Annotated in this window: 54 protein-coding genes, 1 tRNA gene and 1 pseudogene (2 of these 56 only partly in view); 30 read left to right on the top strand and 26 right to left on the bottom strand. The window is 60.5% G+C overall.

From position 1 onward, the window contains the following. The 4 genes from secA to ACZYR5_RS02210 all read left to right on the top strand — a co-directional run. Positions 1–1,865: the 3' portion of a preprotein translocase subunit SecA gene (gene secA / locus ACZYR5_RS02225; protein ID WP_489088103.1), read on the top strand. It extends 871 nt beyond the left edge of the window; only the last 1,865 of its 2,736 coding nucleotides appear in the window; its start codon lies beyond the left edge, outside the window; the stop codon is at positions 1,863–1,865. Positions 1,866–2,003: 138 nt separating this feature from the next. Next, positions 2,004–3,221: a bifunctional glutamate N-acetyltransferase/amino-acid acetyltransferase ArgJ gene (argJ, locus tag ACZYR5_RS02220; RefSeq protein WP_489088104.1), complete on the top strand. Its 1,218-nt coding sequence runs from the start codon at positions 2,004–2,006 to the stop codon at positions 3,219–3,221. 115 nt (positions 3,222–3,336) lie between these two features. Then, entirely contained in the window at positions 3,337–3,969 is a 633-nt protein-coding gene (locus ACZYR5_RS02215) for a glutathione S-transferase family protein (protein WP_489088105.1), read from the top strand. Next, positions 3,966–4,910 carry a Nudix family hydrolase gene (locus ACZYR5_RS02210; RefSeq protein WP_489088106.1) on the top strand — a complete coding sequence of 315 codons (945 nt, stop codon included), beginning with the start codon at positions 3,966–3,968 and terminating at the stop codon, positions 4,908–4,910. The genes ACZYR5_RS02215 and ACZYR5_RS02210 overlap by 4 nt, the downstream gene beginning before the upstream one ends. 35 nt (positions 4,911–4,945) lie before the next feature. Here ACZYR5_RS02210 and ACZYR5_RS02205 read toward each other — a convergent pair whose 3' ends face one another. The 3 genes from ACZYR5_RS02205 to ACZYR5_RS02195 are packed head-to-tail and all read right to left on the bottom strand — an operon-like array spanning position 4,946 to position 8,529. Continuing rightward, complete coding sequence (locus ACZYR5_RS02205; RefSeq protein WP_489088107.1) at positions 4,946–5,527, bottom strand: cob(I)yrinic acid a,c-diamide adenosyltransferase; 582 nt, start codon at positions 5,525–5,527, stop codon at positions 4,946–4,948. A 2-nt stretch (positions 5,528–5,529) separates the two neighbouring features. Further along, entirely contained in the window at positions 5,530–7,566 is a 2,037-nt protein-coding gene (locus ACZYR5_RS02200) for a sensor histidine kinase (protein ID WP_489088108.1), read from the bottom strand. Between the two features lie 45 nt (positions 7,567–7,611). Then, a complete protein-coding gene (locus ACZYR5_RS02195) occupies positions 7,612–8,529 on the bottom strand; it encodes a putative 2-dehydropantoate 2-reductase (RefSeq protein ID WP_489088109.1) in 918 nt (305 codons plus the stop codon). Between the two features lie 143 nt (positions 8,530–8,672). Between ACZYR5_RS02195 and ACZYR5_RS02190 the strand changes: the two genes are divergently transcribed. Further along, positions 8,673–9,158 (top strand): YajQ family cyclic di-GMP-binding protein, encoded by a 486-nt coding sequence (locus ACZYR5_RS02190; protein ID WP_489088110.1) that lies wholly within the window; start codon positions 8,673–8,675, stop codon positions 9,156–9,158. A 135-nt stretch (positions 9,159–9,293) separates the two neighbouring features. Next, on the top strand, positions 9,294–10,130 hold the full coding sequence (locus ACZYR5_RS02185; protein ID WP_489088111.1) for a mechanosensitive ion channel family protein: 837 nt from the start codon (positions 9,294–9,296) through the stop codon (positions 10,128–10,130). A 227-nt stretch (positions 10,131–10,357) separates the two neighbouring features. Here ACZYR5_RS02185 and ACZYR5_RS02180 read toward each other — a convergent pair whose 3' ends face one another. Further along, positions 10,358–11,656: an OprD family porin gene (locus ACZYR5_RS02180; RefSeq protein ID WP_489088112.1), complete on the bottom strand. Its 1,299-nt coding sequence runs from the start codon at positions 11,654–11,656 to the stop codon at positions 10,358–10,360. A gap of 856 nt (positions 11,657–12,512) precedes the next feature. On the opposite strand from ACZYR5_RS02180, the gene ACZYR5_RS02175 reads away from it, so the two are divergent. Together ACZYR5_RS02175 and ACZYR5_RS02170 are read left to right on the top strand one after the other, a co-directional pair. Next, a complete protein-coding gene (locus ACZYR5_RS02175) occupies positions 12,513–12,938 on the top strand; it encodes an HIT domain-containing protein (RefSeq protein ID WP_489088113.1) in 426 nt (141 codons plus the stop codon). A gap of 3 nt (positions 12,939–12,941) precedes the next feature. Further along, positions 12,942–13,148 (top strand): SlyX family protein, encoded by a 207-nt coding sequence (locus ACZYR5_RS02170; RefSeq protein WP_489088474.1) that lies wholly within the window; start codon positions 12,942–12,944, stop codon positions 13,146–13,148. A gap of 64 nt (positions 13,149–13,212) precedes the next feature. Here the strand turns inward: ACZYR5_RS02170 and ACZYR5_RS02165 are convergent, their stop codons facing one another. Then, the gene (locus ACZYR5_RS02165; protein WP_489088114.1) at positions 13,213–13,818 is read right to left on the bottom strand and encodes a cold-shock protein; all 606 of its coding nucleotides are present in this window, start codon (positions 13,816–13,818) and stop codon (positions 13,213–13,215) included. Between the two features lie 365 nt (positions 13,819–14,183). On the opposite strand from ACZYR5_RS02165, the gene ACZYR5_RS02160 reads away from it, so the two are divergent. From ACZYR5_RS02160 to nadA, 19 genes are all read left to right on the top strand, one after another. Further along, the gene (locus ACZYR5_RS02160; protein WP_489088115.1) at positions 14,184–14,657 is read left to right on the top strand and encodes a Dps family protein; all 474 of its coding nucleotides are present in this window, start codon (positions 14,184–14,186) and stop codon (positions 14,655–14,657) included. Positions 14,658–14,950: 293 nt separating this feature from the next. Beyond that, the gene (locus ACZYR5_RS02155) at positions 14,951–15,286 is read left to right on the top strand and encodes a ribbon-helix-helix domain-containing protein (RefSeq protein WP_489088116.1); all 336 of its coding nucleotides are present in this window, start codon (positions 14,951–14,953) and stop codon (positions 15,284–15,286) included. A gap of 145 nt (positions 15,287–15,431) precedes the next feature. Then, positions 15,432–15,653: an FmdB family zinc ribbon protein gene (locus tag ACZYR5_RS02150; protein WP_007977333.1), complete on the top strand. Its 222-nt coding sequence runs from the start codon at positions 15,432–15,434 to the stop codon at positions 15,651–15,653. 107 nt (positions 15,654–15,760) lie between these two features. Then, complete coding sequence (gene aspS / locus ACZYR5_RS02145; RefSeq protein ID WP_489088117.1) at positions 15,761–17,536, top strand: aspartate--tRNA ligase; 1,776 nt, start codon at positions 15,761–15,763, stop codon at positions 17,534–17,536. A 114-nt stretch (positions 17,537–17,650) separates the two neighbouring features. Beyond that, positions 17,651–18,397, top strand: a complete 747-nt coding sequence (locus ACZYR5_RS02140) for a YebC/PmpR family DNA-binding transcriptional regulator (protein ID WP_489088118.1) — start codon at positions 17,651–17,653, stop codon at positions 18,395–18,397. A gap of 119 nt (positions 18,398–18,516) precedes the next feature. Further along, positions 18,517–19,041, top strand: coding sequence for a crossover junction endodeoxyribonuclease RuvC (gene ruvC / locus ACZYR5_RS02135; protein ID WP_489088119.1), 525 nt, complete (start codon positions 18,517–18,519; stop codon positions 19,039–19,041). Between the two features lie 105 nt (positions 19,042–19,146). Continuing rightward, positions 19,147–19,758 carry a Holliday junction branch migration protein RuvA gene (gene ruvA / locus ACZYR5_RS02130; RefSeq protein ID WP_105753871.1) on the top strand — a complete coding sequence of 204 codons (612 nt, stop codon included), beginning with the start codon at positions 19,147–19,149 and terminating at the stop codon, positions 19,756–19,758. Continuing rightward, a complete protein-coding gene (gene ruvB / locus ACZYR5_RS02125) occupies positions 19,759–20,820 on the top strand; it encodes a Holliday junction branch migration DNA helicase RuvB (RefSeq protein WP_027619827.1) in 1,062 nt (353 codons plus the stop codon). Positions 20,821–20,956: 136 nt separating this feature from the next. Beyond that, the gene (gene ybgC / locus ACZYR5_RS02120; protein WP_027619828.1) at positions 20,957–21,424 is read left to right on the top strand and encodes a tol-pal system-associated acyl-CoA thioesterase; all 468 of its coding nucleotides are present in this window, start codon (positions 20,957–20,959) and stop codon (positions 21,422–21,424) included. Next, positions 21,414–22,109: a protein TolQ gene (gene tolQ, locus ACZYR5_RS02115; protein ID WP_027619829.1), complete on the top strand. Its 696-nt coding sequence runs from the start codon at positions 21,414–21,416 to the stop codon at positions 22,107–22,109. Before ybgC ends, tolQ begins: the two co-directional genes overlap by 11 nt. A gap of 23 nt (positions 22,110–22,132) precedes the next feature. After that, a complete protein-coding gene (gene tolR / locus ACZYR5_RS02110) occupies positions 22,133–22,585 on the top strand; it encodes a protein TolR (protein WP_162530237.1) in 453 nt (150 codons plus the stop codon). Further along, the gene (tolA, locus tag ACZYR5_RS02105; RefSeq protein ID WP_489088120.1) at positions 22,585–23,664 is read left to right on the top strand and encodes a cell envelope integrity protein TolA; all 1,080 of its coding nucleotides are present in this window, start codon (positions 22,585–22,587) and stop codon (positions 23,662–23,664) included. Before tolR ends, tolA begins: the two co-directional genes overlap by 1 nt. A gap of 17 nt (positions 23,665–23,681) precedes the next feature. Continuing rightward, the gene (gene tolB / locus ACZYR5_RS02100) at positions 23,682–24,962 is read left to right on the top strand and encodes a Tol-Pal system beta propeller repeat protein TolB (RefSeq protein WP_256829937.1); all 1,281 of its coding nucleotides are present in this window, start codon (positions 23,682–23,684) and stop codon (positions 24,960–24,962) included. Positions 24,963–25,014: 52 nt separating this feature from the next. Next, entirely contained in the window at positions 25,015–25,512 is a 498-nt protein-coding gene (gene pal, locus ACZYR5_RS02095) for a peptidoglycan-associated lipoprotein Pal (protein WP_003178634.1), read from the top strand. A 6-nt stretch (positions 25,513–25,518) separates the two neighbouring features. Next, on the top strand, positions 25,519–26,340 hold the full coding sequence (gene ybgF / locus ACZYR5_RS02090; protein ID WP_256829938.1) for a tol-pal system protein YbgF: 822 nt from the start codon (positions 25,519–25,521) through the stop codon (positions 26,338–26,340). A 167-nt stretch (positions 26,341–26,507) separates the two neighbouring features. Beyond that, positions 26,508–27,155 carry a 7-carboxy-7-deazaguanine synthase QueE gene (gene queE / locus ACZYR5_RS02085; RefSeq protein WP_489088121.1) on the top strand — a complete coding sequence of 216 codons (648 nt, stop codon included), beginning with the start codon at positions 26,508–26,510 and terminating at the stop codon, positions 27,153–27,155. Position 27,156: 1 nt separating this feature from the next. Continuing rightward, on the top strand, positions 27,157–27,849 hold the full coding sequence (gene queC / locus ACZYR5_RS02080) for a 7-cyano-7-deazaguanine synthase QueC (RefSeq protein WP_489088122.1): 693 nt from the start codon (positions 27,157–27,159) through the stop codon (positions 27,847–27,849). A 63-nt stretch (positions 27,850–27,912) separates the two neighbouring features. Beyond that, positions 27,913–27,988, top strand: a tRNA-Lys gene (locus ACZYR5_RS02075). A gap of 273 nt (positions 27,989–28,261) precedes the next feature. Then, a complete protein-coding gene (gene nadA / locus ACZYR5_RS02070) occupies positions 28,262–29,320 on the top strand; it encodes a quinolinate synthase NadA (RefSeq protein ID WP_027619836.1) in 1,059 nt (352 codons plus the stop codon). 46 nt (positions 29,321–29,366) lie between these two features. On the opposite strand, the gene ACZYR5_RS02065 is transcribed toward nadA, so the two are convergent. The 12 genes from ACZYR5_RS02065 to arcD (ACZYR5_RS02010) form a co-directional block, all read right to left on the bottom strand. After that, positions 29,367–29,855, bottom strand: a complete 489-nt coding sequence (locus ACZYR5_RS02065; protein ID WP_489088123.1) for an RDD family protein — start codon at positions 29,853–29,855, stop codon at positions 29,367–29,369. A 96-nt stretch (positions 29,856–29,951) separates the two neighbouring features. After that, complete coding sequence (locus ACZYR5_RS02060) at positions 29,952–30,164, bottom strand: cold-shock protein (protein WP_007977299.1); 213 nt, start codon at positions 30,162–30,164, stop codon at positions 29,952–29,954. A 390-nt stretch (positions 30,165–30,554) separates the two neighbouring features. Next, the gene (gene gcvT / locus ACZYR5_RS02055; RefSeq protein WP_489088124.1) at positions 30,555–31,679 is read right to left on the bottom strand and encodes a glycine cleavage system aminomethyltransferase GcvT; all 1,125 of its coding nucleotides are present in this window, start codon (positions 31,677–31,679) and stop codon (positions 30,555–30,557) included. Positions 31,680–31,717: 38 nt separating this feature from the next. Continuing rightward, positions 31,718–33,094 carry an L-serine ammonia-lyase gene (locus tag ACZYR5_RS02050; RefSeq protein WP_489088125.1) on the bottom strand — a complete coding sequence of 459 codons (1,377 nt, stop codon included), beginning with the start codon at positions 33,092–33,094 and terminating at the stop codon, positions 31,718–31,720. 200 nt (positions 33,095–33,294) lie between these two features. Then, complete coding sequence (gcvP, locus tag ACZYR5_RS02045) at positions 33,295–36,147, bottom strand: aminomethyl-transferring glycine dehydrogenase (RefSeq protein ID WP_489088126.1); 2,853 nt, start codon at positions 36,145–36,147, stop codon at positions 33,295–33,297. Between the two features lie 11 nt (positions 36,148–36,158). Beyond that, on the bottom strand, positions 36,159–36,542 hold the full coding sequence (gene gcvH, locus ACZYR5_RS02040; protein WP_489088127.1) for a glycine cleavage system protein GcvH: 384 nt from the start codon (positions 36,540–36,542) through the stop codon (positions 36,159–36,161). A gap of 441 nt (positions 36,543–36,983) precedes the next feature. Continuing rightward, positions 36,984–38,492, bottom strand: coding sequence for a sigma-54-dependent transcriptional regulator (locus tag ACZYR5_RS02035; RefSeq protein ID WP_489088128.1), 1,509 nt, complete (start codon positions 38,490–38,492; stop codon positions 36,984–36,986). A 180-nt stretch (positions 38,493–38,672) separates the two neighbouring features. Further along, positions 38,673–39,035, bottom strand: coding sequence for a DUF5064 family protein (locus ACZYR5_RS02030; RefSeq protein WP_489088129.1), 363 nt, complete (start codon positions 39,033–39,035; stop codon positions 38,673–38,675). Between the two features lie 58 nt (positions 39,036–39,093). Beyond that, positions 39,094–40,023: a carbamate kinase gene (gene arcC / locus ACZYR5_RS02025; RefSeq protein WP_489088130.1), complete on the bottom strand. Its 930-nt coding sequence runs from the start codon at positions 40,021–40,023 to the stop codon at positions 39,094–39,096. 148 nt (positions 40,024–40,171) lie between these two features. Beyond that, positions 40,172–41,182, bottom strand: a complete 1,011-nt coding sequence (locus tag ACZYR5_RS02020) for an ornithine carbamoyltransferase (protein WP_489088131.1) — start codon at positions 41,180–41,182, stop codon at positions 40,172–40,174. Positions 41,183–41,250: 68 nt separating this feature from the next. Next, on the bottom strand, positions 41,251–42,507 hold the full coding sequence (gene arcA, locus ACZYR5_RS02015; protein ID WP_489088132.1) for an arginine deiminase: 1,257 nt from the start codon (positions 42,505–42,507) through the stop codon (positions 41,251–41,253). A gap of 37 nt (positions 42,508–42,544) precedes the next feature. After that, entirely contained in the window at positions 42,545–43,972 is a 1,428-nt protein-coding gene (gene arcD, locus ACZYR5_RS02010; RefSeq protein ID WP_489088133.1) for an arginine-ornithine antiporter, read from the bottom strand. Positions 43,973–44,404: 432 nt separating this feature from the next. Between arcD (ACZYR5_RS02010) and arcD (ACZYR5_RS02005) the strand changes: the two genes are divergently transcribed. Both arcD (ACZYR5_RS02005) and ACZYR5_RS02000 read left to right on the top strand, forming a co-directional pair. After that, complete coding sequence (arcD, locus tag ACZYR5_RS02005) at positions 44,405–45,832, top strand: arginine-ornithine antiporter (protein WP_489088475.1); 1,428 nt, start codon at positions 44,405–44,407, stop codon at positions 45,830–45,832. Then, entirely contained in the window at positions 45,829–46,698 is an 870-nt protein-coding gene (locus ACZYR5_RS02000) for a DNA-3-methyladenine glycosylase family protein (protein WP_489088134.1), read from the top strand. Before arcD (ACZYR5_RS02005) ends, ACZYR5_RS02000 begins: the two co-directional genes overlap by 4 nt. A 9-nt stretch (positions 46,699–46,707) precedes the next feature. Here the strand turns inward: ACZYR5_RS02000 and ACZYR5_RS01995 are convergent, their stop codons facing one another. The 9 genes and pseudogenes from ACZYR5_RS01995 to gap form a co-directional block, all read right to left on the bottom strand. Further along, entirely contained in the window at positions 46,708–47,463 is a 756-nt protein-coding gene (locus ACZYR5_RS01995) for a methyl-accepting chemotaxis protein (protein WP_489088476.1), read from the bottom strand. Positions 47,464–47,565: 102 nt separating this feature from the next. Beyond that, positions 47,566–48,573 (bottom strand): annotated as a pseudogene (locus ACZYR5_RS01990) (methyl-accepting chemotaxis protein); the annotation flags it as partial. A 449-nt stretch (positions 48,574–49,022) separates the two neighbouring features. Further along, positions 49,023–49,418: a YbaN family protein gene (locus ACZYR5_RS01985; protein ID WP_489088135.1), complete on the bottom strand. Its 396-nt coding sequence runs from the start codon at positions 49,416–49,418 to the stop codon at positions 49,023–49,025. Positions 49,419–49,506: 88 nt separating this feature from the next. Beyond that, complete coding sequence (locus ACZYR5_RS01980) at positions 49,507–50,115, bottom strand: biliverdin-producing heme oxygenase (protein WP_489088136.1); 609 nt, start codon at positions 50,113–50,115, stop codon at positions 49,507–49,509. Positions 50,116–50,278: 163 nt separating this feature from the next. Continuing rightward, entirely contained in the window at positions 50,279–52,864 is a 2,586-nt protein-coding gene (locus tag ACZYR5_RS01975) for a TonB-dependent receptor (RefSeq protein WP_489088137.1), read from the bottom strand. Between the two features lie 120 nt (positions 52,865–52,984). Then, positions 52,985–53,953, bottom strand: a complete 969-nt coding sequence (locus ACZYR5_RS01970; protein WP_489088138.1) for a FecR family protein — start codon at positions 53,951–53,953, stop codon at positions 52,985–52,987. A 117-nt stretch (positions 53,954–54,070) separates the two neighbouring features. Beyond that, positions 54,071–54,589, bottom strand: a complete 519-nt coding sequence (locus ACZYR5_RS01965) for an RNA polymerase sigma factor (RefSeq protein WP_027619855.1) — start codon at positions 54,587–54,589, stop codon at positions 54,071–54,073. Between the two features lie 78 nt (positions 54,590–54,667). Further along, positions 54,668–55,132 (bottom strand): methylglyoxal synthase, encoded by a 465-nt coding sequence (locus tag ACZYR5_RS01960; protein ID WP_489088139.1) that lies wholly within the window; start codon positions 55,130–55,132, stop codon positions 54,668–54,670. A gap of 123 nt (positions 55,133–55,255) precedes the next feature. After that, complete coding sequence (gene gap, locus ACZYR5_RS01955) at positions 55,256–56,257, bottom strand: type I glyceraldehyde-3-phosphate dehydrogenase (RefSeq protein WP_489088140.1); 1,002 nt, start codon at positions 56,255–56,257, stop codon at positions 55,256–55,258. Positions 56,258–56,479: 222 nt separating this feature from the next. On the opposite strand from gap, the gene edd reads away from it, so the two are divergent. Then, positions 56,480–57,070, top strand: partial view of a phosphogluconate dehydratase gene (gene edd, locus ACZYR5_RS01950; protein WP_027619858.1) — the start only. The gene runs 1,236 nt beyond the window's last position; only the first 591 of its 1,827 coding nucleotides appear in the window; it begins with the start codon at positions 56,480–56,482; the stop codon falls past the right edge of the window.

The raw sequence follows: 57,070 nt of genomic DNA, 5'->3' as shown, positions 1-57,070 counted from the left end.
TGCTGGCCGAGGGCGAAAGCCTGTACTCGGCGCATAACCTGGGCCTGCTGACCCACGTGTATGCCGGTCTGCGCGCGCACAAGCTGTTCCATCGCAACATCGAGTACATCGTGCAGGATGGCCAGGTCGTGCTGGTCGACGAACACACCGGCCGGACCATGCCGGGCCGTCGTTTGTCCGAAGGCCTGCACCAGGCCATCGAGGCCAAGGAAAACCTGAACATCCAGGCCGAGAGCCAGACCCTGGCGTCGACCACCTTCCAGAACTACTTCCGTCTGTACAACAAACTGTCCGGCATGACCGGTACAGCCGACACCGAAGCGTTCGAATTCCACCAGATCTATGGCCTGCAGGTCATGGTCATTCCACCGAACAAGCCGCTGGCGCGTAAAGACTACAACGACCTGGTGTTCCTCACCGCGGACGAGAAATACGCTGCCATCGTTGCCGACATCAAGGAAAGCATGGCCGCTGGCCGTCCGGTCCTGGTAGGTACGGCGACCATCGAAACTTCCGAGCACATGTCGCGCCTGCTCGAGAAGGAAGGCATTGAACACAAGGTCCTGAACGCCAAGTTCCACGAGAAGGAAGCCGAGATCATCGCCCAGGCCGGTCGCCCGGGTGCGCTGACCATCGCCACCAACATGGCCGGTCGTGGTACCGACATTCTGTTGGGCGGCAACTGGGAAGTGGAAGTCGCCTCCCTGGAAGATCCGACCCCTGAGCAAATCGCCCAGATCAAGGCCGACTGGCAGAAGCGTCACCAGCAAGTGCTGGAGTCGGGTGGCCTGCAAGTGATCGCTTCCGAGCGTCACGAATCGCGCCGTATCGACAACCAGTTGCGTGGTCGTGCCGGCCGTCAGGGTGACGCGGGTTCCAGCCGCTTCTACCTGTCGCTGGAAGACAGCCTGATGCGCATCTTCGCCTCTGACCGGGTGAAGAACTTCATGAAGGCCCTGGGCATGCAGCCTGGCGAAGCGATCGAGCACCGCATGGTGACCAACGCCATCGAAAAGGCCCAGCGCAAGGTTGAAGGGCGCAACTTCGACATTCGTAAGCAACTGCTGGAGTTCGACGACGTCAACAACGAACAGCGTAAAGTGATCTATCACATGCGTAACACGTTGCTGGCCGCCGACAACATCGGTGAAAACATCGCCGACTTCCGTCAGGACGTGCTCAACGCCACTGTATCGGCGCATATTCCTCCGCAGTCGCTGCCTGAACAGTGGGACGTTGCCGGTCTGGAAGCGTCGCTGGAAAGCGATTTCGGGGTGAAGCTGCCGATCCAGCAGTGGCTTGACGAAGACGATCACCTGTACGAAGAAACCCTGCGCGAGAAGCTGATGCAAGAGCTGATCGCCGCGTACAACGAGAAAGAAGACCAGGCAGGCGCCGAAGCCCTGCGCACCTTCGAGAAGCAAATCGTCCTGCGCGTCCTCGACGACCTGTGGAAAGACCACCTGTCGACCATGGACCACCTGCGTCACGGTATCCACCTGCGTGGTTATGCGCAGAAGAACCCGAAGCAGGAATACAAGCGCGAGTCGTTCACCCTGTTCTCCGAACTGCTGGACTCGATCAAGCGTGACTCGATCCGTGTGCTGTCGCACGTTCAGGTTCGTCGCGAAGATCCCGCCGAAGAAGAAGCGCGTCTGCGCCAGGAAGCCGAGGCATTGGCGGCCCGCATGCAGTTCCTGCATGAAGAAGCCCCAGGCCTGGAGCAGCCGGAGCAGATCGGCGAAGAGGTCGACGTGGCCCTCGCTACCGCACCGGTACGCAACGAGCAGAGGCTGGGCCGCAACGAGCTGTGCTACTGCGGTTCGGGCAAGAAGTTCAAGCATTGCCACGGGCAGATCCAGTAAAACCCGTTTCAATCGCTGAAATACCCGCGCCGCGACCGGCTTCTGCCGTCGCGGCGTTTTTCCATTCAGGTCACCGACGCCGGTTAATCCAGGCCCGCGTCGACGCTGCAGACATCACCTATTTAGAGGAGCGCATTCATGGCTGTTGGTCTTGGTCCTTTGCCAACGTTGCACCCGGTTGCCGGTTTTGAACTCGGTATCGCTTCGGCTGGCATCAAGCGCCCTGGGCGCAAGGATGTGGTGGTCATGCGCTGTGCCGAAGGTTCGACCGTTGCCGGTGTCTTCACCTTGAACGCCTTTTGCGCGGCGCCGGTGATCCTCGCCAAGCAACGCGTCCAGGGTCCGGTGCGTTACCTGCTGACCAACACTGGCAATGCCAACGCCGGCACCGGTGAGCCTGGCCTGGCGGCTGCCGAGCGCACCTGCGCCAAGCTGGCCGAACTGACCGGCGTCGATGCCAGCCTGGTGCTGCCGTACTCCACCGGTGTGATCGGCGAACCGCTGCCGGTCGAGAAGATCGAAGGTGCACTGCAGGCTGCCCTCGACGACCTGTCGGAAAACAACTGGGAAGCTGCGGCCACCGGGATCATGACCACCGACACCCTGCCCAAGGGCGCGAGCCGGCAGTTCCAGCACGACGGTGTGACCATCACCGTAACCGGCATCAGCAAGGGCGCCGGGATGATCCGCCCGAACATGGCGACCATGCTCGGCTACATCGCGACCGACGCCAAGGTGTCCCGTGAAGTGCTGCAAAACCTGATGCTCGACGGCGCCAACAAGTCGTTCAACCGCATCACCATCGATGGCGACACCTCGACCAACGATTGTTGCATGCTGATTGCCACCGGCAAGGCCGCGCTGCCGGAAATCACCGAAGCCAGCGGCCCGCTGTTCGCGGCGTTGAAGCAGGCGGTGTTCGAGGTGTGCATGGAGGTGGCGCAGGCCATCGTCCGTGATGGCGAGGGTGCGACCAAATTCGTCACCGTCGAAGTCAACGGCGGCGGCACTCACCAGGAATGCCTGGACGTCGGCTACACCGTGGCGCATTCGCCGCTGATCAAGACCGCGTTGTTCGCCTCCGATCCAAACTGGGGTCGTATCCTGGCGGCGGTCGGCCGTGCCGGCGTACCGGATCTGGACGTGAGCAAGATCGATGTGTTCCTCGGCGAAGTGTGCATTGCCAGCCGGGGTGCTCGCGCCGCCACCTACACCGAAGCCCAGGGTTCGGCGGTGATGCAGCGTGAGGAAATCACGATCCGTATCGAGTTGGGTCGCGGCGACTGCAGCGAAACCATCTGGACCACCGACCTGTCCCACGAGTACGTGAAAATCAACGCCGAGTACCGTACGTAAGATCTGGGCGACCTGATCGCGGGCAAGCCCGCTCCCACAATAGTTCTGTGGGAGTGGCGCCTGCCACGCGTTGGCGATTTCTGGCCTGTACCCCCCTCAACCAAAGGACGCGTATATGAGCTACCACCTGATCATCGGCGACAAACTCTATTCCTCCTGGTCCCTGCGCGGTGCCCTGGCACTGAACCTGGCGGGCGCGACCTACTCCGAAGAAATCATCAAGCTCAACCAGCCGGATACCCGCGAGCGTCTGCTCAAGCATTCGCCGACGGCCAAGGTGCCGCTGCTCAAGACCGAGCATGGCACCATCGCCGATTCCCTGGCCATCGCCGAATACCTGGTCGAGCGCTTCCCCGAGGCACCCCTGTGGCCGCGGGATATCGCGGCCCGTGCCCAGGCCCGTTCTGCCTGCGCGCAGATGCACAGTGGGTTCTTTGCGCTACGCGGCAATATGCCTTTTGACTTGAGCCGGGACGCACCACTGGTGCCGATGCCTGCCGATGTCCAGGCGGAAATCCAGCGCATGCTGGCGCTGTGGGCCGAGTGTCGGGCGGCGTCGGCCGAAAGCGGTCCGTTCCTGTTTGGCAGCGTGAGCCTGGCCGATGCGTTTTTCGCCCCGATTGCCGTGCGCCTGCGCACCTATCAGGTCGAATTGCCGGCTGACGCAGCGGCTTACGTGGAAACGATTTATCAATGGCCAGCCTTCCAGGCCTGGCAGAAAGCCGGTTTAGAGGAAGTAGTGCGGTGAAACGAGTCCATGTAGCGGCAGCAGTCATCCGTGACGCCAGTGGCAAGATCCTGATTGCGCGCCGCGCCGATACCCAGCACCAGGGCGGCCTGTGGGAGTTTCCCGGCGGCAAGGTCGAGGAGGGCGAGGCCGTGCAGGCCGCGCTTGCCCGCGAACTGCACGAAGAGTTGGGGATCGGGGTCAGTGCCGCGCGTCCGTTGATCCAGGTCCGGCACGACTACCCGGACAAGCAGGTGTTGCTGGATGTCTGGGAAGTTTCGGCATTCACCGGCGAACCTCATGGTGCCGAAGGCCAGCCACTGGCCTGGGTGACGGCGCGTGAGCTGGGCAATTACGAGTTTCCTGCCGCCAACTTGTCGATTGTCGCCGCTGCGCGGTTGCCGGCCGACTACCTGATTACCCCGGAAGGCCTGGAACCACCGGAGCTGCTGCGTGGCATACAGAAAGCCATCGCTGGTGGCATCAAGCTGGTGCAACTGCGAGCCCCCAACGGCTACGACCCGAAATACCGCGACCTGGCGGTGGATGCCGTGGGCTTGTGTGCGGGCAAGGCGCAATTGATGCTCAAGGGGCCGTTTGAATGGCTGGGGGATTTCCCCTCCGCCGGCTGGCACATCACCGCCGCGCAGTTACGCAAATACGCCAGCGCCGGGCGACCGTTGCCGGCCGAGCGCTGGCTCGCAGCCTCGTGTCATAACGCAGAGGAACTGAGCCTGGCCGAGCAGATGGGCGTCGACTTTGTCACTCTGTCGCCGGTGCAGCCGACTCAGACTCACCCGGATGCCACGCCATTGGGTTGGGAGCAGGCGCGAGAACTGATCGCCGGTTTCAGCAAGCCGGTGTACCTGCTGGGGGGCGTCGGTCCCGCCGAACGCCAGCAAGCCTGGGAAGCGGGCGCTCAGGGTGTGGCCGGGATTCGAGCGTTCTGGCCACAAGCCTGAGCCTGGCGGGTGTGTGGGGATAATCCCCGGGGTGATCAGGCCTCGGGTTTTTTCGCCGCCTGCCAGAGGATCTCGCTGATGCCCTGACGCTTGGCAATCAAGCGGGCAGCGACAAACAGCAAGTCCGACAACCGATTGATATACGCCAGCCCGACCCCTGCCAGGGGCTCGATGGCGTTGAGTTGCTGGCAACGGCGTTCGGCGCTGCGGGCCAGGCTGCGGCAGACATGGGCCTGGGCAATCAGGCTCGAGCCACCGGGCAAGATGAAATTCTCCAGCGGCCCCAGCTCGTCATTCCATACGTCAATCGCCGCCTCCAGGCGCTCGATCTCCTGTGCGTTCAGCGCTTGATACTCAGGCATTGCCAACTCACCGCCGAGATCGAACAGTCGATGCTGGCAAGGCGCCAGGACTTCGATCACTTCAGTCAACCCGGCGCAGTGATCGCTGTGCTCGGCCAGGCCGGCCAACAGCACCCCCACCTGACTATTCAATGTATCGACTTCGCCGATAGCCTCGATGCGCGGGTGATCCTTGGGCACCCGGCGACCATCGCCCAGGCCGGTTTCACCTTTGTCACCGGTGCGGGTGTAGATCTTTGACAGGCGAAAACCCATGCCTAGCGCTCCAGTTGGTTGAGTTCGTGAGGGGCGACGGGGAAGCCGCTCAACGGCAGGCGCAGGGTAAAGCAGGTGCCCTGGCCGAGGGTCGACTGCACTTCCATCTGGCCCTTGTGGTTGTTGGTGATGATGAAATACGACACGGACAGGCCGAGGCCGGTGCCCTGGCCGATCTCCTTGGTGGTGAAGAACGGTTCGAAGGTGCGTTTGCGCACGCTCTCGCTCATGCCTATACCGTTGTCCTCGACCTGGATTTCCGCCCAGGGTGGATTGAGCCGGGTGCGCAGGGTGATCCGGCCGGGTTCGCGGTCGTCTTCGCGTTGGTGAATGGCCTGGGCGGCGTTTTTCAACAGGTTGAGCAGCACCTGCTCGAGTTCGTTGGCGGTGCCGGGCACCGGTCCCAGCTGTGGGTCGAACTGGCGAATGATTGCCTGGCCCTTGAAGTCGAAACCAATCGCCAGGTCGAAGTCGTTGCCTGCGATCTCTACGGCCTGGTCGATCAGTGCCGGCAGGTCGCAGGGGGCCATCTGCCGGTTGCTGCGGCGGCTGAAGCTGAGCATGTGGGTGACGATTTTCGCCGCGCGGGCCCCGGCTTGCTGAATGCCGTCCAGCAATTGCGGCACTTCGCGGGTCTGCAGGTACTGATTGACGTTATCCAGTTCGACACCGAGCTGTTGCGCGGTTTCGAGGTTCTTCGGCAGTTCGCTGGACAGGCGCCGACGAATGTTCTGCACGTTGTGCAGGATCGCGCCCAGAGGGTTGTTGATCTCGTGGGCCATGCCGGCTGCGAGCCCACCCACCGAAAGCATCTTCTCCGATTGCACCATCATTTCTTCCAGGGACAGACGCTGGGTGATGTCGTCGATACGGATCACCACGCCCCGACCGGCACCGCCCATCAGTGGGTAAAAGGTCAGGGCGTAATGTTTGGGCTCGTCGTCCTTGAACCAGGTGACCCGCTCGATCTTGACCACGCTGTGCTGCTCGACGGTTTCCTTGAGTTGCGGCAGGAATGGCTTGAGCGGTTCGAAGGCGAGGAAGATCGGCTGGTTCAGTGCCTCGTCCAGGCGCGTACCGGAGAGGGCGCTGGCTTCCTGGTTCCACTGCGTCACGTAGAGCTGTTCATCGAGGGCGATCAACGCCGAGGGCATGGAGTCGATGATGCTGTTGAGGTAATTCTGGAAGCCTGTGAGCTTTTTCTCGATCTTGCTCCGCACCTGGACTTCCAGCTCCAGCTTGCGGTTGGTGTGGCGGGTTTCTTCGGCCAGGCCCTGGGCCTGGTCGTACGCGGCCTGGGAGTCGTCCCTGGCTCGCTTGAGCTGCTGCTCCCGGGCTTCGATGCGCGACAGCATGGTGTTGAAGGCTTCGGCGAGGCTGCCGATTTCATCGTGGTTGCCGCGTGAGGCACGCAGGGCGTAGTTCTCTTCCCGGGTGACCTGGCGCGACAGCTCTTCGAGCTGGTGGATAGGCTGGGTAATCAGGCGCTTGATCTGCTGGGCAATCAGCAACCACAGCAGGATGCTGAAGATCAGGATCCCCAGGCTGGCGGTGAATGTGCCGGTGTAGAACGCCACCGGCAATTCGCTGCTGGCCACCAGCAGCAAATGCCCGGGTGCCGCATCTGGACGTGGCAGGGGGATCAATTGATTGCTACGAAACTCGGTGGCCTGCCAGGCTTCGATATGACGGAAACGCTTGGGCAACTCGAGGTGATCGCCATGCTGGACCTGTGCCAGCAGTTGGCCCTTGCCGTCGTACAGTGCGGCGGCACGCAAGGGGGAATAGCTGTTGAGTTCATTCAGGAGTTTTTCCGCGTCCTGCGGCGAGTTCAGCGCCTGTGCGGCTATCGACGGGTTGGAGACCAGCCGGCCGATAGTCTGCAACGCCTGGGGGGCCATGCTTTCCTGGGAGATCCAGTAGGCGGCGCTGATAAAGGTCAGGTTGGCCACCAGCAAAACGGTGATCAACAGTACCAGCAGGGCGGCCAGCAGTTTCTGGCCGACCGGCAGGTTTTCGAGGCGCTGGCGCAATGGCATCGGGGTCGTCGCAAGAGGAGAACAGGCAGCCAGCGTAGCCGCTGCTCAGTCGCTGGGCAATCCGCGTGATTTCAGGTGGGCGATCAGGCGTTGCTGCAGTTGCGTCAGGTGCGGCAATACCAGTTGATGGCGGGTCGCAACTTCGCAAGCGTGCCCCAGCAGGTAGCTGATTTCGGTCCGGCGCTGATTGGCGACGTCCTGGTACATGGACGAAAAGTTGGCCGCGGTGGCCAGGATCACTCGTTCGACTTCCTGTTGCAGATCCTCTGCTGCAGCGGGCTGACCAGAGCGTTCGAGCAACTCGGTCAGTTCCAGGCACAGGGTAGCGACTTCGCAGTGATGCGCCTGCAAGCCGCCGTTACGGCAATCGTGGAGCACGGTCAGCGGATTGATCGCACAGTTGAGTGCGAGCTTTCGCCACAACCGGGTCAGGATGTCCACACTCCAGGCGTGAGGAATGCCCGCCGTGTCCAGGTCCTCCAGCCAGATCGGCGCTACCGGCTGGAGTGTGTCGCCCAGCCAGGTGTAGCCATGACCGGCGAACACTACACGCCAATCTCCATCACGAAACGCGCCTTCGGTACTGGAGGCGCAGATGCAGCGGGCGTGGGGCAGGCGTGCGGCCACCGCATCCTGGCTGCCAAGGCCGTTCTGCAGCAGGATCAGTTCAGCGTTGTCGCTCAGGCGATGGGCCACCTGCGCCACTGCGGCTTCGGCATCGTAAGCCTTGCAGGCGACCAGCAGGCGTTCGATCGGCCCATCGTCGTCGACTGTGTCGGCCGGCACCGCGTAACACTGTGGCTGCCCTTGCTCGACCAGGGTCAGGCCGCCTGCGTTCAGATAGGCTTGCAGGCGCGTCTTGTCGCGCAGCACCAGCCTCACTGGCAGGCTCGCGCGCGCCAGGCGAGTTGCCCAGAGGGTGCCCAGGCTGCCGGCGCCCAGAATGTGCCAGGTGGTCGACATCAGATTTTCGCTCGGATTGGCAGGTGCATGTGAGGCTCGCCGCTGCGGATGGGAAAGACCCGTTATAATCAGCGCGGATTTTAACCGCAAGCCAGGCGCGCTCCATCTTTATTGTGCGCGCCGTTTTTTATTGGAGAGATTACATGCCGTCGTTCGACGTGGTATCCGAACTGGACAAACACGAACTCACCAACGCGGTCGAGAACGCCGTCAAGGAACTCGATCGTCGTTATGACTTGAAAGGCAAGGGCAGCTTCGAGTTCAAGGAAAAGGACCTGACCGTCAACCTGACCGCCGAGGCCGACTTCCAGCTGGAAGCGATGATCGAGATCCTCAAGCTGGCCCTGGTCAAGCGCAAGATCGATGTGCAGTGCCTGGAGGTCAAGGACGCCTACGCTTCCGGCAAGCTGATGAAGCAGGACGCCGTGCTCAAGGAAGGCATCGACAAGGAACTGGCGAAGAAGATCGTGGCGCACATCAAGGACGCCAAGCTCAAGGTCCAGGCCGCCATCCAGGGCGAGCAGGTGCGGGTCACCGGCAAGAAGCGCGATGACCTGCAGGAGGCGATCGCGGCCTTGCGTGCCAACGAATTCGGCATGCCGCTGCAGTTCAACAACTTCCGCGACTGATCAGTCGGCAGGGAACCTCTCGGCGTTATTGGCGTCCGAGGCCCAAGCAACAGCAGAAATGATTGAGCCTGCAAAGGTTCGGTCTTTCTGCTGCTTGGTTTTATGTGCCGGGTAGCCGGGAATCAGGAGAGAAATATGGATTTGAATGCTGAAGTGGACAACCTGGTGAAGGCTTCCCAGGCCTGGATCCCGATGATCATGGAGTACGGCAGCCGCGTGCTGCTGGCAGTGGTGACCCTGGCCATCGGCTGGTGGTTGATCAACAAGTTGACCCACAAGGTCGGTCGCCTGCTGGCGCTGCGTAACGCCGACCTGGCGCTGCAGGGGTTCATCAGCAGCCTGGCGAACATCATCCTCAAGGTGTTGCTGGTGGTCAGCGTCGCGTCGATGATAGGCGTGGAAACCACCTCGTTTGTTGCGGCCATCGGTGCTGCCGGCCTGGCGATTGGCCTGGCGTTGCAAGGCAGCCTGGCGAACTTCGCCGGTGGGGTGCTGATCCTGCTGTTCCGCCCGTTCCGCATTGGTGATTTCATTGAAGCCCAAGGCACTGCGGGGACGGTCGATAGCATTCAGATCTTCCACACCATCATCCGTACCGGCGACAACAAGACCGTCATCGTGCCCAACGGCGTACTGTCCAACGGCATCATCACCAACACCAACCGTCAACCGACACGCAAAGTAGTGTTTGATGTCGGCGTGGATTACGAAGCCGACCTGCAGAAGGCCCGTGCCGTCTTGCTGGAACTGGCCAGCGACGCCCGTGTATTGAGCGATCCGGCGCCGGTAGCGGTGGTTTCGGTGTTGGGCGACAGCTCGATCACCCTGTCGCTGCGGGTCTGGACCAAAACCGCTGACTACTGGGACGTGATGTTCCATTTCAACGAGCACGCCCGTGATCGTCTGAAAGAGGCAGGTATTGATATTCCGTTCCCGCAGCGAGTGATTCGCGTGGTTCAGGAAACCGCTTGATACCTGGCTTTTCGGTCAAGTAGTAACGTAAAACCCGGGACCCCTGAAAGGCTCCCGGTTTTTTTTATATGAGTAGGTTGGCAATTAAGTTTCTGCTTATTATTAGTGTGCTATTCAATTGTTAGAGCATTGTTGTCATCTAACTGCAATAAAAAAGCCCCTCACCTGTTAAAGGGTGAAGGGCTTCTGCTTTGAGCCAGGCTCAAGACGCTAGCAAGTACCGCGGATTACAAGATGTGCAGTGGGTATTCAACGATGATACGTACGTCGTTGTTGTCTGCAGTGTAGTCAGCGTTGTAAGCGTTGTTGGCACGGTAGATCGCGCTACGCAGACGCAGGGACAGATCCTTGGCCGGACCTTCCTGGAACACGTATTTGGTTTCGAAGTTGAACTCGTGTTCCTTACCTTCGGTACCGGACGAGGTCTCGATGTTGTTACCGTAAACATAACGGCTCATGAAGCTCAAGCCTGGCACACCGTAGGTGGCCATGTTCAGGTCGTAGCGAGCCTGGTACGACTTCTCTTCCTGACCGATGAAGTCGGAGATCTGGATGGAGTTGGCTACGAAGATCGTGCCGTTACCGTCAACACCGTACAGGTAGTTGGTGTCGCCCGCGGACTGCTGGTAGCCCAGGGTGAACTTGTGTGCGCCCAGGCTGTAGGCAGCTGCCAAGCTCCACAGTTTGTTGTCCTGCTTGCCGTACAGGGCTTGACCCTGGTCTTTGGTGCGGTAGGCGTTCAGGTCGAAGTTCAGCGACTGTTCGTCGTTGATCGGCAGGGTGTAGTTGGCGTTGATGTATTGCTTCTTGAAGTAGTCGTCTACGTCGGAAGCAGCAAAGCCGGCTACGAAGTTATCGGTGAACTGGTAGGTAGCACCACCGATGTTGGCGCTGGTCAGACCTGGGCTGTGTGGGCCGTTGATGCTGTCCTTGCCCATGCCGGTTTGCGAACTCAGGGCGGTGAAGCGACCCAGGTTGACTTCCAGGCCTTTGATTTCCTTGCTGGAGATGTAGGTACCTTCAGCAACTTCTGGCAGCAGGCGGCTGTCGTCAGTGGCGAAAACCGGGCTGGCAACGAATTGACGGCCGTATTTCAGAGTGGTGTCGGACAGACGGAATTTAACAGCCGCGCCGCCTTTGGACTGGGTGTCTTCCGGGTTGCCGTCGCTGTCGCGAGCGAACAGGCCGTTGCCGGCGCGACCGGCACCGCCGTCCAGCTTGGCGGTAGCGCCCAGCAGGGCGTCAACGCCAACACCGATGGTGCCTTGGGTGAAGCCGGATTCGTAGGTGATCAGCTCGCTGATACCGGTGTCCTGACGATAACCGCTCTTGAAGCCGCCACCTGGCTTGGCAATGTTGCCGGCGCCGTTACGGAAGTCGCGGTTCATGTACTCGATACGAGTCTTGGCTGTCAGGCTTTGGTCTTGAATAAAGCCTTTGGCATCGTCCTGGGAGGACGCGATTGCGAACTGCGAGGTGCCTGCTGCTACAGCCAGGGCGATCATGCTCCACTTCATCACGCGCATCGTGATTTGCTCCTTTGGTTTTTTTTGAAGAGTTCTGCCGTCCCACCTGATTTATTATCTGGGCGGCTCTTTCTTTTTGTGTCGGCGCAAACTTATATCACGCCGACAATGTTGGCGATACTTGCGCTTTCATCCTTTCAGCTTCTTTACGGCCCTGTCGCAAAATGCGTGGTCAAGGTCGTATTCCCGCAAAAAATGTGCATGTGGACCGACAACTTCAGCGCTGTTTATACACAGCGTCTGCGTCAGATAAAAGAGTCCTGATGTTGCACGTGAATCTCCGTGGGCTACCTTGCCGCTGTTCTTATAGGTCCAAGGACTGCGCTATGCAGCGACTGCCCTATAGACGATGTGGGAATCAATGCAACAAGCGTGCACAAACGTCGATTTCGTCTGAGGAATTTTCAGTAGGTGCGCTTTTCCATTGCGAAACCGAATAAACACGGGGCTTTTGGCGCCGAATTGTTTGCACTTGACTCCCCCTGTGCTTCTGGTGTTGCACCATGCCTGTGCATGACTGGAAGCAGGAAACGTTACCGGTTCACACTCGTCGGTGTGTAAACGGCGGATGTTCGGAGATATCAGCGTAGACCCGGTTTTTATTCCTGCAAAAAATTTTCCGAATTTTTCTATGGATGTCACGCATTTAGGGACTGAAGTGCCAGTAATTGCCGGTGCCTGGCAAATCGAGCGCCTCGCGATGGTGCGTCCGGCGGGTCGGTGATGCGTTGCAGTGCCGAAGGCTTTTCGCCGTGAACCCGAGTGTGTTCGCGGGTATGCTGTACGGATAGGGCGCGCGCGTTGATCTTCAGGCCTGGCGCGTGCCCAATTCATGGACTATGCAGGAGTGCGCGCGGTGTTTGCTTTGGATTCACGACTTCAACAGGACACTTTGCCTATCGGCGACTTCAAGCTCAGTCGGTTGCTGTTGTCCAACGACTCGAATTACCCCTGGTTCATCCTGGTGCCGCGCAAGGCTGATATCAGCGAGTTGTTTCAGCTGGATCTCGCCGATCAACAACAGTTGTGGCAGGAAACCACCGAGTTGGCCGAAATGCTCAAGGACTCGTTCGACGCCGACAAGATCAACGTCGCGACCCTGGGCAATGTCGTCAGCCAATTGCATATGCATGTCATCGTGCGCAAGCGCGACGATGCCGCCTGGCCAGCGCCCGTTTGGGGCAAGCACCCGGCTCGTCCCTACACGGCCGAACAGGTTGCGGCCATTCGTGAGCGCCTGCGTGTGGTGCTGACTGACGGTTTCACGTTTCTGGAGGGCTGAATGATGAACCTGGAAGAGCGCGTCATGGACCTTGAAAGCCGTTTGGCCTTTCAGGATGACGCCATCGAGGCAATGAATGATGTGCTGGTCGCCCAGCAGCGGGTGGTCGAGCGCCTGCAGTTGCAAATGGCGGCATTGCTCAAGCGCCAGGAGGAGATGGTCGGTCAGTTCGGGTCCTTCGAGGAAGAGGCGCCGCCGCCGCACTACTGATCACCAGGCCATAAAAAACCGCGAGCAGCCTGGCTGTCTCGCGGTTTTTTTTGCCCGTTGAAGATCAGCGACGCGGCAAGGCTGCGATCACGTCTTCGGCCTGCAGGCCCTTGTCCCGGTTCATCACCGAGAACTCAACCCGCTGGCCTTCTACCAGGACGCGGTGGCCCTCGCCACGAATGGCGCGAAAGTGCACGAAAATATCATCGCCGGAGTCGCGGGAAATGAAGCCGAAGCCTTTGGAGGTGTTGAACCACTTGACCGTACCGGTATCGCGGTTGGTCATGTCGTAGTTTTGCGGGGCGGCCGCGGCAGGCGAGGATTTGTAGAAGCTCACCGCCAGGTGCAGCAATACCGCGACCAGTGCAACGATGAGGCTGAACAGAACCGATGGGTGACCACCGATTTCCGCCATGGGCGCCAGCAGCGTCAGGGTTTGCAGGACCACAGCCAGTACCAGCAAGGCACTGACCAGGTTTTGCAGTTGATGGCGAGGACCTTTGTTCCAGTAGGGGATCACTGGGGCAAGGATCAGGTTGAGCAAGCCGAAGAACGCCAGGTACAGCGCGTCAGGTTGTTGCAGGTAAGGTACCGCTTCGGTTCGCAAGCTGGGGATGAAGGACAACAGCAAGGCTGCTGCGCCCGTTAGCAGGTGGACGATTTTCAACATTTTGATTGACTCACTTTGGACGGATCACAAGGAAGAGCTGAGTGAGTACGGTTCGCTTCTGAACAAATGGGAGGCGGTGGACACGTACCGGGTATCAGCCTATGCACCGCGCGCGGGGAAATAGCGGCAGTGACACGGCGTCTATTTAACAGCAAAGACCGTACCTTCTCAAATCAGCGCAGACGGGGCGTGCGCCGGTATTGCGGGACGCCCTCCGAGTGACTGCCGCAATGACTGCGCGAAGGCTTGTGCCAGAGCGCTCAGGTGTAATGCAGGACGTCGGCGATTGCCAGCGAGGTGCTGGGACTGTTGCTACAGTGTTTGCGCAGCTGTGGAATGGATTTCATCACCGTAAGGGGAAAAGCATGGCAATTGATATCGGTATCAGCGAGGCAGATCGCAAGTCCATCGTCGACGGGCTTTCGCGTTTGCTATCGGACACTTACGTCCTTTATCTGAAAACCCATAACTTCCACTGGAACGTGACAGGGCCGATGTTTCGCACCCTGCACTTGATGTTCGAAGAGCAATATAACGAGTTGGCGCTGGCGGTCGATCTGATTGCCGAACGTATTCGGGCGTTGGGCTTTCCAGCGCCGGGTGCTTATTCAATCTATGCGCGACTTTCTTCAATCAAGGAAGAAGAAGGTGTGCCGAGCGCAGAGGACATGATCCGGCAACTGGTCCAGGGGCAGGAGGCCGTCACTCGCACTGCGCGGGGCATTTTTCCACTGCTGGACAAGGTCAGTGATGAGCCCACGGCAGACCTGCTGACCCAACGTATGCAGGTGCACGAGAAGACCGCGTGGATGCTGCGCTCGCTGCTGGACGGTCAGTAACGCCGTCAGGACTGGCGACGCCCATTGATGGGGCGCGCCAGTCTCTCGCTCAAGCCGGCATCAGGTGTTTTTCGTCATCCGGGCTTTGGCTTTTCGCTCTGCTGTTATTGATTTTTCCTTGTTGGTTTTACCATCGAAACCAACAGTGTCGGACAAAGTTAATAGTCTTCTCGCAGTTGTTGGCTTGTCCTACATGCAGGGTTATAAAGCCATCTGGAAATATGTATCTGCTTACGTTTTTATAACGACAGGGAGTTGTTATTCAAATCAAGTGACAAGGGAGTGTCAGGACAATGGCCAGATTATCAGGTGCAGAAGTTGGGGAGGGGGGGCGGCGACGGGATATCCGAGTCGACCCCTTCGATCGTGAGTTCGACATGGGGTTGGCGCGACCACTTTCCAGGTCGGTTCGCTTGAATGGATTCGCCACATGCTTGCGGCTGGAGCAGGTCTACTGGGATATCCTGGCGCGAATCGCCCGGGATAATTGCTGCTCGGTCAGTGCTTTGCTGTCCCATGTGGACCGGGAGGTGCACCTGCGCCATGGCGGGGTGAAGAATTTCAGCGGCCTGGTGCGGGTCATGTGTGTGGTCCACAGCTTGAACGAGAGTGCGGCTGGTGTGGGGTGAGGCGCTGGTCCCGTCGGCGGGCGAGCCCTCGAAGTGTCCTGTGCAGCGTTACGGCTGCACAGGCTCGATTTAATCGATATAATCCCGCTCTTTGCCGCCAAACCCACTGTTTGAGCGGGATCAATCTGGTCGCCGAGACAATCCCATGCCGATGTACGACTATCAATGTGCTTCCTGTGGTCATCAGTTGGAAGCCATTCAGAAGATCAGCGATGCACCGTTGGTCGACTGCCCAGCCTGCCAGGCACCCGAACTGAAAAAAATGCTGTCGATGCCGGGCTTTCGCCTGAGCGGTACCGGTTGGTACGAAACCGACTTCAAGACCGGTTCGAAGAAGAATCTGGCCGGTGGCGACAAAGCTGACTAAGTTGAACGACACACCGGGCTCTTGCATTATCTGGCACTTCATTCAAGTGCGGCGGTGCAGCAAGACCTCCCATCGAATTTCGAATTACGAGAAGTGAAACCACGACCATGATGCGCAGCCATTATTGCGGCCAACTGAACGAAAGCCTGGACGGCCAGGAAATTACCCTTTGCGGCTGGGTTCACCGTCGCCGTGACCACGGTGGGGTGATTTTCCTCGATATCCGTGATCGTGACGGTCTGGCCCAGGTGGTGTTCGACCCGGATCGCGCCGAAACCTTCGCCGTTGCCGACCGTGTGCGCAGCGAATACGTGGTCAAGGTGACCGGCAAGGTGCGCCTGCGTCCGGCCGGCGCCACCAACGCCAACATGGCGTCGGGCATGATCGAAGTGCTGGGTTACGAACTGGAAGTATTGAACGAAGCGGAAACCCCGCCGTTCCCGCTCAACGAGTTCTCCGACGTTGGCGAAGAAACCCGCCTGCGTTATCGCTTCCTCGACCTGCGTCGTCCGGAAATGGCCGAGAAGCTGCGCCTGCGTTCGCGCATGACCACCAGCATCCGTCGCTACCTGGACGAGAACGGCTTCCTCGACGTCGAGACGCCGATCCTGACCCGTGCCACTCCGGAAGGCGCGCGTGACTACCTGGTCCCAAGCCGTACCCACGCCGGCTCGTTCTTCGCCCTGCCGCAATCGCCGCAGCTGTTCAAGCAGCTGCTGATGGTGGCTGGCTTCGACCGTTACTACCAGATCGCCAAGTGCTTCCGTGACGAAGACCTGCGTGCCGACCGTCAGCCTGAGTTCACTCAGATCGACATCGAGACCAGCTTCCTCGATGAAAAAGACATCATGGGCCTGACCGAAGGCATGATCCGCAACCTGTTCAAGGAAGTGCTGGATCTGGAATTCGGCGAGTTCCCGCACATGACCTTCGAAGAGGCCATGCGCCGCTACGGTTCCGACAAGCCGGACCTGCGCAACCCGCTGGAACTGGTGGACGTTGCCGACCAGCTCAAGGAAGTCGACTTCAAGGTGTTCAGCGGCCCGGCCAACGACCCGAAATGCCGTATCGCTGCACTGCGCGTTCCAGGCGGGGCGAGCATGCCGCGCAAGCAGATCGACGACTACACCAAGTTCGTTGGCATCTACGGCGCCAAGGGCCTGGCGTACATCAAGGTCAACGAGCGTGCGGCCGGTGTTGAAGGTCTGCAATCGCCGATCGTGAAAAACATCCCGGAAGACAAGCTCAACGTGATCCTCGATCGCGTGGGTGCGGTCGACGGTGACATCGTGTTCTTCGGCGCCGACAAGGCCAAGATCGTCAGCGAAGCCCTGGGCGCGCTGCGCATCAAGCTGGGTCACGACCTCGACCTGCTGACCTGCAAGTGGGCGCCAATGTGGGTCGTCGACTTCCCGATGTTCGAAGAAAACGACGACGGCAGCTTCTCCGCGCTGCACCACCCGTTCACCGCGCCGAAGTGCACGCCGCAAGAGCTGGAAGCCAATCCGGCTGGCGCGCTGTCCCGTGCATACGACATGGTGCTCAACGGCACCGAGCTGGGTGGCGGTTCGATCCGTATCCATCGCAAGGAAATGCAGCAGTCGGTCTTCCGTCTGTTGGGTATCAATGAAGCGGAACAGGAAGAGAAGTTCGGCTTCCTGCTCGACGCGCTGAAATACGGTGCACCGCCGCACGGTGGCCTGGCCTTCGGCCTGGACCGCCTGGTGATGCTGATGACCGGCGCCCAGTCGATCCGTGAAGTGATCGCTTTCCCGAAAACCCAGAGTGCTGCCGACGTCATGACGCAAGCGCCGGGTGTGGTGGATGCCAAGGCGCTGCGCGAGTTGCACATTCGCCTGCGCGAACAGCCAAAGGCAGAGTAAGGCTGGCCAGCCGGGCGTCTCTACGGATGCGCCCGGTTGTCACAACCCGATGTCGTTGCCCGCTCGCCTTCAAGGGCGCGCGGGCATTGTTTTTTTGAGAATTCGGAGCGAGTTATGGCGGGTCATTCCAAGTGGGCAAACATCAAGCACCGCAAAGAACGTCAGGATGCCAAGAAGGGCAAGATTTTCACCAAGTGGATTCGTGAGCTGACCGTTGCTGCCCGTCAGGGTGGCGGCGAGCCGGGTTCCAACCCGCGTTTGCGCCTGGCGTTGGACAAGGCCCTGGGCGCCAACATGAGTCGCGACATCATCGATCGGGCGATCGCTCGGGGTGCCGGCGCTGCCGATACTGACGACATGGTCGAGCTGACCTACGAGGGTTACGGCCCAGGTGGCGTGGCGGTGATGGTCGAGTGCATGACCGATAACCGTAACCGCACCGCGGCGGCAGTGCGTCATGCCTTCAGCAAATGTGGCGGCAACCTCGGGACCGATGGCTCGGTGGCCTACCTGTTCGAACGCAAGGGGCAGATCTCCTTCGCACCCGGTGTCGACGAAGACGCGCTGACCGAAGCGGCGCTGGAAGCCGATGCCGACGACATTGTCACTCACGAAGACGGCTCGATTGACGTGTTCACCTCGTTCACCAGCTTCTACGCCGTACGTAACGCGCTGGAAGCGGCGGGGTTCAAGGGCGATGACGCGGAAATTGTCATGCAGCCGACCACCAGCGCCGAACTGGACCTGGAGGGGGCGGAGAAAGTCCTCAAGCTGATCGACATGCTTGAAGATCTGGATGACGTGCAGAACGTTTATTCCAATGCGGATATCCCGGAAGACGTCGCTGCGCAACTCGGTTGAGGGCAGGCGGTACTGGATGTGGGGGTAGGTCGGCGCCGAATGCGACTATTCGAGCAGGCTCGCTCCCACATTTGTATTGTGTTGTATTGAAATCGTCGTTCACATTTCCTGCAGGCGTTATGACTTTAATCCTAGGTATCGACCCCGGGTCCCGCATCACCGGTTATGGCGTCGTACGCGATACCGGCCGTGGGTGTGTGTACGTGGCGTCCGGGTGTATTCGCACCGGTAGCGGTGAGCTACATGAACGGTTGCAAATTGTTTATCGCGGCGTCCGTGAGGTTATCCAGACCTACGGTCCAGTGACCATGGGCATCGAAAAGGTGTTTATGGCACGCAACGCCGACTCGGCGCTGAAGCTGGGCCAGGCGCGGGGCGCGGCGATTGTCGCGGGGGCCGAGGAAGGTCTGGAGATCGCCGAATACAGCGCGACCCAGGTCAAGCAGGCCGTGACCGGCACCGGCGCGGCAAATAAGGAGCAGGTGCAGATGATGGTCATGCACATGCTCAAGCTGGTGGCCAAGCCGCAAATCGACGCTTCGGACGCCTTGGCGATTGCCATTTGCCATGCCCACACTCGCTCCAGCCTGTTGCCCCATGGCCTGGGTACGGCGCGCGCGCGTGGCGGTCGTCTTCGCTTGTGATCTGATAGCATCAGTCCACTTGTTTTTTCCGTTGAGCGTTTTGCGCCTGTGCTGTCGGCGATCACGCTCACTTTGCTGTTCGAAAGCCAGTTAAGGATTTGAAACGTGATTGGACGTTTGCGCGGCACTCTAGCTGAGAAACAGCCGCCGCACCTGATTCTCGATGTCAACGGCCTGGGCTATGAGCTGGAAGTGCCCATGACCACCCTGTATCGACTGCCGTCAGTCGGTGAGCCGATCACCTTGCACACTCATCTGGTGGTGCGCGAAGACGCGCAGTTGCTCTATGGTTTCATTGGCAAGCGCGAGCGCGACTTTTTTCGCGAGCTGATCCGCCTCAATGGCGTCGGCCCGAAACTGGCGCTGGCCTTGATGTCGAGCCTGGAGGTCGATGAGCTGGTGCGTTGCGTGCAGGCGCAGGACACTTCGGCGCTGACCAAGGTGCCGGGCGTCGGCAAGAAGACCGCCGAGCGCTTGCTGGTGGAACTCAAGGATCGCTTCAAGGCCTGGGAAACCGTGCCGAGCATGTTTGCCCTGGTGCCGAACCAGCCGGACGGCCCGGCCCAGCCAGTGGCCTCGGCGGAGAACGATGCGGTGAGCGCGCTGATTTCCCTGGGCTACAAGCCGCAGGAGGCCAGCAAGGCGATTTCCGCGATCAAGGAGAAAGGCTTGAGCAGTGAAGACCTGATTCGTCGTGCCCTGAAGGGAATGATCTAAGTGATTGAAGCTGATCGTCTGATTGCCGCCACCGGTGGCCCGCGTGAGCGCGAAGAAGTCCAGGACCGGGCGATTCGTCCGGTCAGCCTGGCCGACTATATAGGCCAGCCGACCGTGCGCGAGCAGATGGAACTGTTCATCCAGGCCGCGCGTGGCCGCAACGAATCCCTCGACCACACCCTGATCTTCGGTCCGCCGGGCCTGGGCAAGACCACCCTGGCCAACATCATTGCCCAGGAAATGGGCGTGTCGATCAAAAGCACTTCGGGGCCGGTACTGGAGCGGCCGGGTGACCTGGCGGCACTGCTGACCAATCTCGAGCCCCACGACGTGCTGTTCATCGATGAAATCCATCGCTTGTCGCCGATCGTCGAGGAAGTGCTGTACCCGGCCATGGAAGACTTCCAGCTCGACATCATGATTGGCGAGGGGCCGGCAGCGCGCTCGATCAAGCTCGACCTGCCACCCTTCACCCTGGTCGGCGCCACCACCCGCGCCGGCATGCTGACCAACCCGCTGCGTGACCGCTTCGGCATTGTTCAGCGCCTGGAGTTCTACAGCACCGCCGATCTGTCGACCATCGTCAGCCGATCGGCTGGCATTCTCGGCTTGCCCATGGAGCCGGAAGGTTCGTTTGAAATCGCCCGCCGCGCGCGGGGCACGCCACGAATTGCCAACCGCTTGTTGCGGCGGGTACGGGATTTTGCCGAAGTTCGCGGCAAGGGGCATATCACCAAGCCGATTGCTGACCTGGCACTCAACCTGCTGGACGTCGACGAGCGTGGCTTCGATCACCAGGACCGGCGTTTGCTGCTGACCATGATCGAGAAGTTCGATGGCGGGCCGGTCGGGGTCGACAGTCTCGCGGCGGCTATCAGTGAGGAGCGGCACACCATCGAGGACGTGCTGGAACCCTACCTGATCCAGCAGGGCTATATCATGCGTACGCCGCGGGGGCGGGTCGTGACACGACACGCGTATCTGCATTTCGGCTTGAATATTCCTTCGCGTATGGGCGAAATGCCTGTAGTAGACGAGTTTCTCGACGCGGTGGACGAATAATGGCGGTCTGCGCCGATCCAAACCGGTTTTTCGCGGTCTCAGATGGCTGGCGAAGCCTTGTTTGCGAACAAAGGCGCAGAACAACGAAAAACAGTTGCCTGAGCGGATTGGCAATGTGAGGAGTAAGCACTAGAGTATGCGCGCGCAAAACGGGCTAGAGTCGTTCGCACATCGCTGTCGCGTTTATTACGAGGACACCGATGCGGGCGGCATCGTGTATTACGTTAATTACCTCAAGTTTATGGAACGGGCTCGAACCGAGCGGCTACGTGAGCTGGGCTTTGCCCAATCGCAGCTGGCAGGCGAGGACCTGTTGTTCGTCGTGCATTCCAGCGAAGCGCGCTATCACGCGCCGGCGCGACTGGACGACGAGCTTGTGGTGAGTGCTGAAGTAATCGAATTGAACCGTGTCAGCCTGCGCTTCAAGCAGCAGGTCAGGCGAGCCACGGATAATGCACTGCTCTGCGAAGGGCAGTTTCTGGTGGCCTGTGTGCGCACCCATAGTTTGAAACCCCGGGCCATTCCCGAAGCTCTACGTGCGGCCTTTGCCGACGTGAGCGGCGCGGGTACACACTCAAAGCAGGAGATAAAGCGTGGAAGCTAACGTCGTCGACCATTCCTCCATGTGGAGCCTGGTCAGCAATGCCAGTATCGTGGTGCAACTGGTAATGCTGACCCTGGTGGCCGCATCGGTGACCTCATGGATCATGATCTTTCAGCGCAGCAACCTGCTGCGCGCCGGTCGACGTGCCCTGGAGAGCTTCGAGGAGCGCTTCTGGTCAGGTATCGACCTGTCCAAGCTGTACCGTCAGGCGGGCAGCAACCCGGATCCGGATTCCGGCGTCGAGCAGATTTTCCGCGCTGGTTTCAAGGAATTCTCCCGTCTGCGCCAGCAACCGGGTGTCGATCCTGAAGCGGTCATGGAAGGTGTAGCGCGTGCGATGCGCGTGGCCATCTCCCGTGAAGAAGAAAAGCTCGAGCAAAGCCTCCCATTCCTCGCCACCGTCGGTTCGGTCAGCCCGTACATCGGTCTGTTCGGTACGGTGTGGGGCATCATGAACTCCTTCCGCGGCCTGGCCACTGCCCAGCAAGCGACCCTGGCCACCGTGGCTCCGGGTATTGCCGAGGCACTGATCGCCACTGCTATTGGCCTGTTCGCTGCAATCCCGGCTGTTATCGCTTACAACCGTTTCTCTGCGCGCAGCGAAACCCTGATCAGCCGTTACTACACCTTCGCCGACGAATTCCAGGCGATCCTGCACCGTAAAGTGCACACCAGCGAAGAATAAGCAGGTATTTCCCAATGGCTTTAATCGCTCGAGCTCGCAAGAAGCGCAAGCCGGTCGCCGAGATGAACGTAGTGCCCTACATCGACGTGATGCTGGTGCTGCTGGTCATTTTCATGGTGACCGCGCCGATGCTCAATCAGGGCGTGAAGGTTGATCTGCCCAAGGTTTCCAGCGAAGCCTTGCCGCAGGACAACAACACCCAGGTCCTGACCATTTCGATCAAGGCTGACAAGACCTATTACTGGAACCTTGGCAGCGAAGTCGACACCGAAAAGCAGCAGGATCGCGCCATGACCCTGCCGCAGATGACAGATGCGGTGACCAAGATCATTCGCGCCGGCAACGAAGGTGGCAAGCACACCCAGGTATTCATTCGCGGTGACAAGACCGTCGACTACGGCGCCGTCATGGGCGCCATGGGTGGGTTGCAGAAAGCCGGGGTCGGTAATGTTGGCTTGATTACCGAGGCGCCCTGATGCAGCAACAGCGAGAGCCAACAGCCTCGGAAAGCTACTTCTGGCCTAGCGTCTGGGCAATCGGCCTGCACGTACTGGTGTTCGGCATGCTGTTCGTCAGCTTTGCCTTTACCCCGGAGTTGCCGCCGGCCAAGCCGATCGTCCAGGCGACCCTGTACCAGTTGAAATCGAAAAGTCAGGCGACCACCCAGACCAATCAGAAGATTGCGGGTGAAGCGAAGAAATCCGCTGCGCGCCAGACCGAAGTCGAACAGATGGAACAGAAGAAGGTCGAGCAGGAAGCGGTGAAGGCTGCGGAACAAAAGAAAGAAGAGGCGGCTCAAAAGGCCGAGGAAGCCAAGAAGGCCGACGAGTCGAAGAAAGCGGAAGAGGCGAAGAAGGCTGATGAAGCCAAGAAGGCCGATGAAGCGAAGAAGACCGCCGAAGCCAAGAAGGCAGAAGAGAAACAATTGGCTGATATAGCCAAGAAGAAAGCCGAAGAAGAAGCCAAGAAGAAGGCTGAAGAAGAGGCCAAGAAAGCCGCCGCTGAAGAAGCGAAGAAAAAGATAGTCGAGGACGCGAAGAAGAAAGCCGCGGAAGACGCCAAGAAGAAAGCTGAAGCGGACGAGGCGAAGAAGAAAGTCGCCGAGGAAGCGAAGAAGAAAGCTGCTGCCGATGCTGCGAAGAAAAAATCGCAGGAAGCGGCACGTAAATCCGCCGAAGAGAAAAAGGCCCAGGCCCTGGCAGATTTGCTTTCCGACACGCCGCAGCGTCAGCAGGCCTTGGCCGATGAGCAGGGTGACGAAGTTGCCGGCAGTTTCGATGACCTGATTCGAATGCGTGCAGCGGAAGGCTGGGCTCGTCCACCTTCGGCCCGCAAAGGAATGACGGTTCAGCTGCAAATCGGCATGTTGCCGGACGGTACGGTGACTTCGGTCAAGGTGCTCAAGTCCAGTGGCGACGGTCCGTTTGACGCTTCGGCTGTAGCGGCAGTGAAGAATATTGGACGATTGACAGAAATGCAGGGAATGAAGCCGAGCGATTTTGCTCCGTATCGTTCATTCAAGATGACATTCACACCTGAGGATCTAGCCCCGTGAGAAACCTCCTTCGAGGAATGCTCGTCGTTATTTGCTGTATGGCAGGGATAGCGGCGGCAGATGAAAAAAACATTCTGGTTACCAGCGGCAGTGATCGGGCAACGCCGATTGCGGTCGTTCCGTTCGGCTGGCAGGGCGGTAGCGTCCTGCCGGACGACATGGCAGAAATCATTGGTAACGATTTGCGTAACTCGGGTTATTACTCGCCGATTCCAAAGCAGAACATGATCAGCCAGCCGACCCAGGCCAGTGAAGTCATCTACCGCGATTGGAAGGCCCTGGGCGCCCAGTACATCATGGTCGGCAGCATTGTTCCGGCGGGCGGTCGCCTGCAGGTGCAGTACGCGCTGTTCAACGTCAACACCGAGCAGCAGGTGCTTACCGGCAGTGTGTCGGGCGGTGTCGACCAGTTGCGTGACATGGCGCACTACATCTCCGACCAGTCGTTCGAGAAACTCACCGGGATCAAGGGTGCCTTCTCGACTCGACTGCTGTACGTGACGGCCGAGCGCTTCTCCGAGAAGAACACGCGCTACACCCTGCAGCGTTCGGACTATGACGGTGCCCGTGCGGTGACCCTGCTGCAGTCACGCGAGCCGATCCTGTCGCCGCGTTTCGCGCCAGACGGCAAGCGCATCGCCTATGTCTCGTTCGAGCAGAAGCGTCCGCGTATTTTCATGCAGAACATCGACACCGGTCGCCGTGAGCAAATCACCAATTTCGAAGGCTTGAACGGTGCTCCTGCCTGGTCGCCGGATGGTCAGCGCCTGGCGTTCGTGCTGTCCAAGGACGGCAACCCGGACATCTACGTGATGAACCTCGGTTCGCGCCAGATCACCCGTGTGACTGCGGGTCCCGGCATCAACACCGAGCCGTTCTGGGGCAAGGACGGCTCGACCATCTACTTCACCTCCGACCGTGGCGGCAAGCCGCAGATCTACAAGACCAGTGCGGGCGGTGGCGGTGCCGAGCGTGTGACTTTCGTCGGTAACTACAACGCCAACCCGAAACTGTCGGCTGATGAAAAGACTCTGGTGATGATCCATCGCCAGGAAGGTTTCACCAATTTCAAAGTGGCGGCCCAGGATTTGCAGCGCGGTAGCGTAAAAATCCTCACTGATAGCACTCTGGACGAGTCGCCTACTGTTGCGCCCAACGGCACCATGGTAATCTACGCCACCCGCCAGCAGGGCCGGGGAGTCTTGATGCTCGTGTCCATCAACGGACGCGTAAGGCTCCCGCTTCCTACCGCTCAAGGCGAAGTCAGAGAACCTTCCTGGTCCCCTTACCTGAACTGACGCGGCGCTATACGTTGTACTTAACACATTGGGGTTCATTAGGAGTTTCACGATGGAAATGCTGAAGTTTGGTAAGTTTGCTGCGCTGGCTCTGGCCATGGCTGTAGCTGTAGGTTGCTCGTCCAAAGGCGGCGACAACGCCGGTGAAGGCGCTGTTGATCCAAACGCTGGTTACGGCGCAAACACTGGTGCAGTTGACGGTTCCCTGAGCGAAGAAGCTGCTCTGCGCGCAATCACCACCTTCTACTTCGAATACGACAGCTCGGACCTGAAGCCAGAAGCCATGCGCGCTCTGGACGTTCACGCCAAAGACCTGAAAGCAAACGGCGCTCGCGTTGTTCTGGAAGGCAACACCGACGAACGTGGTACTCGTGAGTACAACATGGCACTGGGCGAGCGTCGTGCGAAAGCCGTTCAGCGCTACCTGGTACTGCAAGGTGTTTCCCCAGCTCAGCTGGAACTGGTTTCCTACGGCGAAGAGCGTCCAGTTGCTACCGGCAACGACGAGCAGTCCTGGGCTCAAAACCGTCGCGTCGAACTGCGTAAGTAATTCGTCATGCGAACGTGCCGTCGTGCTGTAACTGTCTTGGCTCTCAGTCTCGCGCCGCTTGCGGCGTGGGCTGCGGTTCCTGTGGTCGATAACGATTCCGGTTATAACAATAGCGGGAGCAGTTATCCGCCTGCGGGTTACGGTACGAACGGCGCCTATGCCGGGGGAGGGGTTTCGGCCCCTGTCTCGGCACAGGGCGAGCTGTTCAACCAACTGCAACAGATGCAGGAACAGATCGCGCGCCAACAAGGCGTGATCGAGGTTCTGCAAAATGATGTAGCGCGCATGAAGCAGGAAAGCCTGGAGCGATACCAGGATCTTGATCGGCGCATAGGAACCGGCGGTGCACCCGCTGCGGCTCCTGAAAATTCTCCAGCCGGTGGCAATGCTGCCGCCGGTGCAGCAGCAGGTGCGGCCGCCGCCGCGCCTGCCGCAAGCAGCGAACCGGGTGATCCGGCGAAGGAAAAGCTGTATTACGACGCAGCCTTCGACCTGATCAAGGCCAAGGATTTCGACAAGGCCAGCCTGGCTTTCGCCGCCTTCCTGCGCAAATACCCGAACAGCCAGTATGCGGGCAACGCCCAGTACTGGTTGGGTGAAGTGAACCTGGCCAAAGGCGACCTGCAAGGCGCTGGCCAGGCATTTGCCAAGGTTTCGCAGTTGTATCCCAAGCACAACAAGGTGCCGGATTCGCTGTACAAGCTCGCTGATGTAGAGCGCCGCCTGGGTCATACCGACAAGGTAAAAGGCATTCTGCAGCAGGTGGTCAGCCAGTACCCTGGCACCTCCGCCGCCCAGTTGGCGCAGCGCGATCTGCAGCGCATGTAAGGCTGTTTGACCCGTGTATCAAGAAACCCGCGCTTATCGCGGGTTTTTTCGTTAGAATTCACGCCCTTTTTCGAAACACCGCTTTTTGGGATCTGCGCGTTGGCGGGGTTCCATCAAGTGCCTGACGGAGGCGGACAGCCTGTTTAGCTGTTACGCCCGTGGCGACTATGCAAGACACATTGAGAATTACCGAAGTTTTCTACTCGTTGCAGGGTGAAACGCGGACTGCCGGGCTGCCCACTGTTTTTGTGCGCCTCACTGGTTGCCCGTTGCGTTGCCAATACTGCGACAGCGCCTACGCCTTTACCGGCGGCACCGTTCGATCGCTCGACGACATCCTCGAGCAGGTCGCCGGTTTTCGTCCGCGTTATGTCTGTGTCACCGGTGGCGAGCCACTGGCGCAGCCCAACGCCATTCCCTTGCTCAAGCGCCTGTGCGATGCCGGTTACGAGGTGTCACTGGAAACCAGTGGCTCCCTCGATATCTCGGCGGTCGATACCCGGGTCAGTCGCGTTGTCGACCTCAAGACCCCGGGCTCGAAAGAAGCCCATCGCAATCGCTACGAAAACATTGAACTGCTCACGGCCAATGATCAGGTCAAATTCGTGATCTGCTCGCGCGAAGACTATGACTGGGCAGTCTCCAAGCTGATCCAGTACGGTCTGGCCGATCGAGCGGGCGAAGTACTGTTCTCGCCGAGCCACCATGACCTGAATGCGCGCGACCTGGCTGACTGGGTTGTCGCCGACAACCTGCCGGTGCGCCTGCAGTTGCAGTTGCACAAATATCTTTGGAATGACGAGCCGGGGCGCTGAAATGACTGAACAACTGAATGCGGTAGAAAAACGTGCGGTGATCCTGCTGTCCGGTGGCCTGGATTCGGCGACGGTCGTCGCCATGGCCAAGGCCGAAGGCTACCGTTGCTACACCATGAGCTTCGACTATGGTCAGCGCCATCGGTCCGAGTTGCAGGCAGCCGAGCGCGTTGCCCGTGACCTGGGCGTGGTCGAGCACAAGGTTATCGGCCTGAACCTGAACGGTATCGGCGGTTCGGCGCTGACTGACAGCTCCATCGATGTGCCTGAAGAGTTGGGCGAAGGCATTCCGGTCACCTACGTGCCGGCCCGCAATACGGTGTTCCTGTCGTTGGCCCTGGGTTGGGCTGAAGTGCTGGGCGCGCGGGACATCTTCATTGGCGTCAACGCCGTCGACTATTCCGGCTACCCGGATTGCCGTCCCGAGTTCGTCGAAGCCTTTGAGCGCATGGCCAACCTGGCGACCAAGGCCGGGGTCGAGGGCAATGGTTTCCGTATCCAGGCGCCGCTGCAAAACCTCAGCAAGGCGCAGATTGTGCAGGCTGGCGTGAAGCTTGGCGTCGACTATGCACTGACGGTTTCCTGCTATCAGGCGGACGATAACGGTGCTGCCTGTGGCAAATGCGACAGCTGCCGCCTGCGTGCTGAAGGCTTCAAAGCGGCCGGAATCAGCGACCCCACCAATTATTTTTGATTTATTTGCACATAGGTGTTGAATAGTCCTTAAAAATCAGTATTATACGCACCACAACGAAGCGGGTCGTTAGCTCAGTTGGTAGAGCAGTTGGCTTTTAACCAATTGGTCGTAGGTTCGAATCCCACACGACCCACCATATTTGGCGGTTTAGAAAATCCGGAAGGCCCACGAAAGTGAGGATTTCCGGGTTTTTTTTTGCCCGCGATTCGGGCTCGATGCAATCAAGGGCTGCTGTACCGCGTGACCGACACAGAATGATCTTTTGCATCTTGGGGATATTCTGTAGCCTTGCGCAGCTTCAACGCTGTCCGTGCCTGATGAATACTCACTTTCCCGGCGGTACCCTGATGGGTCCGGAGCCGGGTGTATACTCGACTTTCGCGCAAACGCGCCCGCAGGTCTTGCGAACATGACGCAAATTTCCGAACGCCTTCTGGTTCAAGCCCACCTCGACGCCAAGCAGCCCAAGCCGCTGACCCCCGCCGAAGAGGCTCACTATCGCGCCGCCATCGCCGCCGAGCTCAAGGCTCAGGACGCGGTGCTGGTTGCACACTTCTATTGCGACCCGATCATCCAGGCCCTGGCTGAAGAAACCGGTGGCTGTGTTTCCGACTCCCTGGAAATGGCCCGCTTCGGCAATGCGCATCCGGCCAAGACCGTGGTCGTCGCCGGCGTGAAGTTCATGGGTGAGACGGCGAAGATCCTCAACCCGGAAAAGCGCGTGCTGATGCCGACGCTGGAAGCGACCTGCTCGCTGGACCTCGGTTGCCCGGTCGACGAGTTTTCGGCGTTCTGTGATCAGCACCCGGAGCGCACGGTGGTGGTGTATGCCAATACCTCGGCCGCCGTGAAGGCGCGTGCCGACTGGGTCGTGACTTCGAGCTGCGCGCTGGAGATCGTCGAAAGCCTGATGGATAACGGCGAGACGATCATCTGGGGGCCGGACAAGCACCTGGGCACCTACATCCAGCGTAAGACCGGTGCCGACATGCTGCTGTGGGACGGTGCCTGTATCGTTCACGAGGAGTTCAAGGCCAAGCAGCTGGAAGACATGAAAGCCCTGTACCCGGACGCCGCGATTCTGGTCCACCCGGAGTCGCCGACGGCCGTCATCGAGCTGGCGGATGCCGTGGGCTCCACCAGCCAGTTGATCGCTGCGGCGCAAAGCCTGCCGCACAAGACCCTGATCGTCGCCACCGATCGCGGCATCTTCTACAAGATGCAGCAGTTGTGCCCGGACAAGGTCTTCATCGAGGCGCCAACGGCTGGTAACGGCGCGGCCTGCCGCAGTTGCGCGCATTGCCCGTGGATGGCCATGAATACCCTGGAGCGCACCTTGCAGTGCCTGCGTGAGGGCTCAGGAGAGATCTTCGTCGAGCCATCGCTGATCCCCCAGGCGATTCGCCCACTCAAGCGCATGCTCGATTTCACCGCCGCAGCGCGGATGAAGCTGGCGGGTAACGCCTGAATAAAAAGAGCCCCGATCATTCGGGGCTTTTTTTGCATCGTGACGATCACTTTTTCTTTTTTGGAATCCGCACCAACTGGCTGTTGGAATACATGTCGTGCCAGCTGCGGTGCTGCTTGTCGAACAGGCTCCAGAAGAACCCAAGGCCGACGCACAGCAGCGAGGCAATCGCGACCACGAAGCGCAGCAGCGCCTGCCACAGGCTGATGGCCGAGCCGTCGGCATTCTGCACGCGGATGCACCAGACTTGCATGCCCAGGGTCTGCCCGGAATAGGTCCAGAACTTGGCGAAGAAGGCAAACAGTACGAACAGCAGCACGGTGGACAGCAGGGGGTCGCCGTCGAGGGCGCCGGCGTCGGTCAGGGCGCGCATTCGTTCTTCGCCGATAATTGCCATCTGCACCATCTTGTAGATGCCGCCGGTGACGATCATCAGCGCGGTGCACAGCAGAAAGTCATAGAACATCGCTGCCAGACGACGACCCAGGCCAGCGACAGGAAATTCGCCCTGGGGGGTAAGCAGGTGTTTCGACATGGCAGGCTCTCGGCGGAAAAAGGAAGCCATTTTACGGATTTACGCGCACAAAAAAGCCCCTGATGTCAGCATCAGGGGCTTTTTCGTTACAGAAGATTAAGCTTCTGCTTGAACTTCGTCAGCCTGCATGCCTTTTTGGCCCTGCACAGCGATGAAGGTCACTTTCTGGCCTTCTTTCAGGCTCTTGAAGCCGTTGCCCTGGATGGCACGGAAATGTACGAACAGATCCGGGCCGCTTTCTGGAGTGATAAAACCAAAACCTTTTTCGTCGTTAAACCACTTGACGGTGCCGCTCTGACGTTGGGACATTTCTTATTTCCTTTGACGCAAAAATTAATGACAGCCTCTTTCTCATGAAAGAGTACTGGGGCTGGTTGCAGGAAGGAAGAAAGACGTAGAACGGGTGTAGCGAAACTTGTTGGCTACTGCCCAGGTCACGATTCCAAGCGACCCATGCAAACACAGTGGATAAACTCTACGCCAACTACCACAGAAAAAACAAGCCCCTGTGAAAGCCTTGTATTGCTGGGCTTGGCGCTGTTTGCGTGGCTTATTCGATACAGCTGTTCAATTGTTTTCGATTGTTATAAGCCGAGTTCATAAACGAAGCTTATAACCAAACCAATGCACTGTTTTATGGCGACTGCGTTACAGTTTAGTGCACTGTTACGCAGTCGCGTTACTTATCGGAACAGTTCTTCAGCCGCGATAGTAGCGTTGTGGGACAAATGGCATTTTGCTTACAAGCAAAGGCACCTTTTTGCCACGGACGATGGCCCAGACCTGGGTGTCGAGTGCGGTGTAGGCACTGTTGAGGTAACCCATCGCCAAAGGACCGCCCAGGGTCGGTCCGAAACCGCCGCTGCAGACGCTGCCGATGATCTCGCCGGCTTCGTTGACGATCTCCGCGCCTTCGCGCACCGGGGTGCGTTCCTGAGGCAGCAGGCCGACCCGTTTGCGAGCCACACCGCTTTGCTGCTGGGCAAAAATCTGCTCGGCACCCGGGAAACCGCCCGCACGTGCGCCATCGGCGCGCCGTGGCTTGGAGATGGCCCACAGCAGGCTGGCTTCGATTGGCGTGGTCTGGGTGTTCATGTCGTGGCCGTACAGGCACAGACCCGCTTCCAGGCGCAGCGAGTCGCGGGCACCGAGGCCGATCGCGGCGACTTCGGGTTCGGCCAGCAGGGCGCGGGCCAGGGCTTCGGCGTGTGTCGCCGGTACGGAGATTTCAAAGCCGTCTTCGCCGGTGTAGCCCGAACGGCTGACAAAGCACTCGACGCCCAGCAGGCTCACCCGGGTGAACTGCATGAAGGTCATTTTCGCCACCTCCGGCGCCAGGCGTGCCAGTACGGTAACCGCGGCCGGGCCTTGCAGGGCGAGCAGGGCGCGCTCCTCGAACAACGCCTCGATCTGGCACTGATCGCCGATATGCGTGCGCAGGTGCGCCAGGTCCTGGTCCTTACATGCCGCGTTGACCACCAGGAACAGTTCATCGTTACCGAGGTTGGCCACCATCAGGTCGTCGAGGATGCCGCCTTGTTCGTTGGTAAACATTGCGTAACGCTGCATGCCTACCGGCAGGTCGATGATGTCCACCGGCACCAGGGTTTCCAGGGCGCTGGCGGCATTGGCACCGGTCAGGCGGATCTGGCCCATGTGCGAGACGTCGAACAGCCCGGCCTGATCGCGGCTGTGCTGGTGCTCTTTCATCACGCCCAGCGGGTATTGCACCGGCATGTCGTAGCCGGCGAACGGCACCATGCGTGCGCCCAGTTCGATGTGCAATGTGTGCAGCGGGGTTTTCAGCAAGTGTTCGGTGGACATATTCAGCTCCTGGAAAAACGGGTGGGGGTGCGCGGGCATCAGCACTCGATAATGTTGACGGCCAAACCGCCGCGGGCGGTTTCCTTGTATTTGCTTTTCATGTCGGCGCCGGTCTGGCGCATGGTGCGGATGACCTTGTCGAGGGAGACGAAATGCTGCCCGTCGCCGCGCAAGGCCATGCGCACCGCGTTGATGGCCTTGACCGAACCCATGGCGTTGCGCTCGATGCAAGGGACTTGCACCAAACCGCCAATCGGGTCGCAGGTCAGGCCGAGGTTATGTTCCATGCCGATTTCGGCGGCGTTCTCGACCTGCTGGACGCTGCCGCCGAGCACTTCGCACAGCGCCCCGGCCGCCATTGAGCAGGCCACGCCCACTTCGCCCTGGCAGCCCACTTCGGCACCCGAGATCGAGGCGTTTTCCTTGTACAGGATGCCGATGGCGGCGGCGGTGAGCAGAAAGCGCACTACACCATCTTCGTTGGCCCCCGGAATGAAGCGCATGTAGTAATGCAGCACGGCAGGGATGATCCCGGCGGCGCCATTGGTCGGTGCCGTCACCACACGGCCGCCGTTGGCGTTTTCTTCGTTGACTGCCAGGGCATACAGGTTGACCCAGTCCAGTACCGACAGCGGGTCGCGCAGCGAGGATTCCGGGTTCTTGCACAGTTGCCGGTGCAGGGCCGCGGCCCGCCGTTTGACCTTCAGCCCGCCGGGCAGGATGCCTTCATTGCGGCAACCGGCATCGACGCAGTCCTGCATCACTTGCCAGATATTCAGCAGGCCAGCGCGGGTTTGCGCTTCCGGGCGCCAGGCGCTTTCGTTGGTCAGCATCACCTGACTGATGGACATGCCGTAGGTGCTGCAATGCCCGAGCAGGTCCTTGGCGCTTTTGAACGGGAAGGTCAGCGGCGTGGCGTCCTCGACAATGCGATCAGCGCCGGCGGCGTCTTCGTCGACGACAAAACCGCCACCCACCGAGTAGTACTCGCGACTGCGAATTTGCAGGCCGGCGGCATCGAAGGCGCGAAAGATCATGCCATTGGGGTGATAGTCCAGTGGCTTGCGGATCATCGCCAGATGGAGTTTTTCATTGAATTCGATGGGGTGTTCGCCGAGCAGATTGATCCGGCCGCTGCTGCGAATTTCCAGCAGACGGGCGGCGATGTTCTCGGTGTCCACGGTGTCCGGGTGTTCGCCTTCCAGGCCCAGTAGTACCGCCTTGTCACTGCCGTGGCCTTTGCCGGTGGCGCCGAGCGAACCGTACAACTCGACCTTGACGCTGCTGGTGGCCTTGAGCAGGTCGTCACGGCGCAGGCCCTCGACGAAGCGCGCAGCCGCCCGCATCGGGCCGACGGTGTGGGAACTGGAAGGGCCGATGCCAATCTTGAACAGGTCGAACACGCTTAACGACATGGTTGTTCTCCGGTTTCTTGTTATGGGGATTGGCGCAATTTCAGGCTTTATGCATTCCTTGTAGGAGCTGGCTTGCCAGCGATGGCGGTGGATCAGTCGACATCTCTGTTGCCTGACACGCAGCAATCGCTGGCAAGCCAGCTCCTACAGGGGGTGGGATGTTCTTGAGAGTGGGGCGGACGGATCCGCCCCTTAATCGCTTAAGCGTAGCTTTCGATCGACGGGCAGGCGCAGATCAGGTTGCGGTCGCCGAACACGTTGTCGACGCGACCGACCGGCGGCCAGTACTTGCTTTCGATCAACGACGCCACCGGGTACACCGCCTGTTCGCGGCTGTAAGGGTGCGACCACTCGCCAACGATTTCTGCAGCAGTGTGCGGAGCGTTTTTCAGCGGGTTGTCGTCCTTGTCCAGAGTGCCGTTTTCCACCGCGCGGATTTCCTCGCGGATGCGGATCATGGCGTCGCAGAAGCGGTCCAGCTCCTCCTTGGATTCGCTTTCGGTCGGCTCGATCATCAGCGTGCCGGCCACCGGGAACGACATGGTCGGGGCGTGGAAGCCGAAGTCGATCAGGCGCTTGGCCACGTCATCGACGCTGATGCCGCTGCTGTCTTTCAGCGGGCGCAGGTCGAGGATGCATTCGTGGGCCACCAGGCCGTTGCTGCCGGTGTACAGCACCGGGTAGTGCTCTTCCAGGCGACGGGAAATGTAGTTGGCATTGAGGATTGCCAACTGCGAAGCGCGCTTGAGGCCAGCCCCGCCCATCATGCGGATGTACATCCAGGTGATTGGCAGGATGCTGGCGCTGCCGAACGGCGCAGCACAGACCGCGCCTTCCTTGCGCTCCATGGCCGCGTGACCGGGCAGGAACGGGATCAGGTGGGACTTCACGCCGATCGGGCCGACACCCGGGCCGCCACCGCCGTGGGGGATGCAGAAGGTCTTGTGCAGGTTCAGGTGCGAGACGTCGCCGCCGAACTTGCCCGGTGCACAGAGACCGACCATGGCGTTCATGTTGGCGCCGTCGATGTACACCTGGCCGCCGTTGTCATGGATGATCCCGCAGATTTCGCGGATACCTTCCTCGAACACGCCGTGGGTCGACGGGTAGGTGATCATCAGTGCCGCGAGGTGTTCGCGGTGCTCGATGGCCTTGGCGCGCAAGTCTTCGATGTCGACGTTGCCGCGGGCATCGCAGGCGGTGACCACCACGCGCATGCCGGCCATGTGGGCGGTGGCCGGGTTGGTGCCGTGAGCGGACGAAGGGATCAGGCAGACGTCGCGGCGTTCATCGCCACGGCTCTGGTGGTAGGCACGAATCGCCAGCAGGCCAGCGTACTCACCCTGGGAGCCGGCGTTCGGCTGCAGCGACACGGCGTCGTAACCGGTGGCGGCGCACAGCATCGCTTCCAGTTCGTCGGTCAGTTGCTGGTAGCCGGCGCTCTGTTCGGCCGGGGCGAACGGGTGCAGGGCACCGAACTCGGCCCAGGTCACCGGGATCATTTCGCTGGCGGCGTTGAGCTTCATGGTGCACGAACCCAGCGGGATCATGGTGCGATCCAGGGCCAGGTCCTTGTCGGCGAGCTTGCGCAGGTAGCGCATCAGCTCGGTTTCCGAGTGATAGCGGTTGAACACCGGGTGGCTGAGAATTGGCGATTGGCGCACCAGGGCCGTCGGCAGGGTGCCTTGTACGGTCGCGGCGAGCGTGGCGAAGTCCGGCAGCGGTTGAGCGCCGGCGAATACGCTCCACAAGGTCTCGATGTCCGCCTGGGCAGTGGTTTCGTCGAGGGACAGGCCCAGGCGTTCGGCATCGATCACGCGCAGGTTGAGGCGCTGGGCACGCGCCTGCTCATGCAGGGCGGCGGTGTGGGCGCCGGTGGCCAGGGTCAGGGTGTCGAAGAAGTGCGCTTGCTCGACCTTGATGCCCAAGGCATCCAGGCCTTTGGCGAGGATTGCGGTCAGGTGATGGATACGCAGGGCGATCTGGGTCAGGCCCTGGGGGCCGTGATACACGGCGTACATGCTGGCGATGTTGGCTAGCAGCACCTGGGCGGTGCAGATGTTGCTGGTAGCCTTCTCGCGACGGATGTGTTGCTCGCGGGTCTGCATGGCCAGGCGCAGCGCCGGCTTGCCGAAGCGATCGACAGAGACACCGACCAGACGGCCGGGCATGTCGCGCTTGAACGCATCTTTAGTGGCGAAATACGCCGCATGCGGACCACCGAAGCCCAGCGGCACGCCGAAACGCTGCGCGCTGCCAATGGCCACGTCTGCGCCGAACTCGCCCGGCGGGGTGAGGACGGTCAGGGCCAGCAGGTCGGCGGCCACGGCCACCAGGGCGTTGGCGGCGTGGAAGCGTTCGGTCAGTTCGCGGTAGTCGAACAGGTCACCGTTGGCGGCCGGGTATTGCAGCAGGGCACCAAAGAACGGGCTGAGATCGCTCAACTCACGCTCGTCGGCAACGACCACCTCGATGCCCAGCGGCTCGGCACGGGTGCGCAGCACGTCGAGGGTCTGCGGGTGGCAATGCACGGAGGCGAAGAAGGCGTGGCTGCCCTTGTTCTTGCTCAGGCGTTTGCAGAAGGTCATGGCTTCGGCAGCGGCGGTGGCTTCATCCAGCAACGAGGCGTTGGCGATCGGCAGACCGGACAGGTCGCTGATCAGGGTCTGGAAGTTCAGCAGCGCTTCCAGGCGACCCTGGGAGATCTCTGGTTGGTACGGGGTGTAGGCGGTGTACCAGGCCGGGTTTTCCAGGAGGTTGCGCAGGATCGGCGATGGTGTGTGGCAGTTGTAGTAGCCCTGGCCGATGTAGGTCTTGAACAGCTGGTTCTTGCCGGCAATGGCCTTGATCGCAGCCAGGGCCTGGGCTTCGCTCAGACCGTCTTCGAGGCCCAGCACGCTGGTGCCCTTGATGCTGTCCGGGATGACGCTGGCGCTCAGGGCTTCCAGGGAGTCGAAACCGAGGCTGTCGAGCATGGCTTGCTCGTCGCCGGCGCGCGGGCCGATGTGACGGGCGATGAATTCGTTGGCAGTGCTCAGGTTGACTTCAGTCATGTCGGTGCTCCTCAAGCTTGCGCGTTGGCTTTGATCAGGCGGTCGTAGGCGTCCTGATCCAGCAGCTTGGCGACGGCCGATGCGTCGGCAGGCTGGAAGCGGAAGAACCAGCCTTCACCCAGCGGGTCTTCGTTGACCAGTTCCGGGCTGTCTTCGAGCGCCGGGTTGGTTGCCAGCACTTCGCCGTCCAGGGGCATGTACACGCCGCTGGCCGCTTTGACCGATTCCACGGTGGCGGCTTCCGCGCCTTTTTCGTAAGCCTGCAACTCAGGCAGTTGCACGAACACCACGTCGCCCAGGGCGTTCTGCGCAAACGCGGTGATGCCGACAGTCACGCTGCCGTCGGCTTCGGTGCGCAGCCATTCGTGATCTTCAGTGAAACGCAACTCGCTCATGGAAACTCCTCAGGGGCCAGACTCGTCTGGTGGACGCGGTGGAAAGCGTGGGCGCATTGCCCTTGTTTAATGAGGGGTTACAAAGCAAAAACGCGGCCAACCTTTGAAAATCGTTACAAAACAATAGGTTGAGAGCTATTGCGGGCGCAGGATGATTTGCAGGTGTAGCGAAATCGCTACAGTCCGGTGCGGAGAAAAAAGCCTATGGGGATCAAAGCCTTGCGAAGAGGCGTTGGAAGAGGGGTGTATCGATATCGTTCCGCTGTAGCGCTTTCAGTACAGGTGGAGGTCGTTTTTGGTGATGGTTTTATGACCGACCTAGACCCTGTAGGAGCGAGCTTGCTCGCGAAGGGGGCTTAACAACCAGCGAAGATGTTGAATGTCAGGCCCCCATCGCAGGCAAGCCCGCTCCCACAAAGGTTCCCGCAGGTCCGCAGGGGGTCAGGTCTTGCCGGGAATTCCGTACTTGCGCAATCGATGAGCGATGGCCGTGTGCGAGGTTTGCAGGCGGCTGGCCAGTTGGCGGGTCGAGGGGTAGCTGACGTAGAGTTTTTCCAGCAGCGAGCGCTCGAAGTCTTCCATCGCCTGTTCCAGGCTGTCGACTTCGCTGTCGCTCTGGCGGGCGACCGAGGTGCCGGCGATGTCCAGGTCGCCGATGTCCACCAGGCTGCTTTCGCAGATGGCGGCGGCGCGGAAGATCACGTTTTGCAGCTGCCGGACGTTGCCCGGCCAACGGTTGCCGAGCAGGGCCGGATAGGTGCCGGGGGCCAGGCGGCAGACCGGGCGCTGGATCTGCGCGCAGGCCTGCTGCATGAAGTAACGCGCCAGCAGCAGGATGTCCTGGCCACGGTCGCGCAGCGGCGGCACTTCGACATTGAGCACGTTCAGGCGATAGAACAGGTCTTCGCGGAAAGTCCCTTCGCTGACCATTTTTTCCAGATCACGGTGGGTCGCGCTGAGGATCCGCACATTGACCTTCACCTCACGATCGCCACCGACCCGTCGAAAGCTGCCGTCATTGAGAAAGCGCAGGAGCTTGGCCTGCAGGTACGGCGACATCTCGCCGATCTCATCGAGAAACACCGTGCCCTGGTTGGCCAGTTCCATCAGCCCCGGTTTACCGCCGCGCTGGGCGCCGGTGAAGGCGCCGGGGGCGTAGCCGAACAGTTCGCTTTCGGCGAGGTTTTCCGGCAATGCCGCGCAGTTCAATGCCAGAAAGGGGGCACTGTGGCGGCTGCTGTTGGCATGGCAAGCGCGCGCCACCAGTTCCTTGCCAGTGCCGGTCTCGCCCTGGATCAACAAGGGGGCATCCAGCGCTGCAACTCGCTGGGCCCGGGCCTTGAGGGTGCGAATGACGGGTGATTCGCCGAGCAGCGCATCGAAGCCTTCGGCGTGATCGTGGTGCAACGCCGACAGTTGTTCGCCGATCCGGTTGGCTTGATAGAGGGTCAGCAGGGCGCCGGCGTCGGTGATCGGCGTGGCGTCCAGCAGCAGGGTCTGGCCGTTGACGGTGATCTCCCGCAGCGGCAGGCGGAAGCCGTGTTCGAGCAGGGTGTCGAGCAGGGCCGGATCGGCAAACAGTGCGCCGACGTTTTCCCCGGCTGGCTCGCGACCGTAAAGGGCGATCAGCGCCGGGTTGGCCAGCAAGATGGTGCCAGCGCTGTCCAGGGCCAGCACCGGGTCGGTCATGGCGGCCAGCAGGGCGTCGAGTTGCAGGTGCCGGCGTTGCCCGGGAAGGATGTCGACCACGGTCACCGCTTGCACGCCCTGCACGTTGAACAAGGCATCGCGCAGCTCTTCGAGCACTTGCGGGCTCAAGGTCGGGGCGTCGATGTAGACGTTGGGCGGCACCATTTCCACCGCATCCAGATTGAGATTGCGCCCACCGAGCAAGGCCAGGACTTCCTGGGTGATGCCGACGCGGTCGATGAAGCTGACGTGGATACGCATGGGGCGGTTTCAGGGTCTGCGGTGCGGGGGTGGCAAGTATGCCTTGGCGCGGGGGGAAGGTGAAATCGGAGCGCTCCATTGTGGGAGCGAGCCTGCTCGCGATGGCGGTGAGTCAGACAACTCAAATGTTGAATGTTGGACCGCTATCGCGAGCAGGCTCGCTCCTACAGGGGGATCTGTTTACTCGAAATTTTTCAGGTCGACCGGTTCACCGGACTTCATGTTCAGTTGCACCCGCACATCCTCGAACATCTTGTCGTAGTGCTTATGAACGGAGCCGATGCTGCTCATTGACTTAGGGATACCATACTTTTCGGCGATCTTCGTCACATTGCTGGCGAAGTTATAGGCCTCCTCCTTGGGCAGGAAGAAGGGTTCATCAACAGGTTTGCCCTGGATCGTGCCATGCATCCGGAACTGCATGCCTTTGCCTTTACTCGGATCCTGTTCAACCTTGTATTCAAGCTTGATGTCGTAACTGACATCCTTATCGTTCAGTGCATGTCGTTCGATGTGCAGGTGACCAGGTTCGAACTGGGCCATAGGCGTCTCCTTCTCAAGGCATGATGTCGGGGCAGGCGCCTGGCCTGCCCCGTTTATATTATAGGTAGGTGATGCCAGGCTTGGCGGTGCTGATGCGGGTACCGGCCTTGCCCTGGACGATCGCTTCGATATCCGAGAGTGAACCGATCACCGCGACTTTGCCAGTGTTGCGTGCAAACTCGCAGGCGGCCTGGACTTTCGGGCCCATGGAGCCGGCGGCGAAGCCAAGTTTTTCCATTTCGTCCGGGTGCGCCTGGCCGATGGCTTTCTGAGTCGGCTTGCCGTAGTCGATGTAGGCCGCGTTGACGTCGGTGGCGATTACCAGCAAGTCACCTTCCAGCTGTTCGGCCAGCAAGGCCGAGCACAGGTCCTTATCGATCACCGCTTCAATGCCCTTGAGCTTGCGGTTCTCGTCGTACATGGTCGGGATGCCGCCACCGCCGGCGCAGATCACGATGCTGCCCTTGTCCAGCAGCCATTTGATCGGACGGATTTCGAAGATGCGCTTGGGTTTCGGGCTGGCGACCACACGGCGGAACTTGTCGCCATCGGGAGCAATCGCCCAGCCTTTTTCCGCGGCCAGGGCCTCGGCTTCCGCCTTGGAGTAGACCGGGCCGATCGGTTTGGTCGGGTTCTTGAACGCCGGGTCGTTGGCGTCGACTTCAACCTGGGTCAGGAGGGTGGCGAACGGCACCTCGAAGTCCAGCAGGTTGCCCAGTTCCTGTTCGATGATGTAGCCGATCATGCCTTCGGTTTCGGCACCGAGCACGTCCAGCGGGTAAGCGGCGACCGAGGTATAGGCCGCTGCCTGCAGCGACAGCAGGCCGACTTGCGGACCGTTGCCGTGGGCGATGACCAATTGGTTGCCGGGGTGGATCTTGGCGATCTGTTCAGTGGCGATGCGGATGTTGGCGCGTTGGTTGTCCGCTGTCATGGGCTCGCCACGACGAAGAAGGGCGTTACCGCCCAGAGCTACGACGATACGCATGGTGCTGGTCCTTCTGAAAAGGGAATGTACAGGCGATCCGATCATTTGTAGGAGCGAGCCTGCTCGCGATGGGGGCCTGACAGTCAAAGTGCTTCGACTGGTATGGCGCTATCGCGAGCAAGCTCGCTCCTACAGGGGGAGCGAAGGCTTACAGGTCGGCCAGGGTCGACACCAGGATCGCCTTGATGGTGTGCATGCGGTTTTCCGCTTGCTCGAAGGCGATGCAGGCAGGCGACTCGAACACGTCGTCAGTCACTTCGATGCCGTTGGACAGGTGCGGATACTGCTCGGCAATCTGTTTGCCGATCTTGGTATCGCTGTTGTGGAACGCCGGCAGGCAGTGCATGAACTTGGTGCGTGGGTTGCCGGTGGCTTTCATCAGCTCGGCGTTGACCTGGTACGGCAGCAGCTGCTGGATACGCTCGGCCCAGGCTTCAACCGGTTCACCCATCGATACCCAAACGTCGGTGTGGATGAAGTCCACGCCCTTGACCGCGGCTTTCGGGTCTTCGGTCAGCGTGATGCGCGCGCCGCTTTCTTCCGCGTACTTGTTGCAACGTTCCACCAGATCGTCATGCGGCCACAGGGCTTTTGGTGCGCAGATCCGCACGTCCATGCCCAGTTTGGCGCCGATCAGCAGCAGTGAGTTACCCATGTTGTTGCGGGCGTCGCCCAGGTAGACGTAGCTGATTTCGTGGATCGGCTTGTCGGCGTGCTCACGCATGGTCAACACGTCGGCGATCATTTGCGTTGGGTGGTATTCGTCGGTCAGGCCGTTGAACACGGGAACACCGGCGAACTTGGCCAGCTCTTCAACGATTTCCTGCTTGAAGCCACGGTATTCGATGGCGTCGTACATGCGCCCCAGAACGCGGGCGGTGTCCTTCATGCTTTCTTTATGGCCGATCTGCGACGAGTTCGGGTCGATATAGGTGACGTTCGCGCCCTGGTCATAGGCTGCCACTTCGAACGCACAGCGGGTGCGGGTCGAGGTTTTTTCGAAGATCAGCGCGATGTTGTTGCCTTTGAGGTGCTGCTGCTCGGTACCGGTGTACTTGGCGCGTTTCAGGTCGCGGGACAGATCGAGCAGATAACGCAATTCGCGAGGGGTGTGGTGTTCCAGGCTCAGCAGATTGCGGTTGTGAATGTTAAAAGCCATTTTGGATCTCCTTGGATTTCGGTTATCCCCCTGGCCGCACTGGATAAGTGGCGGCCAGGGTTAATTGGTTAGTAGTCGATTGGGTCGCGGACGATCGGGCAGGTCATGCAGTGACCGCCGCCACGGCCGCGGCCAAGCTCGCCGGCGCTGATGGTGATGACCTCGACCCCGGCCTTGCGCAGCAGGGTGTTGGTGTAGGTGTTGCGGTCGTAACCGATCACCACGCCTGGCTCTACGGCGACCACGTTGTTGCCGTCGTCCCACTGCTCGCGTTCGGCGGCGAAGCTGTTGCCACCGGTTTCAACCACGCGCAGGGCCTTGAGGTTGAGGGCCTTGGCGACCACGTCGAGGAAAGTGCCGTCCTCGCGGCGGATATCAATGCCGCCGTGTTTGCTGTCATCAGGACGCAGGGTGAAGGCAACGATCTGGTTCACCACTTCCGGGAAGATGGTTACCAGGTCGCGGTCGCAGAAGCTGAACACAGTGTCCAGGTGCATGGCGGCGCGGGATTTCGGCAGGCCGGCGACAATCACTTTCTCGACGGCTTTGTTCTTGAACAGGTTCAGTGCCAGTTGGCCAATGGCCTGGCGGGAGGTGCGTTCGCCCATGCCGATCAGCACGACACCGTTGCCGATTGGCATCACGTCGCCGCCTTCCAGGGTGGAGCTGCCGTGGTCTTTTTCCGGGTCGCCGTACCAGATCTCGAATTCGGCATTGGTGAACTGTGGGTGGAACTTATAGATGGCGGTGGTCAGCAGGGTTTCCTGACGTCGCGCCGGCCAGTACATCGGGTTCAGCGTCACGCCGCCGTAGATCCAGCAGGTGGTATCGCGGGTGAACTGGGTGTTGGGCAGCGGTGGCAGGATGAAGCTGGAGTGGCCGAGGAAGTCGCGGAACATCTGGATGGTCTTGCCGCCGAAACTGTCTGGCAGATCATCGGCGGAAACGCCGCCAATCAGGAACTCGGCGATGTGGCGTGGCTCCAGGCTTTTCAGCCAGGATTTGACTTCGTTGATCAGGCCCAGGCCCACCGAGTCTGCGGTGACCTTGTGGTCGAGGATCCAGTCCAGCGCCTCAGGGATGGCGACGATGTCGGTCAACAGGTTGTGCATTTCCAGCACGTCGATGCCGCGCTCGCGCATTTTGGTGACGAAGTCGAAATGGTCGCGCTTGGCTTGGGCAACCCACAGCACGTCGTCGAACAGCAGTTCATCGCAGTTGTTCGGGGTCAGCCGCTGGTGGGCCAGGCCCGGGGAGCAAACCATGACTTTACGCAGTTTTCCGGCTTCGGAATGGACGCCGTACTTAACTTTTTCCGTGGTCATTACAGTGATCCTCCAGATGACAATATAAACTTGGGTATTACAGGGTCAGGAAGCCGTCGTAGAGCCCATAGGCCGCCACCAGGGCGCCTACGACTACTGCGGCGAAAATCAGCTTCTCGACGTTCGTGAAGATGGGTTTGCCCAGCTCGCGCTTGGCCTTGGCGAACAGGATCACGCCAGGGGCATAGAGCAGGGCGGACAGCAGAAGGTATTTCAGGCCGCCGGCGTAGATCAGCCAGACCGCGTAGATCAGGGCCACCGCGCCGATGAACAGGTCTTTCTTGCGTTCGGCGATGGCGTTCTCGTAAGACTCACCGCGCACTGCCAGCAGCAGGGCGTAGGCCGCCGACCACAGGTAAGGCACCAGGATCATCGAGGTGGCGAGGTAGATCAGCGACAGGTAAGTACTGGCCGAGAACAGGGTGATGATGAGGAAAATCTGCACCATCGCGTTGGTCAGCCACAGGGCATTGACCGGTACGTGGTTGGCGTTTTCCTTGCGCAGGAACTCCGGCATGGTGTGGTCCTTGGCGGCGGCGAACATGATTTCCGCACACAGCAGGACCCACGACAGCAAGGCACCCAGCAGCGAGATGACCAGGCCGACGCTGATCAGCACCGCGCCCCAGTGGCCCACCACGTGCTCAAGCACGGCCGCCATGGAAGGGTTCTGCAGCTTGGCCAGTTCCGGTTGAGTCATGATGCCCAGCGACAGCACGTTCACCAGCACCAGGAACAGCAGCACGGTGATAAAGCCGATGACCGTTGCCTTACCCACGTCCGAGCGCTTTTCGGCACGGGCGGAGAAGATGCTCGCACCCTCGATACCGATGAACACCCACACGGTGACCAGCATCATGTTGCGCACCTGGTCCATCACGCTGCCCAGATCGGGGTTTTTCACGCCCCAGATGTCGGCGGTGAAGATGTCCAGCTTGAACGCGAACAAGGCGATCAGGACAAACAGCAGCAGCGGTACGACCTTGGCAACCGTGGTCACCAGGTTGATGAAGGCGGCTTCCTTGATCCCGCGCAGGACCAGGAAATGCACGGCCCACAGCAGGATCGAGGCACCGATGATCGCGGCGACGGTATTGCCCTCACCGAAAATCGGGAAGAAGTAACCGAGGGTACTGAACAGCAGGACGAAGTAACCGACGTTACCCAGCCAGGCACTGATCCAGTAGCCCCAGGCTGAGGAGAAACCCATGTAGTCGCCGAAACCGGCCTTGGCGTAGGCGTACACCCCGCCGTCGAGATCCGGTTTGCGGTTGGCCAGGGTCTGGAACACAAAGGCCAGGGTCAGCATACCGACCGCGGTGATTGCCCAACCAATTAGAACTGCACCAACATCGGCGCTTGCTGCCATGTTCTGGGGCAAGGAAAAGATCCCGCCGCCAATCATCGAGCCGACAACCAGCGCGACTAAGGCGCCTAGTCGTAGTTTTCCGGGAGCTTCTGACATTGTATGACTCCGTTGCAGGAGAAGAGAGGCTTCAGATTAAATCTGCTTGCGCTTAGAACACCTGATCTAGATCAGTCCATTGATACATTCCATTGTTTGTCATAGACGAATTAAAGCTTCGGTAACGGCCAAGAGTGCCTATCCTAGAGGCCTGCAGGAGGTTGAGCGAGAATGGATCCTATTGCTGCAGGATTAGAAATTAGTTGGTTTTCAGGAATGTGCAAATTTTTCCGGCATTTTTCAGGCGGTGATTGAACTTTTTCAAAGTCGCCGGGAAATGACCTCCGTCGTCTGTTGTTTTAGACGAGAAAATTCTAAAAAATGGTTTATTTTTAGCGTTACCTGATAAACGAAATGCCAAACTTGGTATTTACTGAAGAGAGCACTGTTATGCTCTTTTTCTATGACAGTCAGTTGACGTGAGAGGTAATGATGTCGCAACCGGCGCAAAAGCTGAGGCTCAACGCATTGATCGCGCTGGTAGTCGGCTCGATGATCGGTGGGGGTATTTTCTCCCTGCCACAGAACATGGCCGCCCGTGCCGATGCCGGTGCCGTACTGATCGGCTGGGGCATCACCGCGGTAGGCATGCTGACCCTGGCCTTTGTGTTCCAGACCCTGGCCAACCGCAAGCCAGAACTGGACTCCGGGGTCTACGCCTACGCCAAGGCCGGCTTTGGCGACTACATGGGCTTCTCCTCGGCCTGGGGCTACTGGATCAGCGCCTGGCTGGGCAACGTCGGCTACTTCGTCCTGCTGTTCAGCACCCTCGGTTACTTCTTTCCGGTCTTCGGCCAAGGCAACACGCCGATTGCCATCGCCTGCGCCTCGGCGCTGCTGTGGGCCGTGCATTTCCTGGTGATGCGCGGGATCAAGGAGGCGGCGTTCATCAATCAGTTGACCACCGTGGCGAAGATCGTGCCGCTGGTGATGTTCATCGTGATCGCGGCCGTGGCGTTCAAGGCCGACGTCTTCACCCGTGATATCTGGGGCCGCAGCAATCCGAATTTCGGCAGCGTGATGGATCAGGTGCGCAACATGATGCTGGTCACGGTGTTCGTGTTCATCGGCATCGAAGGTGCCAGTGTCTACTCGGCGCGCGCGGAAAAGCGTTCGGACGTGGGCCGGGCGACGGTCATCGGGTTTATCGGCGTGTTGGCCTTGCTGGTGCTGGTCAACGTGTTGTCCCTGGGGATCATGAGCCAGCCGCAACTGGCCGAGCTGCAGAACCCTTCGCTGGCAGCGGTGCTGGAGCACATTGTCGGGCCGTGGGGGGCGTTGCTGATCAGTATCGGCCTGGCGATTTCGTTGCTCGGGGCGCTGCTGTCGTGGGCGCTGCTGTGCGCCGAAATCCTCTATGCCACGGCGCGCGACAAGACCATGCCGGCGTTCCTGAAAAAGGAAAACGCCAACCACGTACCGGTCAATGCCCTGTGGCTGACCAACGTGATGATCCAGATTTTCCTGCTGATCACCCTGTTTTCCGCCGGCACCTACACCAGTCTGATCTACCTCGCGTCCTCGATGATCCTGGTGCCGTACCTGTGGTCGGCGGCCTATGCGGTGCTATTGAGCGGACGCGGCGAAACCTACGAAAACGCCTCGGCCGAACGCCGCAAGGACCTGCTGATCGGCGGCATTGCCTTGGTCTATGCGGTGTGGCTGCTGTATGCCGGCGGGGTTAAATACTTGCTGCTGTCGGCCTTGCTCTATGCGCCGGGGGTGATTCTGTTCGCCAAGGCCAAACATGAGCAGGGCCAGCCGCTGTTCACCCACATCGAGAAAGGCATTTTTGCCGCCGTGGTGCTGGGCGCCATGGTGGCGGCCTATGGTTTGTATGACGGCTTTCTCAGCTTGTGAAGATCCGGCTCGACTATCAGCCGCCCTATGACTGGCCGGCGATGCTGGGCTTTTTCGCGGTGCGAGCAATCAGCGGGCTGGAGACGGTCAGCGCCGGTGTTTACTCGCGCAACTTCAGCCTGCACGGCGAGCACGGCAGCTTCTCGATCAGCGCGGGCGCGGGTGACTGGCTGGAGTTGACGTTGTATCAGGTGCCGACCGCGCTCGTTCCTGAAGTCATCGTGCGGGTGCGGCGGATGTTTGACCTGAACGTTGACGTACTGCCGATTCATCGGCACCTGGCGACAGATCCGCTGCTGGCGCCCTTGATTGCTGCGCGCCCGGGAGTGAAGGTTCCCGGCGCCTGGGACGGCCTGGAACTGGCGATACGCGCGGTGCTGGGGCAACAGATCACGGTGGTTGCGGCGATCAAACTGGCAGGCAAATTGGTTGAACGCTACGGCGCTCGGGTGGCATCGCCCGTGCCCGGTTTGAGCCACCTGTTTCCCGAGGCGGCAGTATTGGCCCAGGCCGACCTGGCAACCCTGGGCATGCCCCGCAGCCGCGGCCGAACCTTGTCAGGGGTGGCGCAGGCGCTGCTGGACAATCCACGGATTTTCGACCCTGGCCCCGACCTGCGCGCCAGCGTCTCGCCGTTGCTGGCGCTGTGGGGCGTGGGCGAGTGGACGGCGCAGTACATTGCCCTGCGCCAGATGCGCCATGCCGATGCGTTTCCGGTGGCGGACGTCGGCCTGCTCAACGCACTGTCCGCCCTCGAGGGGCGGCCTGTGACGGCGACGGAACTGCTGGCGCGCGCCGAAGCCTGGCGTCCTTACCGAGGTTATGCGGCGCAATTGCTCTGGACTTACTTGAGCCGCGCCGATTGAAGCCCAGGCTTAAACCCGGAACTGATCCATCAATTTCATCTGCTGGGTCGCCAGGGAGTTGAGCTGGCTGCTGATCTGCGCCGATTCGGTGGCCTGCTCGGTAAGGGTTTCGGTGACCGTGCGGATCGCCGAGACGTTGCGATTGACCTCTTCGGCCACCGCGCTCTGCTGCTCGGCGGCGCTGGCGATCTGCAGGTTCATGTCGCTGATCACGGTGACCGCTTCGCTGATCTTGCCCAGCGCCTGCACCGCCTGCTGGATCTGCCCGGCGTTGCTGTGGGCCTGGGTCTGGCTCGAGTGCATGGTGGCGACCACGCCCCGGGTGCCGGTCTGGATCCGCTCGATCACCAGGCGAATTTCCTCCACTGAATCCTGGGTGCGCTTGGCCAGGTTGCGCACTTCGTCGGCCACTACCGCAAAGCCGCGTCCGCTTTCCCCGGCGCGTGCCGCTTCAATGGCAGCGTTCAGGGCCAGCAGGTTGGTCTGCTCGGCGATGCTGCGGATCACTTCCAGCACCGAACCGATCTGCTCGCTGTTGACGGCCAGGGCCTCGACCTCGGTCACCGCCTTGCTGACTTCCTCGGCGAGTTGGCCGATGTCGCGGGTGCTGCGTTCGATGATCGCCATACCATCGCGGGCCGACTGATCGGCACCCTTGGCGGCGCTGGCGGCATTCGAGGCGCTGTTGGCCACGTCATGGGCGGTGGCGCTCATTTCGTTGGAGGCGGTGGCGACCTGGTCGATTTCGCGGAACTGCACCTGCATGCCTTCGCTGGTCTGGCGAGCGATGGCCGAAGACTGGTCGGCGGTGCCACGGGCGTCGCTGATGCTCTGCTTGATCTGCGAGATGGTCGGTTGCAGCTTGTCGAGGAAACGGTTGAACCAGCTCACCAGTTCCCCCAGCTCATCTTGTTTGCTGTAATTCAGGCGCTGGGTCAGGTCGCCGTCGCCGCTGGCGATCGCCTTGAGCATGTTAGCCACGCTGTTGATCGGCCGAGTCACACCCGAGGCGGTAAGCCACATCAGCAGCAGGCCGAGGAGGCCGGCGGCAATCGCGACCACCAGGGTCTTGAGGGTGCCGCTGTTGCGCGCGTCGTCGAGGACTGTCAGGAGTTTCTCCGAGTCGGCCAGCAGCACCCGCTGCGGCAGGTCGATGACCACCGCCCAGGCCTTGGTATCGGGTACCGGATTGACCGGGTACACGGCGCGAATCAGTTCACCTTGCTTCAACACTTTCGGCGTGCTGCCACTGAGCAGTTGCAGCACTTCCTTGCCGTCGTTGCCCAGGGTCTGGACGATGTTCTTGCCCAGTTGGCTGGCGTCGGTGCTATAGCCGGCAAGGACGCCGCTGCCAGAGACGATCAGCATGTGCCCGGCGCCGTCGAACAACTCGCGCTGGGAATTCACGGCGGCAGCTTGCAGAGCGTCCAGGGAGATATCGATACCGACTACGCCTATCGCCTTGCCGTCGACCAGCAGCGGCACGGCAATGCTGGTCATCAGCATGTCCTTGCCACCGACGGTATCGGCGTAAGGGTCCAGCAGGCAGGTGCGCTTGCTGTCGCGTGGGCAGGTGTACCAGCTGTTGTAGGGGGTGCCGCTGAGGTTGAGGGTGGTCTTGGTCATGTCCTCTTCGGTCATGATCGTATTTTCCGCGTTGCCGGCGGCGCGGCTCCAGTAACTGGCGAAACGTCCGACTTCGTTGGAGCGACGGGTAACGTCGTTGACGAATTCGCTGTCCTTGCCATCCAGGCCGTTGGGTTCATAGGCCAGCCAGATACCCAGCACCCGCGGATTGCGCTCGAAGGCGGTTTTCAGGCTCTGGTTCAACTCTTCGCGCAACACGCCGGCTTCAAGCGAACGCTTGGCGGCCATGATGCGCAGGTCGGCGACCTGATCGGCGAGGGCGGTGACCACCAGCAGGCTTTCACCAAAAGTCTTCTGCACCCGTACAGCCTGCTCGGCGGCCTTGGCCTGCAGCAAGTTCTCGACGCTGGCGGTAAGCATGCGCGTGCTGGAACGGCTGACCAGCTCGTCGTTCTGGTTGGTCTGGTAGATGTTCATCCCGACAATCAGTCCGACCACGCCCAACAGGCACAGTCCAGACAACAGCACGATTTTCAGGCGGATGGAAAGAGAGTCGAACATGGGGCGATCTCGCGAATGGGTGTCGGATTGGCGGTGGGTCTTGAGCGACCGGTTCGCCAAATCCATTCAGCGCCATGTGCGAGACATCGGCTTATAAAGGAAGGGCATGAGGGGCAACCGATGAACGGTTGATAGGTTGTCCTGAATGCCTGCAAGTTTGGCAGGATCGCAGCGTTTCAGGAGGGGCTTGGCAGCGATTCCGGACGGGACCAGATCCACAGGTTGCCCAGGCTCATCCCGGCGATCGCCAGGTAAATGGGCCAGCCGTGATCGAGCATCACCAGCATCAGCCCGGCGCACAGCAACATGCTGGCGGTGGCGCTGACCTTGGCCCTGCGGGCGATGATCCGGCCATTGCGCCAATTGCTCAGGATCGGGCCGAACAGCCGGTGGTTTTCCAGCCAGGCACTCAGGCGCGGCGAGCTTTTGGTTGCGGCCCAGGCGGCCAGCAGGATGAATTCGGTGGTGGGCAGACCGGGGATGACGATGGCGACCAGGCCAATGCCCAGGCTGACGTAAGCCAGCAGGCCAAAGAGGATGCGGGCGAGTTTGGAGGTGGCGAGGCGAGGCATGGGCGTTGACTGACTGCGCTTGATCGGGAGGGGAGAGCTTGCCAGGTTGATGTCGGAGCGGGGTGAACCCACTCCGGCAGCAATGGCCTCAGGCCATTTCAGGCGCGCTGGCGTAGGCCTGTTCCAGCAACACGGTGAAGCGGTTGAAGGCATCGATGGCGCCTTTCTCGACTGCCGCTTCCTCTTCGGCGCTGAAGGTCAGGCCGTCGAGGGTCTTGATAAAGCTTTTCCAGCCCTCGGCACGCCCACCGGCCGGCTCGCCGAGGTGACGGGCACCGAAAGTTTCGCTCAGACCCAGGCCAACGGCGCGCTTGATCAGAAACGCGGCACCGAGTATCGAACCCTCGGAAACGAAGATCCAGCCCAGGGCTTCGGCTTTGCTCGGGTTGCTCACGGCACCGGTGACCGGCGCCGGGACTTCGGTGTCGAGGTCGGCGAGGTCAGCCTTGGCGGCCTCGGCGCGGCAGCGCTCGGCGAGGTCGGGGACAATGGCGATCAGCTCGGCATCGTTGTACAGCGCCACCAGTTCCGACTGGAACAGGTACTGGGCCACCACGAAACGGGCGAAGTTGGCCTGGGTTGCAAAGGGCGCATGGGCCTTGACCAGCGCGTCGAGCTTGGCATGCGGCTCGTTGGTGATCTGGTTCAGGCGTTGTGAACGCAGGCTCGGGCGTTGGGAAGAGTCGGCAGCGGTCATGAAGAAGTCCTTGAGGGAAAGAGGCGCTTGGTAACTAGACGAATCAGGTGGGGCGGCAGCGTAAAAATTGATTGAGAACTGGCGCTGGCTCGACAGATGGGGTGAATGTGCCGCCGCCTTCGCTGGCAAGCCAGCTCCTACAGAGGTCAAAGCCGCCGTGCAATCAGATATCCCAGATCAGGTTGATCGCAAAGTTGCGGCCTGGCTCGGTCAGGCGGTCGAGGTTGGCCGGGCTGAGTACCGCGGCTTCACCCACGCTGTCGTAGCCGCGCACGTTGTCCCACTGCCAGTATTTCTTGTCGCTCAGGTTGTAGATCCCGGCGTTGAGGGTGACGTCGTCGGTGACCTTGTAGAAACCGGAGAGGTCGAGCACGCCGTAGCCCGGGGTCTTGAACTGGCCGCTGGTGCCGTCTGGCGAGTAGAAGTTGCTGTCGTCAACGAGGTTCTTCTTCTGCACCAGGGTCCAGCTGAGCAAGCCGCCGTAGCGGTCCTGGTCATAACCGAGGCCGAACACGCCGGTCATCGGGTTGACTGCGTTGATTGGCTCGCCAGTGTCGTTGTTTTCACCGTGGGCGTAGGCAATCGCGCCCTGGGTGTACAGGCCTTGTGGCGCGCCGAAAGCATCGAGGTTCAGGCGACCCTTGACCTCAAAGCCCTTGATGGTGGCGTGCTTGATGTTATTGCTCTGGAACGTCAGCTCGCTGTAGCCAGGGGTGACGGCGTCTTCGTTGATGAAATCGCGGTATTTGTTATAGAACACCGCCACATCGAAGTTGCCCGACTCGAAGTTGCCGCGCAGGCCGGTTTCGTAGCTCTTGCTCTTTTCCGGCTCGAGGTCCGGATTCGGCTCGACAATGTAACCAGGGTTTCTGTTTTCGAAGCGACCGTACAGCGCCTTGGCGGTCGGCGTGCGGAAGCCTTCGGCGTACTTGCCGTACCAGGTGTAGTTGTCGTCGAAGGCGTAGGTCAGGCCGAAGTTGGGCGAGACGCGGTGCCAGTTCTTGTGATCGTCACTGACGGAACCCAGGCCATCGGGGGCGACGGTGTTGAGGAATTCCTCGGTGATGTGCGGCTTGAGCTCGGTGTAGTCGTAGCGCAGGCCGGGCATGAAGGTCCACTGGTTCCAACTGATCGAATCCTGCGCGAACAGGGCATAGGTGTTGATGGTCGGGTCCGGGAAGTCGCTGGACTTTTTCAGCACGTCGGACGGGCTGATCGCGCCGATGGCGGTGCAGCCGCGACCCACCGCCAGGCAAGTGCCGCTGCCGCTGCGCGAACCGGTGACCTTTTCCTGCTTGATGCTGGTGCCGTAGGTCAGCAGGTGCTCGGTTTCACCGATGACAAACGACTTGTCCAGTTGCGCGTCGAACACCCACTGCTTTTCTTCATACAGCGTGTCCCGCGAGCGCATCACGTTGCGGGTGAACGGGAAGTAGTTTTCCAGGGTGCTCGCTTCGGTCTTGGCGATCTGGTGGTTGAGGCTCCACTTGACGTTGTCGGCCAGCAGCGAGTCGAGGACAAAGCGATGTTGCAGGCCGAAACGTTCACGGCTGACGGTGTCCTCGGCGGTGCGCGAGCGGTACATGCCCATCGCCTGGCCGCCATTGAACGGGCCGCCGACCGCGCTTTTCTGATTGCTGTCGTTGTTGTCCTTGTACTTCTCGTAGGTCAGGCCCAGGCGCGCGCCGTCGGCGTAGTCCCAGCCGGCCTTGGCCAGCACGTTGGTGGTGCGCACGTCTTCCGGGTTGGCGGCGGTGCGATCCAGGCCGGTGCCGTTGTAGTGATCGTAGGACTCGGTCTCGTGACCGTCGCGCTGGCTGAAGTGCAGCAAGCCGTCGAACTGCTCGACGCGACCCGCCACGGTGGCGGATTTCAGCCAGCTGTCATCGGCCGAGCTGTAACCGGTTTTCAGGCGGGCACCGACGTCCTGGCCGGGCTTGATGATGTCGTCCGGGTCGAGGGTGAAATAGCTCACCGCACCGCCAATGGCGCTGCTGCCATAGAGGGCGGAAGCCGGGCCGCGGAGGATCTCCACGCGCTTGACGATTTCCGGGTCGACGTAGTTGCGCTGGGTCTTGGCGTATGGGCCGTTGAAGAAACCGTTGGGGATTTCCACGCCGTCGACCTGGGTCAGGATCCGGTCGCCGTCGATACCACGAATGTTGTAGCCGCTGATGCCGCCGCGGGTGCCGGTGCCGCCGACCGAAACGCCCGGTTCATAGCGCACCAGGTCCTTGATGCTGTTGACGTTGTTACGGTCGAGCTCTTCGCGGGTCTGCACGCTGACCGTGGCCGGCACGCTGTCGATGCTCTGTTCCTGGCGCGTGGCGCTGATGGTCATCTGCTGCAGGGCGAGGGTGCCGCCGGCGGCGCGTTTTTCCAGGACGATGTTGTTCGCGCCCAGTTTGCGATAGCTCAGGTTGGTCCCCACCAACAGGCGATCCAGGGCTTTTTCCGGACTCAGTGCGCCGTGCACGCCAGGCGAGGCGACGCCTTCGCCGAGTTCAGCCGGCAAGCCGACCTGCCAGCCAGTGACGGCGGTGAAGGCATTGAGGGCCGACACCAGCGGCTGCTGGGCAATCGCAAAACTGTAGTCGCCCATGTTGCGGCTAGGCTGCTGGGCTGCAGTTGCGGCCAGCACAGGCGCGGCCTGCACGCCAGCCATCAGGATGGCGGCAGTCAGCAGGGACAGCGTGCAGTGGTGCACGCGCGAAGATGAAGAGGACCGGCGGGTAAGGCGAGGGGACATCGATAGCGCTCCGTGTCGCACGAATCTTATAGGTGCAGATTGGCATCAATGATGCGAATCAATTGCATTGGCTATAACGAGACGTACGAGGAATAGCTATCGAGTAAAAATAATTCTCATTCAGTTCAAGATCACCAGCGCCGGGAATTCCTGGAGCTTGGCCGAGGTGATGTGCGCCAGCGAACGCACCACGTCCAGCGGCTGGTCGAGACGGTAATTGCCGGTCACCGAAACATTGGCCAACTGTTCGTTGGTGTTGATGATCCAGCCCGGGTAATAACGACTCAGTTCAGCCAGTACCTGGCTCAGCGGGCAGTTCTCGAACACCAGGCGCCCCTGGACCCAGGCCAGGTCGGTGGCCGGATCGAGGCGGGCCGGTTGATCGAAGCCGTTGGGGCCGATGCGGATGCTTTCACCGGCGCTCAAGCGGATGCGCGCATCGCTGTGGGCGCTGCGCAGGTCGACGTCGCCGCGTTGCACCCGCACTTGGGCGATGCCGTCGAGGTAGCGCACGGCGAACGAGGTGTCACGCACGCTGGCGGTGACTGGCCCGGCATCGATTTCCAGCGGCAGGCCGCGCTCGGCGGCGACTTCGAAAAAGGCTTCGCCCTGATACAGCCGAGCCACGCGCTTTTGCTCGTTGATGGTGCTGGAAAACGCCGAGTTGGTGTTGAGCAGGACTTTCGAACCGTCTTCGAGTTGCAGGCGCTGGCGTTCGCCAACCACGGTCAGGTGATCGGCTTGCAGGCGCATCGGCAGGTTACTGAAGCTGAACAGACCAAGGATGAGCACGGCGGCGGTGGCCAGGGGTTTCCAATGCGGGCGCAGGCGACCCAGCACGCTGACCTTGGGCTTGCGGCTGCCCAGGGCCTGAGCGCACTGCGCGACTTGCGGGCCATCCCAGATGGCTTGGGCCTTGGCGAAAGCTTCGCCGTTGCGTGGGTCTGCGCTCAGCCAGGCCTGGAAGTCGCGGCTTTGCTCGGCGCTCGGACATTCCAGCACGATCAGCCAGTCCAGCGCCTGGTCCATCGCGCTGCTGGCTGAATCCCGCGCCGAAGCGGACGGGGCGGAGTGTGGGGTGTCCGTCACGGGTATTCCTCGACCACGTCTGCGCGCGGCTGGCTTCTGATAAAAGTGATGCAAGTTGCGCCAAGGGTAACAAAGCCTGGGCCCTGATGCAGTCGCGCAAATAGTTGTCGGACGGGATCAATCGGCGTTGAGGCGATCCGCCACGCCAACACAAATCGCCATGATCAACTTCAGGTCTTTTTGCACGGTGCTCAGGGACACATCGAGTTTGTCGGCGATCTCCAGATAGCTGTGGCCGTGCAGGCGGTTGAGGATGAAGATCTGCTGCTGGCGTGGGGTCAGTTGATTCAGGCTGATGTTCAAGCGTTCGAGCATCTGTTCGGCATGGGCGGCATCCTCGGCACTGCTCAGTGGTGCAGCGACACTTTGCACGACGTCCAGCGGCACGTCTTCGAGCAGGGTGCGCGACTGAATGCGCCGGGCGCGCAGGTGGTCCAGCGCGAGGTTGCGCGCGGTCTGGAAAACAAAGGGTTCGAGATGGTCGATCGGCCGTTCGCTCAAGGCCCGGGTCACCCGCAGGTAGGTCTCCTGCAACAGGTCCTCGGCGGTGCTGTGGTTATTGACCATCCGCTCCAGGGTGCGCAGCAGCGACACGCGCTGAGCGAGGAAGACGTGATTGAACTGCGCTTGACTCACGGTGGGACCTGCTCCATTTCAAGTGAATGATAATGCTTATCATCTATATGAAAGGTCAAGCGCTAGTTTCTGTGGGATTTATCGCCGCCCTTGCAGGTACGCCGGGTAGTCGGGGATTCGATGGCTGTGGGGCTGGTCGATCAACGGGCTGCTGATCAGGTAGTCGGCAGTGCATTCATTGCAGGCCACGGGAATGTTCCACACCGCCGCGACCCGCAGCAGCGCCTTGATGTCCGGGTCGTGTGGCTGGGGTTCGAAGGGGTCCCAGAAAAATATCAGCAGGTCGACGCGCTGCTCGGCGATATGCGCGCCCAGTTGCTGGTCGCCGCCCAATGGGCCGCTGATCATGCTGTCGACGGGCAGGTCCAGGCGCTTGCTCAGCAGCATGCCCGTGGTGCCGGTGGCGACCAGGTCGTGCTGGCTGAGGCGGTGTTTCTGCCGTTCGGCCCAATCGAGCAGGAACGCCTTGCAGTGGTCATGGGCAACCAGGGCGATGCGTTTGCGCGCGGGGATGGTTTTTTCGGTGAAGGTGATGCCGATCATGGGGGATTCCGCAGGGGGGCTGTGAGGGCCTATTCGCCAGCAAGCTGGCTCCTACAGGATCACGGTGCATATGAAACCCGTAGGAGCTGGCTTGCCAGCGATAGCGATAGTGCAGGCGCCAAATTACTCGGCGTTACACAGCGCCAAACAGTTATCCAGCATGCGGTTGGAGAACCCCCACTCGTTGTCGTACCAGGCGAGTACCTTGAGCAACTTGCCACTGACCTTGGTGTGATTGGCGTCGAAAATCGACGACAGCGGGTTGTGGTTGAAGTCACTGGAAACCAGCGGCAGGGTGTTGTAGCCGAGGATCTTCGAGTGCTGGCTGGCTTCCTTGAGCAGGGCGTTGACCTGCTCGGCGCTGGCGTCGCGCTTGAGTTGCACGGTCAGGTCCACCAGCGACACATTGATCACCGGCACGCGTACGGCCATGCCGGTCAGCTTGCCGGCCAGTTCCGGCAGCACCAGGCCCACCGCTTCGGCGGCGCCGGTCTTGCTCGGGATCATGTTCTGCGTGGCCGAGCGTGCACGGTACGGGTCGGTGTGGTAGACGTCGGTGAGGTTCTGGTCGTTGGTGTAGGCGTGGATGGTGGTCATCAGGCCACTTTCGATGCCCAGTTCGCGGTGCAGCACCTGGGCCACCGGCGCCAGGCAGTTGGTGGTGCACGACGCGTTGGAAATGATCTGGTGCGACTGGCGCAGGATGTCGTGGTTGACCCCGTACACCACCGTGGCATCGGCGCCCTTGGCCGGTGCCGAGATGATGACTTTGCGCGCGCCGGCGCTAATATGCGCGGCGGCTTTGGCGCGGTCGGTGAACAGACCGGTGCATTCGAACACCACGTCGATTTTCTCTGCCGCCCATGGCAAGTCAGCCGGGTTGCGAATGGCGCTGACCGCAATCCGGTCACCGTTGACCGTCAAGCTTTCCTGATCGTGCTGGACGTCGGCCTCGAAAGTGCCGTGCACAGTGTCGTATTTCAGCAGGTGGGCGTTCATCGAACTGTCGCCCAGATCATTGATGGCGACGATCTGCAGATCCTGACGATAGCCTTGGGTATACAGTGCGCGAAGGACGTTGCGGCCGATGCGGCCAAAACCATTGATTGCGATTCGAAGAGTCATTTGAGCAGCGCCGCCTTCGTTTTGTTGTTGGAATTACAAGATTATTCGCAAAAAAATAGAAAACAAGCCTTTTTGGTGGCAATATTTTGTTCTATCTACAACGAGTGACCTGAATCAACTGGTCCAAATGGTCAGGAAAACCGGTAAAAGCGCAGCTGCGCCGGCTCTTGATCAGCATAGACACGAACAGGTCGCCACATCCGTTAGCCTGGAGTTCTACACATGCATCCCCGCGTACTTGAGGTCACCGAACGGCTTATCACCCGTAGCCGCGCTACCCGTGAGGCCTACCTTGCATTGATTCGCGGCGCCGCCAGTGACGGGCCGATGCGCGGCAAGCTGCAATGCGCCAACTTCGCCCACGGCGTGGCCGGGTGTGGTGCGGATGACAAGCAGAACCTGCGGATGATGAATGCCGCCAACGTGGCAATTGTTTCGTCATATAACGATATGCTCTCGGCCCACCAGCCTTACGAGACCTACCCGGAACAGATCAAACAGGCCCTGCGCGAGATCGGTTCGGTCGGCCAGTTCGCCGGTGGCGTGCCGGCGATGTGCGATGGCGTGACCCAGGGCGAGCCGGGCATGGAACTGGGCATTGCCAGCCGCGAAGTGATCGCGATGTCGACCGCCGTGGCCTTGTCCCACAACATGTTCGACGCGGCGATGATGCTCGGCATCTGCGACAAGATCGTCCCGGGCCTGATGATGGGCTCGCTGCGCTTCGGCCATCTGCCGACCATCTTCGTCCCGGGCGGGCCGATGGTTTCGGGGATTTCCAACAAGGAAAAAGCCGACGTGCGCCAGCGCTAC

Source organism: Pseudomonas sp. F007, from assembly GCF_057814275.1.
This window is presented reverse-complemented; position numbering and strand designations above follow the sequence as displayed.

Excerpts from the sequence above, each read along its gene's own strand:
- argJ (WP_489088104.1), top strand. The coding sequence starts at position 2,004 with ATGGCTGTTGGTCTTGGTCCTTTGCCAACGTTGCACCCGGTTGCCGGT.
- ACZYR5_RS02215 (WP_489088105.1), top strand. The coding sequence starts at position 3,337 with ATGAGCTACCACCTGATCATCGGCGACAAACTCTATTCCTCCTGGTCC.
- ACZYR5_RS02205 (WP_489088107.1), bottom strand. The coding sequence starts at position 5,527 with ATGGGTTTTCGCCTGTCAAAGATCTACACCCGCACCGGTGACAAAGGT.
- ACZYR5_RS02200 (WP_489088108.1), bottom strand. The coding sequence starts at position 7,566 with ATGCCATTGCGCCAGCGCCTCGAAAACCTGCCGGTCGGCCAGAAACTG.
- ACZYR5_RS02195 (WP_489088109.1), bottom strand. The coding sequence starts at position 8,529 with ATGTCGACCACCTGGCACATTCTGGGCGCCGGCAGCCTGGGCACCCTC.
- ACZYR5_RS02190 (WP_489088110.1), top strand. The coding sequence starts at position 8,673 with ATGCCGTCGTTCGACGTGGTATCCGAACTGGACAAACACGAACTCACC.
- ACZYR5_RS02185 (WP_489088111.1), top strand. The coding sequence starts at position 9,294 with ATGGATTTGAATGCTGAAGTGGACAACCTGGTGAAGGCTTCCCAGGCC.
- ACZYR5_RS02180 (WP_489088112.1), bottom strand. The coding sequence starts at position 11,656 with ATGCGCGTGATGAAGTGGAGCATGATCGCCCTGGCTGTAGCAGCAGGC.
- ACZYR5_RS02170 (WP_489088474.1), top strand. The coding sequence starts at position 12,942 with ATGAACCTGGAAGAGCGCGTCATGGACCTTGAAAGCCGTTTGGCCTTT.
- ACZYR5_RS02165 (WP_489088114.1), bottom strand. The coding sequence starts at position 13,818 with ATGTTGAAAATCGTCCACCTGCTAACGGGCGCAGCAGCCTTGCTGTTG.
- ACZYR5_RS02160 (WP_489088115.1), top strand. The coding sequence starts at position 14,184 with ATGGCAATTGATATCGGTATCAGCGAGGCAGATCGCAAGTCCATCGTC.
- ACZYR5_RS02155 (WP_489088116.1), top strand. The coding sequence starts at position 14,951 with ATGGCCAGATTATCAGGTGCAGAAGTTGGGGAGGGGGGGCGGCGACGG.
- ACZYR5_RS02150 (WP_007977333.1), top strand. The coding sequence starts at position 15,432 with ATGCCGATGTACGACTATCAATGTGCTTCCTGTGGTCATCAGTTGGAA.
- aspS (WP_489088117.1), top strand. The coding sequence starts at position 15,761 with ATGATGCGCAGCCATTATTGCGGCCAACTGAACGAAAGCCTGGACGGC.
- ACZYR5_RS02140 (WP_489088118.1), top strand. The coding sequence starts at position 17,651 with ATGGCGGGTCATTCCAAGTGGGCAAACATCAAGCACCGCAAAGAACGT.
- ruvC (WP_489088119.1), top strand. The coding sequence starts at position 18,517 with ATGACTTTAATCCTAGGTATCGACCCCGGGTCCCGCATCACCGGTTAT.
- ybgC (WP_027619828.1), top strand. The coding sequence starts at position 20,957 with ATGCGCGCGCAAAACGGGCTAGAGTCGTTCGCACATCGCTGTCGCGTT.
- tolA (WP_489088120.1), top strand. The coding sequence starts at position 22,585 with ATGCAGCAACAGCGAGAGCCAACAGCCTCGGAAAGCTACTTCTGGCCT.
- tolB (WP_256829937.1), top strand. The coding sequence starts at position 23,682 with ATGCTCGTCGTTATTTGCTGTATGGCAGGGATAGCGGCGGCAGATGAA.
- pal (WP_003178634.1), top strand. The coding sequence starts at position 25,015 with ATGGAAATGCTGAAGTTTGGTAAGTTTGCTGCGCTGGCTCTGGCCATG.
- ybgF (WP_256829938.1), top strand. The coding sequence starts at position 25,519 with ATGCGAACGTGCCGTCGTGCTGTAACTGTCTTGGCTCTCAGTCTCGCG.
- queE (WP_489088121.1), top strand. The coding sequence starts at position 26,508 with ATGCAAGACACATTGAGAATTACCGAAGTTTTCTACTCGTTGCAGGGT.
- queC (WP_489088122.1), top strand. The coding sequence starts at position 27,157 with ATGACTGAACAACTGAATGCGGTAGAAAAACGTGCGGTGATCCTGCTG.
- nadA (WP_027619836.1), top strand. The coding sequence starts at position 28,262 with ATGACGCAAATTTCCGAACGCCTTCTGGTTCAAGCCCACCTCGACGCC.
- ACZYR5_RS02065 (WP_489088123.1), bottom strand. The coding sequence starts at position 29,855 with ATGTCGAAACACCTGCTTACCCCCCAGGGCGAATTTCCTGTCGCTGGC.
- ACZYR5_RS02060 (WP_007977299.1), bottom strand. The coding sequence starts at position 30,164 with ATGTCCCAACGTCAGAGCGGCACCGTCAAGTGGTTTAACGACGAAAAA.
- gcvT (WP_489088124.1), bottom strand. The coding sequence starts at position 31,679 with ATGTCCACCGAACACTTGCTGAAAACCCCGCTGCACACATTGCACATC.
- ACZYR5_RS02050 (WP_489088125.1), bottom strand. The coding sequence starts at position 33,094 with ATGTCGTTAAGCGTGTTCGACCTGTTCAAGATTGGCATCGGCCCTTCC.
- gcvP (WP_489088126.1), bottom strand. The coding sequence starts at position 36,147 with ATGACTGAAGTCAACCTGAGCACTGCCAACGAATTCATCGCCCGTCAC.
- gcvH (WP_489088127.1), bottom strand. The coding sequence starts at position 36,542 with ATGAGCGAGTTGCGTTTCACTGAAGATCACGAATGGCTGCGCACCGAA.
- ACZYR5_RS02035 (WP_489088128.1), bottom strand. The coding sequence starts at position 38,492 with ATGCGTATCCACGTCAGCTTCATCGACCGCGTCGGCATCACCCAGGAA.
- ACZYR5_RS02030 (WP_489088129.1), bottom strand. The coding sequence starts at position 39,035 with ATGGCCCAGTTCGAACCTGGTCACCTGCACATCGAACGACATGCACTG.
- arcC (WP_489088130.1), bottom strand. The coding sequence starts at position 40,023 with ATGCGTATCGTCGTAGCTCTGGGCGGTAACGCCCTTCTTCGTCGTGGC.
- ACZYR5_RS02020 (WP_489088131.1), bottom strand. The coding sequence starts at position 41,182 with ATGGCTTTTAACATTCACAACCGCAATCTGCTGAGCCTGGAACACCAC.
- arcA (WP_489088132.1), bottom strand. The coding sequence starts at position 42,507 with ATGACCACGGAAAAAGTTAAGTACGGCGTCCATTCCGAAGCCGGAAAA.
- arcD (WP_489088133.1), bottom strand. The coding sequence starts at position 43,972 with ATGTCAGAAGCTCCCGGAAAACTACGACTAGGCGCCTTAGTCGCGCTG.
- arcD (WP_489088475.1), top strand. The coding sequence starts at position 44,405 with ATGTCGCAACCGGCGCAAAAGCTGAGGCTCAACGCATTGATCGCGCTG.
- ACZYR5_RS01995 (WP_489088476.1), bottom strand. The coding sequence starts at position 47,463 with ATGCAGGTGCAGTTCCGCGAAATCGACCAGGTCGCCACCGCCTCCAAC.
- ACZYR5_RS01985 (WP_489088135.1), bottom strand. The coding sequence starts at position 49,418 with ATGCCTCGCCTCGCCACCTCCAAACTCGCCCGCATCCTCTTTGGCCTG.
- ACZYR5_RS01980 (WP_489088136.1), bottom strand. The coding sequence starts at position 50,115 with ATGACCGCTGCCGACTCTTCCCAACGCCCGAGCCTGCGTTCACAACGC.
- ACZYR5_RS01975 (WP_489088137.1), bottom strand. The coding sequence starts at position 52,864 with ATGTCCCCTCGCCTTACCCGCCGGTCCTCTTCATCTTCGCGCGTGCAC.
- ACZYR5_RS01960 (WP_489088139.1), bottom strand. The coding sequence starts at position 55,132 with ATGATCGGCATCACCTTCACCGAAAAAACCATCCCCGCGCGCAAACGC.
- gap (WP_489088140.1), bottom strand. The coding sequence starts at position 56,257 with ATGACTCTTCGAATCGCAATCAATGGTTTTGGCCGCATCGGCCGCAAC.